The sequence below is a fragment of the Legionella dresdenensis genome (assembly GCF_042649825.1).
Taxonomy (GTDB): Bacteria; Pseudomonadota; Gammaproteobacteria; order Legionellales; family Legionellaceae; genus Legionella_C; species Legionella_C dresdenensis.
Window position 1 is genome coordinate 1 of the sequence record NZ_JBHSAB010000026.1, and the last position, 57,671, is coordinate 57,671.

Below are 57,671 nucleotides of genomic sequence, written 5' to 3' on the forward strand. Positions count from 1 at the left end.
AATCAATTTAATCCGCACGTTAGTTCAATCCCAAAGGATAAAAAAGAGGCGCTTTATTCGCAAATGCTTGTTCTTATCGCTTCCAATAAAGTCGGAAAGCGACCTGGACGGGTCGAACCCCGGGCTGTTCGCAAGAAAACCCAATCTTTCCCTATCCTAAAAAATCATAGAGCCATCGAGAAAGAAAAAATCTTGGACCAAAGAGCAAGGTCAATGGTTAATAATCAAGCAGCTTAAGGCAGCGCCATTGGGCTGTAAAGCCCAACACACAATTTTTCAATGAATAAACCATAAAAACGATGCTTGAAAAGACAGCTGGACTTAATATGGTCAGAATGTTATTATCTTGGTCTTAAAGCCATGCTAATTACGTTCGCATAGCTGTGATTACTCAACTTTAGGAAAAGCGATCATGTTTTTGAATAGAATTATTGGCGCGTTATTAGGTTTAATTTTATATCCTGTGCGATCAGTGTTAACAAATACCGTGATAATAGCTGCAACACTGCTAGGGGCTTCCTTATTGTTGATTGGTGCTCCTTTATGGGTAACGCTGGCACTGATAAAAGATGGTTTCATCATTTCTGGACTGATTGCAGGCGTAGCCACTGCAATAGGCATGAGTTTGGTTTTTGCGCCAGCTGCACTTGTTGCTCTTGGCACAGAACTCTTTTTGTCAATCAAGGATATTTTTTCTCAGGCCAGGAAAGGACTGACTCATGGATTTTCAACAGGTGTCATAACGGTATTAAGCACATTGTTCACACGTGACCATTTTATTTTTAGCGGTACACTGTCTTTGTTTGCTGACGAAAATAATGCCAGGAATCAAGGGAGCCTTGCCGTAAACAGAATTATTATACGGCGATCGCGGCGCGTGATGAATGCCAACGACTTGGCAGGTTTGGATGAACCGGTTGAAATGGATTTTACCCAACTTCAGGACGTAATACCGCCAGAGGCACGAAATAATCGAGCAGGGGTTGAGATCGGGTCGGATACACAGCCGGCTTCCCAGGCTTTTACTGAATTAACGGCAGAGGAATTGCTGTATGCCAAAGGGGCGTTAACATCAGACGCCAGTCGATACGAATCATTACTGAAAAAAATGAATGACCTTGATGAAGCGATTAGGAAAGGGCCTGATGCCGAGGGTGAGTTAGATGGTATTGATGATGAGTTGGTATACGGTTCAGTCTCCAAGCCTGCGTTATTTTTTCAATTGCAGGGTACGGGCGAAAACAAAAAAGTAGTTACCGGAAGTACATATATTATTAACGATCTTCCTAAAGAAAAAGGTGGGGTTCGCATGTGGTTCAGCACGAATGCTACTCATCCGCTAACTCGTCAACCCATTGACAAAAATACTTGTAGAATCCGTCCTTATACTGGCAAAGAGGATTGTTTCGAATTAACGGCACTGACAGTTAAAATTCGCGCTGCCTATCAAACTGCAAAGAGCGAGATGGATAGAGCCCCGGTTCAGATGGCTCAGCGCACGGGAAATTATGTCACACGTTTCTTACGTTTCTTCAGCAGACGAGTTGAACCCGCTCAACCAGAGCAAGAGCTGCAGGCTCAGACGCAACTACTCCGCGCCCCTTAGTTTGATCAACTATTATATTCATCTTTATGTTGGGTCGTTTGACCCAACATTTCCTGTTTAAATTGTATGTTGAGCTTGAAATATAGATTGTTTTGTTGGGTCAACGACCCAACCTACAGGATTTGATTACCCAAACTCATTCCCATTAAAGCATATTTTAAGTAGAATGGACGGCAATTTTTAAGGATTAGAGGTGGTTATGGCAGTAAATGTCCACACGATTGAATTCAATCAATTAGGTATGCATGATCTGGAGCAGGTTGGCGGAAAAAATGCTTCACTGGGTGAAATGATTAGTCACCTTTCCTCCGCCGGGGTTTCGGTGCCAACAGGCTTTGCAACTACCGCAGACGCTTTCCGGGAGTTTCTGTCGTCAGACGACCTGGACAAGAAAATCTATGAATTACTCTCTAATCTGGATACTGAAAACATTAACCAGTTAACAGCAACCGGTAAAGCAATCCGTGAACTGGTAGTATCTACGCCTTTCACTCCAGCTTTTGAAGCGGCTGTTTTTGATGCATACAATAAACTGGCTAAGACAATTGGTACAGAAGATTTCAGTGTTGCAGTCCGTTCATCGGCAACTGCCGAAGACTTGCCCGATGCTTCCTTTGCAGGGCAACAGGAAACCTTTTTAAATGTTCGAGGCTTTGCTTCTGTTCTTCATGCGATTAAAGAAGTATTTGCTTCCCTATTCAATGACCGCGCTATTGCTTACCGCGTTCACCATGGTTTTGCTCATCATGAAGTTGCGCTGTCGGTGGGTGTTCAGCAAATGATCCGCAGCGACCTGGCTGTGAGCGGTGTTATGTTCACCATGGATACTGAATCGGGATTTGAAGACGTGGTCTTTGTCACTTCGTCCTATGGCCTGGGAGAGATGGTTGTGCAGGGTGCGGTGAACCCTGATGAATTTTATGTTCATAAGCCGGGCTTACGGGCAGGCCGGCCGGCGGTTATTCGCCGTAACCTCGGCAGTAAAGCATTGCGTATGGTGTATTGCAATGATTTATTGAATGCCAAAACAGTCAAAACGGAAGATGTTGAATCTGAGCAGCGTTTGCAATTTTCCCTGACCAATGATGAAGTTGAGCAATTGGCCAGACAGGCATTAATTATCGAGCAGCATTATGGCAGGCCTATGGATATTGAATGGGCTAAAGATGGGGTTACCGGCCAATTATATATTTTGCAGGCCCGTCCAGAAACCGTAAAAAGCCGCGCCAGTAAACAGAAGCTTGAACGTTATTCTTTAAAAAAACATAGTGAAATACTGACCGAAGGCCGAAGTATTGGCCAGCGTATTGGCCAGGGTAAGGCGAAAATTATTCATGATATCAGTGAAATGCACCGGGTAGAGCCGGGGGATGTGCTGGTGTCTGACATGACGGATCCGGATTGGGAACCCATCATGAAACGGGCGGCGGCAATTGTAACCAATCGTGGCGGCCGTACTTGCCATGCGGCGATTATTGCCCGTGAGCTTGGTATTCCTGCAGTAGTTGGCTGTGGCGATGCCACCCGGGCAATTAAAGATGGCGATGAGGTAACAGTAAGCTGTGCTGAAGGCGATACCGGTTTTGTTTATCAGGGATTGTTGCCGATTGAGCGGGTAACGCTGGATGTTGATAATATGCCTGAGTTACCGATAAAGGTAATGCTCAATGTCGGTAATCCTGATCGCGCTTTTGCTTTTCAGGCAGTTCCCAATTCCGGTGTTGGTCTGGCAAGGCTCGAATTTTTAATTTCCAACTCCATAGGAATTCATCCCAAGGCATTGCTGCAATATGATTCCATACTCGATTTGGAACTAAAAGATTATATTCGTCAGAAAACAGCGGCTTATGCATCGCCTGTCGAGTTTTATATTGAGCGCCTGAAAGAAGGTATTGCAACCATAGCAGCCGCCTTTTATCCAAAACCGGTTATTGTCCGGTTGTCGGATTTTAAATCAAACGAGTATGCTAACCTGATTGGCGGTAAATATTATGAACCGCATGAAGAAAACCCTATGCTTGGGTTCAGAGGAGCTTCACGTTATGTTTCAACCGACTTTGCCGATTGCTTCGCGTTAGAGTGCCAGGCAGTGCGCCGCGTCCGTGAAGAAATGGGGCTGGATAATGTTGAGATTATGATTCCTTTTGTCAGAACCGTTAATGAGGCAAGCCAGGTAATCGATCTTTTGAAACAGCATGGCCTGGAGCGTGGAAAAAACAATTTACGGATTATCATGATGTGTGAATTGCCTTCCAATGCGCTGCTGGCAGAACAATTTCTGGAGTATTTCGATGGTTTTTCAATTGGCTCCAACGACCTTACTCAGCTGACGCTTGGTCTTGATCGGGATTCCGGATTGGTTGCGAACCAGTTTGATGAGCGCAATCAGGCGGTAAAAACTCTGTTGCATATGGCAATACAGGCTTGTAAAAAGGCAGGTAAATATGTTGGCATCTGCGGTCAGGGGCCTTCTGATCATCAGGATTTTGCACGTTGGTTAATGGATGAAGGCATAGATAGCGTATCTCTGAATCCTGATTCGGTGCTGGAAACCTGTCTGTTTTTGGCTAAAACGCGATGATGTCCGGTCACAGCCATGATCCGGCCGCAATGGTTATCCTGTGGGTAACGCTGATTTTCAGTTTTGCTATTGCCGGCCGCTATCTTGCCAAACGGTTCAATCAGCCTGGTGTTCTTGGCGAATTGTTAATGGGCGTCGTGTTTGGTAACGTCTGTTATCTGCTCGGCTCCCAATTAATTATCGTATTGCGGGAAGGCTCCGCGATTTACTCCATTCTACGCTCGATACTGGCTGATGTGCCGCTGCCGCAAGCAATTGCTGAAGCCATTCCTGATCCGGCGTATGCCAGGCAAATGCTGGAGGTATTAAGCGGGTCGGGCGGTATTGAATGCATCAAAGTCGGGTATATACTGGATATATTTTCCCGCTATGGCGTTATTTTTTTACTATTCATGGTTGGGCTGGAAAGTTCTGTCCAGGAGTTGGCTAATACCGGCAAGGAATCCTTGCAGGTTGCAGTGATTGGGGTGCTTGCGCCTACTGTTTTGGGATTTATTACCGCTGCTTTACTTATGCCGGAGGCAACTTATAAGGCTAATCTTTTTGTAGCGGCAGCCTTATCGGCAACCAGTATCGGCATTACTGCGCGGGTATTATCGGAAATGAAAAAATTACGTACCCGTGAAGCAAGAACCATATTGGGTGCGGCGATGATTGACGATATTCTGGGGTTAATTATTCTTGCTATCGTCAGCAGTATTGTTATCAGCGGGCAGGTTAATTTCGCAGCCATCAGCCAGATTATAATTCTGACCATTTTGTTTTTTGTTGTTGTACTGGTTGCAGGCCCCTGGGTATTAAAGAAACTGACGCGCTGTTTCCAGTTTCTGGCGCTATGGGAGGCCAAGCTTGCGGTATCCTTTATTTTTGTGATGTTTTTGTCATGGTTGGCAACGGTGGTGCAGCTTGCCTCGATCATTGGCGCATTCGCTGCCGGCCTTATCATAAAAGACCACTATTTTGCCGAACAGGAAAAAAACCATTCCCGCGCTCCGACTATCAAAGAATTGGTCGCGCCGCTTGAAGCCTTACTGGCGCCCTTATTTTTTATGCTGATCGGTATTCAGGTGAAGCTGGAAACCTTTTTGCATTGGCAGGTGCTGTTGATTGCCGGTGGTTTGATTGTGGCGGCTGTGGCAGGTAAATTAATCAGCGGTGTCGGCGGCAACCGGAAGGATGACAAATTATTAATCGGCATCGGCATGTTGCCGCGGGGTGAGGTAGGGTTAGTATTCGCTTCTATAGGCCGCACTATGGGCGTTATGTCTGATCAACTGTTTTCCGCTATTATCCTGATGGTAATCGCAACGACGATTATCACGCCGCCTTTATTAAAATCACGCTATCAGCGCCATGAACAGAGAAATGTGCAATGAGTCCAGATCAGAACCTAATCAGCCAGAACGTTAAAACCGCTCTGGCGGAAGATGTCGGCAACGGAGACGTCAGCGCAATGTTGTTGCCTGAGTCATTAATTGCCGAAGCAGAAATTATTTCCCGCGAGGCAATGCTTGTTTGCGGCCAGCCATGGGTTGAGGCTGTATTTCGCGAAGTGCAACCTGATGTTGTCATTGAATGGTTAGTCCGGGAAGGGGAGTGGTTATCTGAGCCAGCCTTATTGTGCCGTATTAATGGACCTGCCAGGGCAATTTTAACCGCTGAAAGAACGGCGCTTAATTTTCTGCAGACTATGTCTGCTACCGCAACCCGGACTTACCGGTTTGTAGAGCAACTGCAAGGCACAAAAACCAGACTGCTTGATACCCGTAAAACGCTCCCGGGTTTGCGTTATGCACAGAAATATGCGGTTAAATGCGCGGGCGGAACTAATCACCGAATGGGATTGTATGATGCGTTCCTGATTAAGGAAAATCATATCAAGGTCTGTGGTTCTATCAGCGTGGCGATAAAGCAGGCGCGCTTGCTGAATCCGGAATTATTTGTTGAAGTAGAGGTTGAAACGCTGGCGGAGCTTCAGGAAGCGCTGTTAGCCGGACCGGATCGCATTTTACTTGATAATTTTTCTAATGATATGCTTAAGGAAGCGGTTGTCATTAATCAGGCTTATGGTTGTCTGTTGGAGGCTTCCGGCGGAATTGATCTTGATACGATTAGAGCCGTGGCAGAAACAGGAGTCGATTTTATTTCGACCGGTGCAATTACCAAATCGATCAGGGCTATTGATTTAAGCTTATTGGTAAAAGTCGTAAAGCAGATTACTTAAATCAGTTTAACATGAGGCATTATTCAGCTATGACTATGAAAATTGTTTTTACCGGTGGTGGAACAGCAGGCCATGTAACGCCAAATTTTGCCTTGATTGATGCAGTACAGGCTGAAGGCTGGCAGGTTGATTACATTGGTTCGCTAGCCAGTGTTGAACAGGATTTGGTAACCAGAGCAAAAATTCCGTTTCATGCTATCCAGTCTGGTAAGCTGCGCCGCTATTTCAGTTGGAAGACTTTTATCGAGCCTTTTAAAATCGCAACCGGCATTTGCCAGGCGTTTTTTCTATTACGAAAACTACAGACTGATGTTGTTTTTTCCAAAGGTGGTTTTGTTGCTTTCCCAGTGGTATTTGCCGCCTGGTTAAACCGTATTCCGGTTATTGCCCATGAATCCGATATGACCCCTGGACTTGCCAATAAATTGAGCTTTCCCTTTGTCGATCATATTTGTCTGGGGTTTGAACCGGCACAAAGCCACTTCAAAAATAAAGAAAAAATAACTGTTACCGGCACGCCTATTCGAGCGCAATTGTTTAAAGGTTCAAAACAGCGGGGGCTTGAGTTTTGTGGTTTTACCCAAGAGAAACCCTGTTTATTAATCATGGGCGGCAGTCAGGGGGCGGCCAATTTAAACCGCGCTGTCAGGCAGGCTGCTCCCAATCTGCTTGAGCGCTATCAGATTATTCATTTATGCGGTAAAGGTAAATTGGATAACAGCATGAATGGGCAAAAAGATTACTATCAGCTTGAGTATGCCAATGAACAATTACCCGATCTGCTGGCAGCCAGCGACATCATTATATCCCGGGCTGGTGCGAACGCAGTCTGTGAAATTCTGGCTTTGCAAAAGCCCCATGTGCTGGTACCAATTTCCGCCAAGGCAAGCCGGGGCGATCAAATCCAAAATGCCCGTTATTTTCAAAAACAGGGTGTTAGCGTTGTAGTTGCTGATGACGAATTAAGCTCTGAACGGTTATGCGCCGCTGTTGACGACGTCGAAAACCGCAAAGGCGAGATTATATCTATTATGAAGGCACTGGATAGCCAGCAATCCGCGATAGAAAAGATTGTGGTAACGATTAAGGAGCAACTGCATGCTGAATCCCCTAAAGCTGTTTGAATTCGTTGAAACCCAATGGCAAAGTCAAATTCTGCCCAGTCTGATTGACTACATAAAAATCCCCAATAAATCGCCTCATTTTGATGCAGATTGGGAACAGCATGGTTTTATGGATCAGGCTGTATCACATGTTGCCGGCTGGTGTGAAGCGCATGCGCCAATTGGAACAACGATGGAGGTAGTTCGCCTGCCGGGCAGGACCCCCTTAATCTTTATGGAAATACCTGGCGATTCGGAAGAAACCGTATTGTTATATGGCCATCTGGATAAACAGCCCGAAATGAGCGGATGGCAGGAAGGGTTAGGTCCGTGGCAACCGGTTCTGAAAGACGGCAAATTATATGGACGCGGCGGTGCAGATGATGGTTATTCGGCCTATGCGTCGCTGACTGCTATCAATGCCCTGAAAGAGCAGGGCTTAAGCCACGCACGCTGTGTAGTGATTATTGAAGCATGTGAGGAAAGCGGCAGTTATGATTTGCCTTATTACATTGATGCCTTGAAGCAGCGCATTGGAGAGCCGTCTTTAATCATTTGTCTGGATTCAGGAGCTGGTAACTACGAACAATTATGGATGACAACCTCATTGCGGGGAAATATTGTCGGTGAATTGTCGGTTGAATTGTTAACGGAGGGCGTCCATTCCGGCTATGGCAGTGGAATTATCGCCGATAGTTTCAGGGTTGCCAGACAGTTGCTGGATCGCATCGAGGACAAAGCTACCGGCGAAATTAAATTGCCGGAGCTATTTTGTGAAATACCAGAGGAGCGGGTCAGGCAGGCACAGGCCTGTGCTGAAGTTTTGGGTGCGCGGGTTTATACCAGTTTTCCGTGTCACGAAGGGGTTGAGCCGCTTACTGACGACAGTGCTGAACTGATCCTGAACAGAACCTGGCGGCCAGCCCTGACTGTCACGGGTGCAGATGGCTTACCGGCTATCTGTAATGCGGGTAATGTACTGAGGCCGAAAACTGTTTTGAAGCTGTCCATGCGCTTGCCTGCTCTGGTTAATCCTGCCAAAGCTGCCGAGGCGATGGAAAAGATGTTGACTGTCGAGCCGCCTTATAACGCAAAAGTCAATTTCAAAATAGACGATAGAGCACCAGGCTGGCATGCGCCGCTTCTGGCGGATTGGTTTGCCAAAACGGTAAACGATGCGTCGATGTTATTTTACAATAAACCGGCGGTTTATATGGGCGAGGGCGGCACTATTCCGTTTATGGGCATGCTGGGAGAGAAATTTCCGCAGGCTCAGTTTATGATAACAGGTGTGTTAGGGCCGAATTCAAATGCGCATGGACCTAATGAGTTTCTTCATTTGGATATGGTTAAAAAACTCACTGCTTGTGTGTCTTATGTGTTACATCAGCATTGTAACGCCCACCATGGTGCCTGATTCAAGGCCGAGTGTTGGGCTTCACAGCCCAACCTACCATATTGGAACCGTAAATTAATGTAGGTTGGGCTGTAAAGCCCAACAACGGTACTTGATTCCGGATTCTCGACAGTTAGATAAAATACTGACATACTCTGCATGGTCCAATCAATATGGAGAAAATAATGAAAAAAATATTGCTTGCGTTAGCAATAGCTGCTGCTTTTCTTTCCTATCCTCTTGGCGCAACCACAACGGTACTCATTGAAGATAGCATTACGCCGATTAATCTGAATACGGTAAATGCCAAAGTTCTGTCTAAATCATTTCGCGGAATTGGAGTTAAGCGTGCCGCGGCAATTATCAAATACCGTGATAGCCATGGCCGCTTTAAAACGATTGATGAACTGGGGCTGGTACCGGGAATTAGCAAGAATTTTGTCAGAATTCATTACGAAGAATTAAAAAAAGCATTCGTGCTGTAGGTCACTGCCAATAAGTGAGGGATTGTGTCATTCCCGCGAAGGCGGGAAGCTATTTCTCAAGTTGACTCTTTACCTTGTTTGTTGGATGGATCCCCGCCTTCGCGGGGATGACAAATTTACCTGCTTAATGGTAGTGTGCTGTAGGTTGAGTCGGTTCGATCTAACCTGCAAATCATATTCCTGTCAAAAGGTACATTATAAATGCAATTTGCAACCGAATACTAACCACAAAAAAAACTTTACAAAAGATCAGTCGATTTTTATCCAAATATAGGATAAAGTACTCGCCAAAAAAAGAACGAGGTATTATTGCTCATGCTCAGGAAATTAAGGGGAGTTTTCTCCAACGATTTATCAATTGATTTGGGAACGGCCAACACATTGATTTATGTCAGAGATAGAGGGATTGTCTTGAACGAACCTTCTGTAGTTGCACTAAGGAACGAGTCAGGGCAAAAGCGTGTTGCTGCGGTTGGGCTTGAGGCAAAACGCATGCTGGGAAGAACGCCTGGCAATATTAATGCCATCCGTCCAATGAAAGACGGCGTGATTGCAGACTTTTTCGTTACTGAAAAAATGCTCCAGCATTTTATTCATAAAGTGCATGAAAATAAATTCCTGCGTCCAAGTCCGCGGGTATTGGTTTGTGTACCATGCGGTTCAACCCAGGTTGAGCGAAGGGCGATTCGTGAATCTGCCATGGGTGCCGGGGCGCGTGAAGTATTCCTGATTGAAGAGCCTATGGCTGCTGCGCTGGGTTCTGGTATGCCAGTTGAAGAAGCCAGCGGCTCAATGGTTGTGGACATCGGCGGCGGCACTACTGAAGTTGCGATTATTTCCCTGAGTGGAATTGTTTACCACCAGTCAGTACGTATTGGCGGCGACAAGTTTGATGATGCAATCGTTTCTTATGTTCGCCGTAACTATGGCACGTTGATTGGTGAAACAACGGCGGAACGTATCAAACATGAAATTGGTTCTGCGTTCCCAAGCCGGGATCTGTTCGAAATTGAAGTTCGCGGACGAAATCTTGCAGAAGGTGTGCCGCGTAGCTTTACATTGACCAGCGCTGAAATTCTCGAAGCATTACAAGAGCCGCTTTCTGGTATTGTTGGCGCGGTAAGAGCCGCATTGGAGCTTGCTCCGCCTGAGCTCGCCGCTGATATTGCCGAGCGCGGAATGGTGCTGACTGGTGGTGGTGCGTTACTGAAAAATATGGATACGCTTTTAATGGAAGAAACAGGACTTCCTGTTCTTGTCGCAGAAGATCCACTCACTTGCGTAGCTCGTGGTGGCGGTAAGGCTCTCGAAACCATGGACTTGCGCGGTGGTGATTTCCTCTCAACAGAATAATTCCAGAAGCAGGCTTTTTACCAGAGGCAGACAGCGGCCAGTTAGCTTTGTGTTTGCCTCGGTGCTTGCTATCGCCCTCATGTTTTTCGATTACCACTACAAATACCTGGATAGTGTTCGTAGCGGATTTTCTTTTATTGTTTCTCCCCTGCAGTATGCAGTTGATTACCCGGTGCGGGTTATCGGCTGGTTTCAGTCCCTGGTCAAAGCGAAAACCGAGTTAATTAACGAAAATATGCAGTTGCGCTACCAACAGACAATGCTGGAAGCTGAACTTCAACGTTTAATGGTCATTAAGCAGGAAAATTCCCAGTTGCGTGAATTGCTGTTAACCTCATCCAAAGCAAAAATGAAAGGAATGGCTGCCCAGATCCTGGCTGTTGACACCACCTTGTCGCGTCAGTTGCTGGTAATAAACAAAGGCAAGCGGGATGGCGCCTATACCGGACAGCCCGTACTTGATGCCAAGGGAGTGATGGGGCAGATCATTGACGTTGGTTATATGACCAGTACCGTTTTACTGATTACCGATTCCAAAAGTGCAGTTCCTGTCCGTAATAACCGTACCGGTGAACGGGCCATTCTGGTTGGTTTAAACAATATAAGCCAGTTATCGCTGGTGAATCTGCCGCGTACCTCCAATATTGAAAAAGGCGATTTGCTGGTAACCTCGGGGCTGGGCAGGCTTTATCCTGAAGGTTACCCGGTAGGGCAGGTAATTAACGTGAGCAGTGTACCTGGCGAAGCATTTATCAAAGTTGATGTCAGCCCGATTGCCTTATTAAACCGTAATCGGTTAGTGCTATTAATCTGGCCAGGCAAAGAGCAGGCGGCGCTTACAGCCCAGATTAACGAGCGCATGAATGCTGCTGGAGCGATGTCATGAATTCTTTAAGTATTCGTCTTTTAATTAGCTTACTGCTCGCTCTGGCATTGACGATTTTACCTATGCCGGAAATATTGGTCATGATTAGGCCAGCGTGGGTTTTATTAACCGTACTTTATATCCAATATTACCTTCCTGAGCGGTTTAATATTGCAATTTTGTTCGTTCTTGGGTTGGTGATGGATGTTTTATTGGCCACGGTTATGGGCGAGCATGCCTTTGCTTTATCGATAGCGAGCTGGTTGGCGAGCAGTAAGGCGCGGCGTTTCCGCTTGTTTTCTATTAGCCAGCAAATGGGGTTGATTGGGGTTTTCTGCTTCCTTTACCAGGTAATTATCCTGACTATCGATGGATTTCTTGGCTTTCATGCCAGTTTTTTCAGTGCGATCGGCTGTGCGTTAAGCAGCGTCATGTTATGGCCCTGGATTCGCTTAATCGCTGAAGATTTGATATTGCCTCAGGCTTATTATCAAAAATAAACTGATTTACTTCAATATGGCAATATCAACCCGCAAAGGTTCATCTTCATTGACCACAAGATTTATTGTCCTGATTTCTTCAATTTCCGGATTATGTTTAATCGGATGAAATTCAAATACTATTTGGGGTAATGACAATTTGGATGGGCCGGGAAGCGTCGTTTTTAAATTGCCGCCTGTCATGTTGGTTATTTCGCTCATGGTATCGGCAATATCCTGGCGGCTAACTTCATTGATATCGATCGAAAAAATTTGTGCCGATACTTTCGAAACGGTTTGCTGGCTACAGTATAGATGAATAATACAGCTCCAGTCACCACTAATTGCGATTGCACCAGTTAACGATAACTTGCTTTCATCAGCGCCCAGTTTGGCAGTCTTAATAGGCATCGAAAACATGGTATCCCAGAGATTAGTGACGATTTCGGTAATTTGCCCGTTTAATCTATCCATTGTGTGTTCCCTTTTACACTAAAGAATAAACCTTCTGTTGCAGTATAGTAATTTTTGACTATTACTTCCAGTTTGCACAATTTTTCTTTTTATCGTCTATATTTGGTAAATAGAGACTGCGTGAAAAAACAACCTGCAATGGAATAATAATGAACGAAGAAATTGATGGTTATGATGAAATTGTCAAAGAATTTTTAGCAGAATGCACAGAGCACCTGGATACTTTAGACAATGGTTTTGTCGTTATTGAACAAAACTCTTCTGACAGAAAAACATTGGCAGAAATTTTTCGCTCTATCCACACCATTAAGGGTGGCGCCGGAATGTTGGCTTTTCAAAAATTGGAAAAAGTCACCCATGCTGCGGAAAGTTTATTGTCATTACTTCGTGACGGCAAACTGGAGTTAAATTCTCAAATCATAACAACCTTGTTACGCTCAGTGGACGTGGTGAGAGAAATGCTTAATATTATTTCTGTCACAAGTTTTGATGGTGATGATGAACATGAGGAGTTGATTGCGGATTTGTTGCGATTGCAGACACCGCAACCAGCGGAACAACCGAAACAGTCCAAATCGCGAAAATCGAAGCAATCCAGGCAGCCGCAAAAACCTGAACAATCGACTATTCCGGCTCAAAATATCCATGTTGAATCGATTGAGGACGAGACGGCAAGCGAGGCTGAACAGGAACCTGAGATCCAGTTAAGCTATGGGGCTGAGCCTGAAAACAAGGATTTTATTGAGACTCAGTCTACTGAAACACACGAGGAGTATCCTAAAATGGACATCCCTTCTCTGTCAGTTAATAGCGGTGCCGAAAGCGAACAATCTTCTGATATGAAAAACACGGCAGTAATAGATGCCACTATACGAATAAATGTTGATTTACTCGATAAGTTGATGAATTTGGTTGGCGAACTTGTTTTATCACGCAATCAGATTCTGCAGTTTATTTCGGCAATATCCGATTCCAGCTTCATTGCAGTATCACAACGCTTGAATTTAATTACCTCAGAGTTACAAGAGGGGGTAATGAAAACACGCATGCAGCCTATTGGTAATGTATGGAGTAAATTCACCCGAATTGTAAGAGATCTTGCTACCACTTGTAATAAGCGGGTTAACCTGGTGATGTATGGTAAAGAAACCGAGTTGGACAAGACACTGATTGAAGCGATTAAAGATCCGTTAACACACATCGTAAGAAATTCAGTTGATCATGGCATCGAACTGCCGGAAAAACGCCGTCTCGCCGGAAAACCCGAAGAAGGTACAATTACCTTAAAGGCTTATCATGAAGGCGGGCACGTTAATATTGAAATCCATGATGATGGCGGCGGGCTGTCTGCTGAAAAAATTAAAGGAAAAGCGCTTGAAAAGGGGCTTATAAGTGCTGATCAAGCCGCGCGAATGAGTGAACGGGATGCACTAAACCTGGTTTTCCTCCCCGGTTTTTCCACTGCTGAAAAAGTGACCAATATTTCTGGCCGCGGCGTAGGTATGGATGTAGTCCGTACTAATATTGAGCGGATTAACGGCACAATAGAATTACAAAGCAAATTAGGTTGGTCTACAACGATCAAGATAAAGATTCCATTAACATTGGCGATTATCCCGGCCTTAATAATTACCTGCCAGGGCAATCGTTATGCCATACCGCAGATTAGCCTGCTGGAACTGGTTCGCCTGGAGCCTGACGAGATTGATAATAATATTCAGTATATTAAAGATGATCCAGTGTATAAACTGCGAGGAAAATTATTACCGCTGGTTTATTTAAATAAAGAGCTGGAATTAGCCGGCGGTGTAGTCGGCAGAAATAATGAATCGATTAATATTGTTGTTTTACAGGCAGGCGAGACTGAATTTGGTTTAGTTGTCGACAGTATTACTGATACGCAGGAAATTGTCGTTAAACCATTAAGTAAGTTATTACGTAATCAGCAGGTATTTGCCGGCGCTACGATTATGGGTGATGGCAAGATCTCATTAATTCTTGATGCCGTGGGCATTGCGCGAAAAGCAGGACTGCTTTCAACCTCCATGGATGCTAATAAAATTAACAGGAAAAACGAAGATCAGGAAAATAAATTGGAAAAACAAACCCTGCTTCTTTTAAGCGCAGGTACAGCTAACCCTATGGGTGTTCCGTTAGAAAAAGTGGATCGCATCGAAGAGTTTTCTACGGAGACGATTGAGTTAATCGGGGCTCAGGAAGTTGTGCAATATCGAGACTCTATTATGCCGCTTGTTCGCCTTAATAAATTTATGAGAGCGAATGGTTCAATGGTTATTGATGACAAAAAAGTGCAGGTAATCGTGCACTCCAATGGTTCACATAATTATGGGTTAGTTGTTGATCGGGTTTATGACATTGTTGAAGGAGCTTTCCGATTTGATAAGGACATTAGGCGTCCAGGTGTTATAGGGGCTTCAGTCATTGAGGATAAAATAACAGAAATCCTGGATATTGAAGCAATTATGCGTGATGTATTGCCTGCGTATTACCAACAGTCCGCTAAGGTGCAATCATGACAGCAGAGAGAAAAATCTGTACTTTCTATGTGCATAACTTTTTCTTTGGTATTGATGTATTTAAAATTCAAGAGGTTATCCGCTTTCAGGAAATGACGCATGTTCCCCTGGCAAGCGATGTTATCAGCGGCTTAATTAATATGAGAGGCCAGATTGTTACTGCAATAGATATGCGTAAACGCCTTGATTTTCCTCCTGCCGAAGAAAAACCGACAAATATTATCGTTCGTACTGATGATTCACTAATTAGTCTGCTAGTTGATGGCATTGGCGATGTTATTGATATTCCCGAGGATAAATTTGAATCGCCGCCGGAAAATGTAAAAAGCAGTTTTCAGCAATTTTTAAAAGAAGTATGTCAGTTAGATAAGCAGCTATTGTTAATACTGGATATTGAACAATTATTAAAAATAGCAATGTAGAAGCTGGGCCAGGTAAAAAATAAGGACGGGATCATGAAAAAAGCAATCAATCACGGTGAAAAAGACATTGTTGATCAAATCGATGGCACAAATGATTTACAAACAAAATATGAAACCTTGCAGCGAGAGCACAAGGCAGTTATGGATGCCATTAATATGGCGAATATCGTGTCTGAAGCAAATCCCCGTGGTGTGGTTATTGCCGTTAATGACAAGCTTTGTGAAGTATCTCAATATAGCCGTGAAGAATGTATTGGCAGGCCTCACAATATGTTCCGTCACCCTGACATGCCGAAAAGCGTATTTAAAGAACTTTGGAATACTATCGGTTCCGGAAAAATATTTAATGGAAAAATCAAAAACAAACGAAAAGACGGCACCCCTTATTATGTCGATGCTTTGATTACACCTGTATTTGATGAAAATGGAAAAATTGCCAAGTACATCGGTATTAGAACCGACACAACCGATATACAAATGGATTTGGCACGTTATAAAGCTATTTATGATGCGGTAAATTATGCTTCGGCCTTGATTGAGTTCGATCTGCAGGGGCATATCCTGGATGCCAATCAGAATTTTCTCGATGTGATGGGCTACAGTTTGAGTGAAATTAAAGGCAAGCATCATTCAATGTTTATCGATCCAGATGAAGCCAAATCGGAAAAATATCGCCAATTCTGGGAAGATCTGCGGGCTGGCGTGACCGTTCGTGATGTCTTTAAACGGATAGGCAAAGGCGGCAAGACTGTTTGGATACGGGCATCTTATGGACCGCAAAAAGATGATAGCGGGCACGTAATCGGTGTTATAAAACTGGCGACTGATGTCACTGAGGAAAAAAACCGTGAACTCGATTTAATGCGTAAAGTAAATATGATTCTGGAAGTGATGAGCGCAGCAGAGAAAGGGGATTTGCGCAAAGAAATAGAAGTGAGCGGCAATGAGCCTGTCGATCTCGTTTGTGCCTCTATCAAGCAGTTTTTAGCTACTCTTCGTGAAAATATTGCACACATCACTAAAAGCACCCAAGCGTTAATGTCTTCCTCAGAAGAGCTAACTGCTATCGGACAGCAAATGGCGGGCACCGCGGAAGAAACGTCCGCACAATCAAATATTGTCTCTTCGTCTGCGGAGCAAGTCAGTAGAAATATCCAGACAGTTGCGTCCAGTGCAGAAGAATTGAACGCCAGTATTCGGGAAATTGCTAAAAATACTTCTGATGCAGCCAATGTTGCGACGCAGGCAGTTTCATTAACTGATGAAGCAACGCTTACTATGTCCAAGTTGGGCGAAAGCAGCGCCCAGATTGGCAATGTGGTTAAGGTCATTACTTCTATCGCTCAACAAACCAACCTGCTGGCATTAAATGCGACAATCGAAGCGGCACGGGCAGGTGAAGCGGGTAAAGGATTTGCGGTAGTCGCCAATGAGGTAAAAGAATTAGCCAAAGAGACAGCTAAAGCTACGGAAGATATTAGCCACCGTATTGAAGCAATTCAAAGCGATACTGTTGCTTCGGTCGAGGTGATTACCAAGGTAAATAATATCATCCGGGAAATTAACGAAACCCAGAACACTATTGCTTCTGCAGTAGAGGAGCAAAGTGCGACAACCAGTGAAATTGGACGAAGCGTCTCTGAGGCGGCAGTTGGCGGCGCTGAAATTTCTGAAAATATTTTGGGGGTAGCGCAAGCCGCCAAAGACACTGCGCAAGGCGCAAGCAGTAACCAGATCGCGGCAGAGGAATTAGCACGGATGGCATCAGAATTGCAACGCATTGTTTCGCAATTTATTTATGAATAATCTGATTTATAAGGGAGTTATATGATGAAAAGAGTAATCCTGATTGACGACTCAAAAACTGCCAGAGCAATGCTCAAGCGCATTTTTGTCGAGTTGGGAGATTGGGAGATCATGGAGGCATCTAATGGACTGGAGGCTCTGGAGCAACTGGCCAGGGTGCCTTCGATAGATTTGGCGTGCGTGGACTGGAATATGCCAGTGATGAATGGCCTTGAGTTCATTACAGAGGCTAAAAAGAAAATGAAAGGGGTCTGGATGATGATGGTTACCTCTGAAACTGAAATGAATAATATGTATAAGGCAATGGTTGCTGGCGCTAATGAATATGTTATGAAGCCTTTTACTAAAGAAGTGATCCTGGCGAAACTTGATATGATGGGATTGGCAACATAATCATATAATCTGTTTAAGGATTAAATAGAATGTCTAAAATTAAAGTGATGATAATTGATGATTCTGCCTTAATGAGACGAATTATTAATACCTTACTAAGCAAAGACCCTGATATTGAAGTTGTCGGCTCAATTAGTAATGCGGTCTATGCGTTAAATATGATTGAACGCTTACAGCCGGATATTATCACCCTGGACATTGAAATGCCTGGAATGGATGGTTTGACGGCATTAACCGAATTAAGGAAAAAATACCCTGAATTACCGGTGATTATGTGCAGTTCGTTAACCCTGAATGGCGCGACTGTCACATTAGAGGCATTAAACCGCGGCGCCAATGATTATGTGACCAAACCGTCTTCTTCGGGGTCGGCAAAAGATTCATTTGAGCAAATGAGTCAAGACTTGCTTTATAAAATTAAGGGGCTTACCAGTCATTTAGTTAAAGCCGCGCCTCAGCCAGTTGTCGCAAAACCACAAACAACATCTTCTTCGGAACCCAGAGCTATCCATGTTCTTGCGATAGGAGTATCTACTGGCGGGCCTAATGCACTCACTGAATTGTTGCCCAAACTACCACGGGATTTTCCGGTTCCGGTTGTGATAGTGCAGCATATGCCTCCGGTTTTTACCAAAATTCTGGCTGAAAATTTATCTAAAAAATCAGCTTTGGACGTTAAAGAAGCGGTTGATGGCGATATCCTGACTCCAGGTACGATTTTTATCGCACCCGGAAATTATCATATGACCGTTGCCCGGGATGGATTGCAAACCAGATTGCGTCTGAATCAGGATCCTCCTGAAAATTTTTGTCGGCCTGCGGTTGATGTGCTTTTTCGCTCTGTAGCCGCCTTGTATGGAAAAAATACTCTTTCGGTCATTATGACCGGAATGGGACAAGACGGGATGCTAGGGTGTAAAGAGATTAAACAGGAAGGGGGATTGGTTATTATCCAGGATCAGGCATCAAGTGTAGTCTGGGGCATGCCTGGGGCCGTATATAAAGAGCAGTTGGCGGATGCTGTCTATCCTTTAACCGATCTCGGCGGGGCGATTGTTCAATGCGTTAACAGGAAAGGGCTGTTAATATGACTAATGATGACTTTGACTACATTAAGTTATTTATAAAAAATCATGCTGCAATTGTGCTTGAAAAAGGAAAGGAATATCTTGTTCAGGCACGCCTGACGCCCATCGCCAAAGAGTATGGCATGACAAGTGTTGATGCCTTGATTCAGGAGTTAAAAAACAAGCCTACCGAGCTATTAAAACAGAAAATTGTTGATGCAATGACGACTAATGAAACGCTCTTTTTTCGTGACTCACATCCGTTTGAATTATTAAAAAATGTAGTTATTCCCAAACTTGTCGAAAGTAAAATGAAAGAAAAAAAACTGGTAATCTGGTGTGCAGCCGCCTCAAGCGGGCAGGAGCCTTATACCATTGCCATCATCCTGAAAGAACTTGAACCATTGCTGCAGGGCTGGACCATAAAATTTGTGGCCAGTGATATAGCAGAAAATATGTTAACCAGGGCAAAGGAAGGGATCTATAGCCAATTGGAAGTAAACCGCGGAATGCCCTTGCCTTATTTGTTAAAGTACTTTGAAAAAGAAGGCAATGCCTGGCGGATTCGAAAGGAATTGCGGGATATGATTGAGTATAAAAAAGTGAATATTGTCAAAGAGTGGCCCTTATCCCAGGTGGATATTGTATTTATGAGAAATATTCTGATTTATTTTGATTTGGAAACTAAAAAGGAAATCTTCAAGCGATTAAGTACCATAATGACTCGGGATAGCTATTTATTTTTAGGCGGTTCAGAAACTCTGTTAGGACTTAATTGTGATTTTGAGCGGTTAGGCGTTGATAGAGTACCTTGTTACCAACTGAAAAAGACAAATTAATTGATGGATGATGCTATGAATAATGATCAATTGCTTGTACCCTGGCTTCAGGCGTCTGTAGAGGCGTTTTGTGATTTTGTTTCACAGAGTTTTTTTATTGAAGAAGTTATTGATCCCGCTAATCTTCAAATTGAAGATGCAGGGCAGTTAAAAAATACCAAAAACCTTGAAGGATCTGCTATAGATCTCAGCATCAATGATAAAAAAATCAGGATCTATTTTTTGGCAAATCAGGAAACATTAAGCAATATTGCTGCCCGTATTTTATATACTGATGTTCAGGAAATCCCTGAATATACAGATATAATCGATGCAATAAAAGAAATGACCAATGTAATCGCCGGCGGTGTTAAAAGCCGCCTTAGCGCCGAGGCAGAAGGCGAGATTGTATTAGGTCTTCCTGTTTATATTAAGCAAATTCCTATCGAAATGGATGAAAAAAACATGGCTATATTAGGCAAATTTAATCTGAATGAGGGTGCGGCTTATTTTTTAATTAATTTTGTATTATGATTTAAATTATGGGGCGCATAAATATAATGGAATTTTTATGATAAAAAATAAAAATAAATTACTGACTATTCTTTTTATGAGCGTTTGTTTTTTTTCATTTTCAAAACCCTCATTTTCCGATTTTTCTGCGCCTGAGTTACCGCAAATCCACTTGCTCCTTGATGTTTCCGGTAGCATGAAAAAAACTGATCCAGACAATTTTCGTCTGGCTGCAACAAAATTACTGATGAATCTCCTTCACGAGCGGGCAGCATTAAGCATTATGTCATTTGACGGCAATACCGTATTGCTTACCCCGGTCATGCCGGTTAACCGGCAATATCAGGCTTTGTTTAGCCGTAAACACTCGTTAATTACCTCTTCCGGAGCGAACACAGATATTAATAAAGCGGTGCTCGCGGCTGATGCGAATTGGCCAGACAATAAGGCGGCGCGGATTATTATTCTTCTGACCGATGGCATGATTGATCTGGGTTCAGAACAGTATAGTCAGGCGAGCAGACAGATTTTGCTGGGATCGACTTTGCAGCAGTTACAAAAAGATCACGTCCAGGTATTTACTATCGGACTATCGAATATGGCCGACAGCGATTTGTTAAGTACGCTTGCAGATAAAACTAACGGCATTTACCAGAGTGTCAACTCAAGCGAGCAATTAGAGAGTATTCTCTATAATATTTTCAATGCAACTATTAGTGCACAGGGTGTTCCAATTACTCCAACCGATGCATTAACACGCAAAATAGCAGTCGATCAACGAGTAAAACATTTAACCTTGGTTATCCAGGTTGAACCCGAAAATGGTGCAGTTGAACTTGTAAGGCCTGATCACAAACTCTTAAAAGATGGTCAGGATAATGCCGAATTTTTAAGAATTAAAAAATATCTGCTAATCAATATCGACAAACCGATGCCAGGCGACTGGTTGCTGAAAGGCAACCCGCAGCAAATCGAGCGGGCGGTGATTCTGACCGATCTCAAGCTAGTGAACTCGGCGCTGCGCGGCATCCATTTTAATGGGGAAATAATAAGACTATCAGCCCAATTGATTGATCAGGAGAAAAAACTGGAGCTTCCCATTGTCGTTAATCATACTCAAGTGCAATTGGTATTAAAAAATAAATCGTATATGGTCAATTATCCCCTCTCTTATCAAGGACAAGGCGATTTCGAGGCTGAAATTGTGTTAGATGCCCCTGTGGGCTTGCTAGAAGGGATTTTCAGCGCTAAATATGAGTTTTTTAATCGCGAAAACCAATTTTTGATTGAAGTGAAGAAAGCGCCCTTTGAGCAATTTGTCAGTGAAGATCGTGGATATTCGTTACGCTTATTGAATCCTGAATTATTGGTTGATCCGATATCAATTGCCGTTTACAGCCAGGATACCAGACTTAAGCTGATCCTGAACCGAAATGGCAACATATGGCAGGCAGGCTCTAATACTTTATGTTCTTTTCAGAAAAACCAGCAAGTTGTATTTCATACCGTAATTACTGCCCGTACTCAGCTTGACAGACAGGTAAAAATTCGTCTGCCTGAAATGACGTTAAATTGTAAACAATATGATGTGGGCAGCGTGCTGCCGACGCCGCCGCATTTTCCTTCCCAGAAATACCTTGCAGGCCTTGCTGCTGAAAAAGCCAGACAGGCTGCTGCCGCCAAGGCTGAAAAAATGAAAAAACAGAAGGCTATTGAGGCTGCTAATGCATTTCACCCTAATTATCTTCTGCTGCTCCTTGCGATTCCATTGTTAATCGGACTCTGGTTTTTGTTCCGCTGGGTTAGCAAGCAGCTATATAAAAGAAAAATAAAGAAATTAGATATTGATTAAAATACAAGGAATTTTTGTACTATGCTTAATGTGTAGATTGGTAACAGATACCAAAATATAGTGAGGTCCGACACAATGTCTAACAGCACGATTATAACAATATTGCTAGCGTTGGTTGTTTGTCTGGTGACAATTATTATTTATAATTTTGTGACCAATATGAAAAAAAATGCTGCCTTATTTAAAGCTGTTGCTGAAACAAAAGAGCTTATTAAAGAAAAAATCTCGCAGGATGAGAAGGCCGTAAGCAAATTACTTTCTGTTTTTTTTCCTGATAACGTAACTGATCGATGGGCGCTGTTACGCAATAATGAGCTGGAATTTAGTAAAGATATGTTGAAATTACTTGTCAGCAGCCAACCCATAGCCATAGAAACCTTCCCTGCATTAATGGATAAATTCAAAGCGGCTTATTTGGTCTGCCTTGAAGAGATTGTCCAGATCCATAATACCATTAAAGATATGTCTCACCACCTGACAATCACAACTCCTTTGGGCGGCGAAGCAGAAACCAATTTAAAAGAATGTATTTACAAAATGAGTGAGCTGGTTAACGAGCAAGTTGATGAAAACTCAATGGAATATAATGGATTTCTGGTTTCAAAATTGCCGCCTCTGATTCAAAAAATGGTGGAAAGATTTGGTGATGTTGAGGAACGGTTTGTACAGTATGACGCTTTAATTGAGCAGTTGCGGCATGAAAAACTTGATATGGAAAGTAAAAATGAAGCAAGCAGAGAGGTATTGCAATTGGTCTATGATAAATATGGCAGCAAACTGGGTCTGAAAGAACCTGCCAGGCCTGTGTTGGAAATGAGTGATGAGGAAATGCAGACTTTGTTTGAGGTTAACGAGCTGGTGAAAAAAAATAGCTAAACTCAGCAGATGCGGGTTTAAAACATAAACGCTAACGGATGGAAATAATTATGTCGGCCGATGCAAAAATTTTAGTAATCGATGATTTTGCAACAATGAGAAAAATTGTGACCACTATGTTACAAAAACTGCAGTATAAAAATATTTCTGAAGCAGACTCAGGGAAATCTGGCTGGGAGATGCTGCAAAAAGACAGCTTTGACCTGGTGATCAGTGATTGTAATATGCCTGAGATGACTGGAATTGAGTTGTTAAAAAAAATTCGGGAAGATAGCAGATTAAGCAAACAGAAATTTATTATGGTGTCAGCGGAGGCTGATATTGAACTAATGAAAAGCTCCAAGCAATTGAATATAGACGGTTATATTTTGAAGCCGTTTAAAATTGAAACGCTTGAAGCGAAACTCAAAACAGTTTTACCGTAGAGTAATGAAGTGTTGGGCTTTACAGCCCAACAGTCCTTTACACATTAACCAAAACAAACTGCCCGGGCAGCAGATCATTGAGTTGCCAATCCGCAATTCGATGCCTGATCAGCCGCAAGGTAGGAAAACCAATGGCAGCGGTCATTTTACGGACCTGATGATTTTTTCCTTCCTGTAAAATGATTTCAAGCCAGCTTGTTGGAACTGTTTTACGAAAACGTACTGGCGGATCACGCGGCCATAGCTTTTCAGGCTCAGTTATCAGTTTGACAGCAGCCGGAAGATAGCGTATCCCGTTCAGGAGCAGGCCTTGTCTGATGGGTTCGAGGTCCTGTTGTTTCGGAACTCCTTCCACCTGTACCCAATAGTGTTTCTTTTTATTATAGCGCGGATGGCTGAGTTGGTGTTGCAGACGACCGTCGTTTGTTAAAATCAGCAAACCCTCGCTGTTTTTATCCAGTCGGCCTGCAGGATAAAAATCGGGCAGCTGAATGAAATTTGCCAGAGTGGTATCGTTTTTCTCACCCGTGAACTGACAAAGAACATCATAAGGCTTATTAAACAGTAAAATTTGAGGCACGTTAGGCAAAAAAAGGACGTAAAAATAAAAATGTAATTATGCCTGCATTCTTTCTTGGGGCAAAGAGTTTTAGCATGCTATGATAATTATTTTTTACTGCGGAGCAATTAGAATGAACTTTGAAAAAATAATCATGCCGGCTCAAGGCCAGGCTATTACTGTTGCAGCAGACTTATCGCTGAATGTTCCTGATTTTCCTATTATTCCGTTTATTGAAGGGGATGGTATCGGCGTGGATGTAACGCCTCCAATGCGGGAAGTGGTGGACGCTGCTGTGGCAAAAGCTTACGGTGGTAAAAGAAAAATTTCCTGGATGGAAGTTTATGCCGGTGAAAAGGCAACCAAAGTTTATGGCGCTGACCAATGGCTGCCTGCAGAAACGCTTGAGGCCATGAAGCAATTTGTTGTTTCAATCAAAGGTCCTCTGACTACACCGGTAGGCGGCGGTATCCGTTCGTTAAACGTAGCAATCCGCCAGGAGCTGGATTTATATACTTGCCTGCGTCCTATCCGTTATTTTACCGGCACGCCAAGCCCGGTTAAAGAGCCCTGGAAAACGGATATGGTTATATTCCGGGAAAATTCTGAGGATATCTATGCTGGTATTGAATGGCAGGCTGATTCAGAAGGCGCTGACAAGCTGATTCGCTTCCTGAGAGAGGAAATGGGCGTTAAAAAAATCCGTTTCCCGGAGCATTGCGGTATTGGCATAAAACCGGTTTCAAAAGAGGGAACAACCCGCCTGGTTAAAGCGGCTATTCAATACGCGATTGATAATGATCGGGATTCAGTTACGCTCGTTCATAAAGGCAATATTATGAAGTTTACTGAAGGGGCTTTCAAAGACTGGGGTTACCAGGTTGCCCGCGATCATTTTGGCGCTGAATTATTTGAAGGCGGTCCCTGGATGAAGCTGACCAATCCAAAAAACGGAAAATCGATTATAATTAAAGATGTGATAGCTGATGCATTTTTACAGCAGATTCTGTTAAGACCAGAAGATTATAGCGTAATTGCAACCCTGAATCTGAACGGTGACTACATCTCTGATGCACTGGCGGCTCAGGTTGGCGGTATTGGTATTGCTCCTGGCGCAAATATCGGCGATAAAGTTGCTGTATTTGAAGCAACTCATGGAACCGCGCCAAAATACGCCGGGCTTGATAAAGTAAACCCAGGTTCCTTAATTCTTTCTGCTGAAATGATGTTAAGGCATTTGGGATGGACAGAGGCTGCTGATTTAATTATCAATGCCATGTCTGATGCTATTGAAGCAAAAACAGTAACTTATGACTTTCAACGCATGATGGAAGATGCAACCTGCGTGAGCAGTTCTGGCTTTGGTAAGGCTATGATTAGTCATATGTAATGGCGGTACCGTGCGAACATACAGTGTTGTTTTGCTTACGTTCGCAAAGACGAGCAAGCAGGTGATGCCAGAATGACTTTAAACATCGCAAGATGTTGGTTATTCTGGCATATGAAGAAAAATTCGATATTTTAATTGATTTTTACTGGCCAAACAGCTGTTGAAAGTCTATAAAATTAATTAAAGGGTATAAGAAATGAGTGGGCGTTTTTTAGAAGAGATTATTGAACGGAAAGTCGCTGAGGCTGAGGTCGTTCCGGCAATAAAACTGCCTAAAAAATATAAAGTTCTTCTGCTCAATGACGATTATACTCCTATGAACTTCGTTGTTGATGTGCTAAAGCGGTTTTTTCGGTTAAGTGAGGAAATGGCGACACAGATAATGCTTCAGGTTCATGTGTTGGGTAAAGGTGTTTGTGGTGTGTATACGAGGGATATAGCGGAAACCAAGGTGGCTCAGGTCAACGACTATGCAAGAAGTTTTGAGCATCCTTTGCTATGTGCCATGGAGCCGGAGTAACGCAGGTGGGTGAAGAGGAGCAGCGAAAATGTTAAATAAAGAGTTGGAATTCACCTTAAATCTTGCATTTAAGGAAGCCAAAGAAAAACGTCATGAGTTTATGACTGTTGAACATTTACTGTTGTCTTTACTTGATAACCCTGCTGCAGGCAATGTTCTGCAGGCTTGTGATGCCAATATTGACGTTTTAAGGCGGGATCTGGTCGAATTTATCGATGAAACAACCCCGCGTATCCCTGAGGGCGAGCTGGATCGCGAAACACAGCCGACTCTGGGATTCCAGCGTGTATTGCAACGAGCAGTGTTCCATGTGCAGTCAGCTGGTAAAACAGAAGTTACCGGCGCCAACGTTCTTGCAGCTATCTTCAGCGAACAGGAAAGTCAGGCAGTCTATTTCTTAAGACGTGAAAATATAACCCGTCTGGATGTGATTAATTACATTTCACACGGGGTATCGAAATACCATAATAACGAAATGAATGACAATATGGGCTCTTCAATGGATGAAGAAACTATGTCATCTGACGGCAATGAATCACCGCTGGAAAGCTACTGCATGAATCTTAACAAGCGTGCACGTCTTGGCAAGATTGATCCATTGATTGGCCGTCATGAAGAAATACAGCGTACTATTCAGGTGCTGTGCCGCAGACGCAAAAATAATCCCTTACTGGTTGGCGAGGCTGGTGTTGGCAAAACAGCTATTGCTGAAGGTCTGGCACGTCGGATTGTGGATGGCGAGGTACCGGAAGCGATCAATAATTGCGTTGTCTACTCGCTTGATTTGGGTGCTCTGTTGGCAGGTACCAAATATCGCGGAGACTTCGAAAAACGCTTAAAAGCGGTCTTAAAACAGTTGAGTCAGCAGGAAGGCGCGGTGCTATTCATTGATGAAATCCATACCATCATAGGCGCTGGTGCAGCTTCTGGCGGGGTTATGGACGCCTCTAACCTGATTAAACCCTTGCTGGCTAATGGTGAATTAAAATGCATAGGTTCTACAACTTATCAGGAATATCGCGGTATCTTTGAAAAAGATAGAGCTTTGGCGCGGCGATTCCAGAAAATCGATATTACTGAGCCGTCAATTGATGAAACATTTGAAATCCTGAAAGGGTTGAAACCACGGCTGGAAGAGCATCATAACGTTAAATTCTCTACCGCTGCCCTGAAAGCAGCAGCTGAACTGTCAGCAAAATATATCAACGACCGTTTCTTGCCGGATAAGGCAATCGATGTGGTTGACGAGGCTGGCGCGTATCAGAATTTGTTGACTGCTAACAAACGCCGTAAAATTATCAGTGTCACTGAAATTGAAAATGTGGTTGCCAAAATCGCCCGCATCCCGGTTAAAAAAGTTTCTGCACGCGACAAGGATACCCTCCGTAATCTTGAACGGGATCTGAAATTACTGGTTTACGGACAGGATGATGCGATTACCGCATTGGCCTCAGCAATCAAGCTTGCCCGCTCAGGGCTGCGCGAAGCGCAAAAACCGGTAGGTTGCTTCCTCTTTGCCGGCCCAACAGGGGTAGGTAAAACAGAAGTGACCAAGCAGCTGGCTAATCTTCTCGGCATTGAGCTGCTGCGTTTTGACATGTCTGAGTATATGGAAAAACATACCGTATCACGCTTGATTGGAGCTCCTCCAGGATATGTCGGCTACGATCAGGGCGGATTGTTAACAGAAGCAGTTACTAAAAATCCTCATTCAGTGTTGCTGCTTGATGAAATTGAGAAAGCGCATCCTGATGTATTTAACCTGCTGCTGCAGATTATGGATCACGGTACACTGACTGATACTAACGGCCGCCAGGCAGACTTTAGACACGTTATTCTGGTGATGACCAGTAACGCCGGCGCCAGCGAAATTACCCGTAATTCAATAGGATTTAATTTACAGGATAACAGCACTGACGGCCTTGAAATGATCAAGCGCCAATTTAGTCCTGAGTTCAGGAACCGACTTGACGCTATCATTAACTTTGCTCCGCTTGACCATGTGACAATTGGTCTGGTTGTCGACAAATTTATCATGGAGCTTGATGAGCAACTCAGCAATAAAGGGGTGACTTTCAAAGTAGATAAAGCTGCCCGTGAATGGCTGATTGAGCATGGTTATGATCGCGCAATGGGTGCACGGCCAATGGCAAGACTGATTCAGGAACAGATCAAAAAACCGTTGGCTGATGAGTTGTTGTTCGGTAAACTGGCAAACGGCGGACATGTCACCATCCAGGTCAAAGACGGCAAACTGCACTTTGACAGCCATGATTACCGTGAAGGGGTGTGCTAGCAGCATCTATTTATCACTGCCATTATGTTAAGGATTCTGTCATTCCCGCCTTCGCGGGGATGACAAATTTTCTGAAACCTCTACAAGGGTTTTTTTTACCGCAAAAAACGCTACAATACAGGCAATAAGCCATGATGTGGAAAAGCAATGCTCAGTGTAATAATTATAACGAAAAACGAAGAAGCCAATATCAGGCGGTGTCTTGAATCAATCAAATGGGTCGATGAGGTTATCGTGCTGGATTCGGGCAGCACCGACAATACCGTTGCGATTGCGCAGGAATATACTGAAAAAGTTTTTATCAGTGAAGACTGGCAGGGGTACGGCATTCAAAAACAGCGTGTATTATCACTTGCCACCTGCGATTGGGTACTCAATCTCGATGCAGACGAGCAGGTCAGTGAGGACTTGAAAGATGTACTTGAATTAGCCATGGAATCTGAGGAGTTCGATGCCTATCGAGTACCGATTTGCATGAAGTTTTATGGCAAAGTCTTGCGTTATTCCTCAAGCCCCAAGCGCCATATTCGGTTATTCAAACGTGAGGGGGCAAATTATAGCGACGATATCGTCCATGAAAAAATTGTACTGCCAGAGGATAGCCGGATAGGGAAGATCAAAACGCCGATAATCCACAATTCATTTCAGGATGTCACTCATGCGCTGGCAAAAGTGAATCGTTATTCTTCGTATAGCGCCAGGGTACGGCTGGAGAAAAATCACGGCAAACCGCCAAGCCTTACAAAAGTCCTGTTCAGCACGTGCTGGATGTATTACCGTTGCCTTATTCTGCAGCTCGGTTTCCTCGATGGAAAAGCGGGTTTTCTGATGGCAGTACTTAATGCTCAGGGGACATTTTATCGCGGTATAAAGCAGATATACCCGGATAGGGCAGCGAAAAAAATCAGCGCAGTAAAAGAAAAATAATTATTTTGCAAAGACTGTATTTGGGCCGCTCCGGCCCAATATTACGAATTTGAATTCTGATCAGAATTTATCTGTTTGATAGACCTCTAAAAAACGCTACAATATGAATACTGGCAATAATTCATGATGTGGAAAAACAATGAAATCCAGCGAAAGGTTAATCTTGTTTTTATTAACTCTTTTATGTTCTCAATTATTGTTTGCAGAATCCACTTATTGCGACGCAACAAGAGAGCGTCCTTGTCTGGTACAGGATACTGATTATTCCAATTCGACCGTGCGTGATTTACGCAGCAGTTTAATGATAGCCGATTATTATTCCGGCAATAAAGCGGGTCTCGAACAATTCCGTGCTTCGGCAAGCTCACAACCCTCAGAGCCGGGCTGGCTGGTAGTTGCTGATTTTATTTATCAACAGACTGGGAATGGGACGCAAAAAGTCACTGTAATCGATTTGAGGCAGGAAAATCATGGTTATCTCAACGGAAACGCCATTACCCTGACCGATACGCATGACTGGATAAATGCGGATAAAAGCAAAGAAATGGCGCTGATGTACGAGCAGGAATGGTTAAACACCCTGGCTGTGGAAACGTTTATCAGTAATATCCTGAATGTAGAACAATTCAAGATGGGGGAGTACGCTGCCGGACAGACCCTTAAAGTACAAGCAGTAAACAATGAAAAGGATGTGGTGACGAAACTTGGGTTTAATTATCACCGTTTGGCTGTTACTGATCATCGCTCGCCGGACAGGCGCGAGGTCGATGCATTTATAGGCCTGGTAGATAACCTGCCGCCAGACGGGTGGCTGCATATTCACTGTCGCGGCGGCAAGGGGCGTACAACCACTTTTATGGTGTTATACGACATGTTGAAAAATGCGGATAAAGTCTCATTAGACGAGATTCTGGCCAGGCAAGCCGCTATTCCTCCTCATTACAACCTTACTGATATCAACAAAACCGATCCTGAGTTAGTGCCTTATTATTATGACAGACTGCTTTTTCTTGAACAATTTTATCACTTTGCGCAGTCCAGATTAGAAGGGAATCATCAAACCTGGTCTCAGTGGCTGGAATTGAGGAAATCGTAGCCTTGATGTATGCAGCTTTAGCGCTGTCTCGAAGCCTGTGGTATAGTGCCAAGCCTTCGAGATAAATAAAGTCCCTAAAGTTATTATTTGTTTATTTAAACCACAGATTTTTAAATTTACCCGTATCTGCCCCCTCTCCCGCGAAAGGAATTTAAATAGTATACTGATGGTTCTTCGCGGGAGAGGGTTGGGGAGAGGGAAGCCGACAAATCGATACTGAGGCAACGCGCAAAGAAGTTACGTAGGCAAAGTACCCTTACAGCGCAGCATCTATGGTATTATCTTCGATTCTTCCGAAGCGCTTAATTTTTGAAAAAAACGTTCAATGATATTTCTCTCTTTATAGATTGTGGATCATGCTCTATTGGGTTTAGCCGCCTGCTCTTATTTGGGATAACATGCTGTATTCCTTTTCCAAAAATAAGCGCATCATCTATTACCATTCGTGACATTCCCTCTCCCCAACCCTCTCCCGCGAAGGATCATCAGTATACTATTTAAATTCCTTTCGCGGGAGAGGGGGCATATCGAGGTAAATTTAAAATCTATGCTTTAAATAAACAAAAAATAACTTTAGGGACGTTACCTAATTAAAATCTCTTTGCTTAATGGCAGTAAGGCTACAATCCATTATTACCGGGAATGTAGACAAAACTTTGAGTAAGAGCGTCCTCCTCGGTATCTTCTATCGGTACCATAACCATGTCAGTCTCTATATCGTCAGCCTCCAATTCCACAAAACCTGACCTTTCCGCTAGCGGTACAATTTTTCCCTTAGAGACTGGCTTTCCAATTAGGATTTTGCATGCCTCATCTATTTCTTTTTCAGTGTAGTGAGGATGGCGCTTCTTGAGTAGTGTAATATGCATATCAAGTTTCTTTTGATCTTCTATATCTGAAAATAACTCTGGGTTGGGTGGTACTGGCGTGTAAGAAAATTTTGGATAGTTGAGCATTAATTGTGGTATTGGTGATTTAATTTTCGTTTGATCTGAAAGATCGGCCGGGGGATTTGAGGTTTGAAAAAAATTCCATCGAAACATAATAGAGCACCATTTAATTAAGGTTTAAGCAATGTACAATATGCATTTAATATGTACAATATACCATTTTTAAAGGCTTGTGTCTATATAATGGTGGCTGTGCATGTTAATCGGGCATCAAAAGGCAAGTTTCAGCTGTTCCCAGTAATTGTTATACAATGTAAGGGTTTCCTCCCCCACATCGCGTTGAAAATGACCGCGTTTTAAAATATCAGCAGTAGGGTATATTTCTGGATTGTCCTTAATTCGGGTTGGTAATAATTCACGGCTTTTGGCATTAGTAATAGCATGCCCCTCCAAAAGGGCGATTTTAACGCCCGTTTCCGGTTTCATCATAAAGTTGATAAAAGCAAGCGCTTCCTTAGGATGAGGAGGATTTTTAGGAATGGCCAGACAATCAACCCAAATGACATAACCATCCTGGGGATAGACAAATTGAATGTTATTATTTTCGGCCTGAGCCTTTAATACATCCCCATTCCAGGCCGAGCCAATATTGGAATCCTCATCAATTATAATGGCCTGGATACCGTCACTGGCAAATAACTTGATATTAGGAACCAACTGCAGCAGATGTTCATAAGCCTGCTGGATATGCTGCGGGTTACTATCATTGGGATCAAACCCCAGGCTCATCAGCGCAATCGCAAAAATCTCACGGGAATCATCCAACAGCATCAATTGACCGCGCCATTGCTTTTGCCAAAGCTGTCGCCAGGCGCCAGGAGGGGCTGAAACTTTTGACTGATTATAAAATATACCAGTGGCTCCCCAGATTAGAGGGGCGCTGTATGTATTGCCCGGATCATAGTCATTATTCTGAAATTGCTCTGCCAGATTCGCCATATTGGGTAGCTGGGCCTTATCCAGTTTGGCCAGCATGCCTTGCCTGCTCATACGCTCAACAAAATAGGCCGATGGCAGAATAACATCGTAGACAGGCGTGCTGCTGGCTTTTAGTTTGGCATACATGGTTTCATTGCTGTCGTAAGTCGAAAAATTGACCGTTATCCCGGTTTCGCGTTCAAATTGCTGAACGGCTTGTTTGGGAATTTCACCGCCCCAGACATAAACATTTACGACTGACTCTGCCAATGCTGCTTGAGCGCTTAATATCAGGAGTATTGCTTGCAGATGTTTCATGTCGATTTACCTGAAATCCGATAAGATATGATGACCAATATCATTGAAATAACAAACGTAATAGTGCATAAGGCATTAAGTTCTGGTGTAACCCCTGCGCGTACAAGGGAATAAATGGTCAATGGCAAAATATTATAATCAGGGCCGGCGACAAAATAACTGATGATCACATCATCAAACGACATGGTAAAACAAAGCAAAAACGCACTTAATACTGCAGGCCATAACAACGGCAGCAGAATCTTGGTCAAGGCAGAAAAACGGCTGGCGCCCAAATCTAGCGCACTGAAGTAAATATTCGGGTTCAATGTTTTAATCCGGGCATTAATAGTCAAAATAACAAAGGGTAAACAGAATGTAATATGAGCGATTAACAGACTGAAAAAGCCCAGCGGTAAATCAGCGACATTAAAGAAAATCAACAATGCTACGCCTAACACCAAATCAGGGATAATGATCAATAGCAATAACAGCGTATACAGAATTTGACGATGGCGTGAGCGGTGTAAAAACAGATTAACGCAGGTTAATAATCCCAGCGTTGTCGCAATAACAGAAGCGCTTAGCCCTAAAAATACCGAGTTGGCAAATGCCGACCATAAAGCACGGTCCTGGAATAGCTCATGATACCAGCACAATGAAAAGCCATGCCATTGCAACGAAAACCTGGCCTTATTTACCGAATAGAGTACCAGAACCAAAATAGGGAGATAGAGCAGGGCGTAAACCAGACATAAAAAAGTCCGCTGAATAATCGCTTTCATCGTGCGGCCTCGCTATCGCGCACTTTATAAAATACCAGCAGCAATAACAGCAACAGTGTTAATATAATACTGGTCGCAGAACCTTGTGGCCAGTCTTCGAGAACCAGAAACTGATTTTGAATCATGTTACCCAGTAAAATAGAACGTGCGCCGCCAAGGACATTTGGAATATAAAACAGAGTCATTGCCGGAAGCAGGACAAGCATGCAGCCGGAAACAATCCCCGGTGCAGTATTAGGCAAAAAGACTCTGAAAAAAATTGACCATTTATTCGCGCCCAAATCTTTCGCCGCCTCAATCAGCCGAAAATCAAAACGCTCCATATTGGTAAAAACAGGCAATACCATAAAAGGGAACAGGTTATATACCAGGCCGATAATGACCGCAAAATTGGAATACAGCAGCGTCAGCGGCTGATGAATGAAATGTAGATGGAGTAAAATTGCATTCAGGATGCCGTTAAATTTAAGGATTGCAATCAGGGAATAGGTTCTGACCAGCGAACTTGTCCAGAATGGAATAATAATCAGTAACAACAGCATCGATTGATGCCTGGATTTAATTAACAGGTAGCTAAAAGGATAAGCAAACAACAGGCATAAACTGGTAGTGATTAATGCGATTGCTAATGAACGCAGCAATACTTTGGCAAATACTGGCGTTAACAGAGATGTGTAATTTTCCAGCGTAAACGGCAGCGCTACAAGATTGGCGCTGTCTCGGGATAAAAAACTGGCAATAAGCAGCATCGACAACGGAATCAGACCAAAAGCCAGCAGCCAGCCATAGACAATATAAAGCGAAGAGGATTTAGCTTTCATGCGGCAGTAGAACCTCCCATCCCGCCAGCCATTGTACCCAGACTGATTCTTCCGGGGCGTACTCCAGCTTGTCGTCATCTTCATCAAAAAATTCTGACGCATTGATAATAATGCCTGAGGGTAATGCGACTTTCAGATCAACGGTTGAGCCTTTATACACAATTTCAGCAATCTTGCCAGGCAACATGCCTTGTGAATCGGTAACTTCCGATAGACTCCATACCCTGATATCTTCTGGCCGGACAACCAGATGCAACTTATCTTCAGGTTTATAGTTGCCGGTATTTCTGCAGGTGAGCATCACGCCTTCAAGCTCAGTAATAATATTTTGATCATCAGCAGTTTTAACTTCGATTTCAAAAATATTAGCTTCGCCGATAAAGCTCGCAACGTGCAGATTAGCAGGGGTTTCATACACCTCACGCGGTGTTCCGATTTGCTCAATCATACCGTGGTTAAAAATAACAATACGGTCAGACATTGACAGAGCTTCTTCCTGATCATGCGTTACAAAGATAAATGTCATATTGAGCGTTTTCTGCAGCTGTTTCAGCTCGGATTGCATGGCTTTTCGCAAACGGTAATCCAGCGAGCTTAACGGTTCATCCAGCAATAACACCTGCGGACGGTTAATAATGGCGCGGGCAATAGCCACTCGCTGCTGTTGACCGCCGCTGAGCTGCTTGATATTACGATCAGCATAGGCTTCCAACTGAACCAGTTTCAGCGCATCCTGAACCCGTTGTTTTACTTCATTTTCCGCAGTGCGTTTACAGCGTAATGCAAAAGCGACATTTTCAAAAACCGACAGATGAGGAAACAGGGCGTAACTCTGAAAAACGGTATGTACATCACGTTTTTGCGGCGGAAGATCATTAACGCACTGGCCATTGATAAAAATCTGGCCGGATGTTGGCTGTTCAAAACCGGATATGAGCCGTAACAGGGTTGTTTTACCACAACCGGAAGGACCTAAAAGGGTTAAAAATTCGCCGTCATAAATCGACAATGAAATATTATTAAGAATTCTGGCATTGCCATAAGACTTATAAACATCACGGATTTCAATTAACGGTATTGTCATGGACTAGGTTCAAACAAAAGGCTAATTATGCGATTATCAAAGATAATTGTCTAGGTTCTGTGAACGAAATTTTTTGTCGAATTCTTTGGTAATGTTGGGTCGGAACGACCCAACCTACAAAAAATTGTCCTGTGCAACGGGAACAGAATTTTCAAAAACTCGCCACTGGCTGAGGCGGAGATTGCAGCGTACAGACCTCTGATACAGCACCATTATTACAGATAACCATTCCAGTCGGATCAATAATCATAACGCCGCCTTGCCACAGACAGCACCCTTGAACATTCTGCAAATCCATGATTGCATGGCGGGTGCAATAGCAGGAAGAATAATAGCCATTATTACAGACAAACCGGCCGGCTGACGAATCACAATATTGAATTCCGCCCATGGCCTGGCAACAGGCCCCCTGTTCGCAGGGATTTTCACACTTCGGACCTGTGCAACCACCGCAACGCCCGGCTTCACAGATTTGAGCGGTAAATAATAAAGTACAAATTACAAATAGACGGATTAATAAGGACATGAATTTTATCCGAAATTTTCGCAGTTATATCAGCATACCATAACCATTTGATGATTTTAAACAGAACCTAGTATTTTCACGTTTATTGGGTATAATCTATTTTCACCTTTATGAAAGAGACTGACTCTGCATGCGGAATAATCTGGTTAATATAACCAATCTTTCCTTCGCCCGGGGCGACAGGTTAATCTTTAACAAGATAAACATGACTGTCGAGCGGGGTAAGATAACAGCCATTATGGGACCGAGCGGTAGCGGAAAAACAACTCTGCTGCGTTTGATCGGCGCTCAGTTGCAGCCCTGTGCAGGGGAAATCATTGTCAATGATGCCAATATTCATAAACTGTCGCGGAAGGCTTTATATAAAGCACGGCGAAAAATGGGTTTGCTCTTTCAAAGCAGCGCCTTGTTTACTCATTTGTCAGTGTTCGACAACGTGGCTTTCCCGTTACGCGAGCATACGTCCCTGAATCCTGCCATGATCCGGGATATTGTCCTCATGAAACTTGAGGCGGTCGGTTTACGCGGTGCAGCGGAATTAATGCCGGAACAATTGTCCGGCGGTATGGCAAGGCGTGTTGCCCTTGCCCGTACAATTGCTCTTGATCCTGAACTAATGATGTACGACGAACCGTTTACCGGCCAGGATCCGATTTCCATGGGCGTACTGGTGCGTCTGATTAAACGGCTTAATCAGTTGCTGCATACAACTACGATTATCGTTTCCCATGATGTTGAGGAAACCTGCTCAATTGCCGATTATGTCTATCTGGTTGCCGGCGGACGCCTGATTGGTCAGGGAACGCCAATGGAATTAAAACAATCCGCACAGCCCCATGTTCATCAGTTTATGCATGGCGAAGCTGATGGCGTCGTGCCTTTTCATTTCCCGGCACGTCCTTATACAGAGGAGTTACTCGATGCTTGAGCAGGTTGCCCAATTTGGACGGAGCGGAGTCAAAACCTTGCAATCAATTGGAAGCTCAGGCGTTTTTCTGTTGCGCATGTTCGCACGTAATCCTGATTTTCGAAGGCTGTGGCCTGCCTTACGTTTCCAATTGCATTTTGTGGGTGTACTTTCCTGCCTGATTATCGTGGTATCAGCACTTTTTATAGGAATGGTGGTAGGGCTGCAAGGCTATAATACTCTGCAGAAATTTGGCGCAGGCAGCCAGCTGGGTCAACTTCTGGCTTTAAGTATTTCACGCGAGCTTGGCCCGGTCATCAGTGCGTTATTATTTGCAGGCCGCGCCGGTTCTGCGCTAACTGCTGAAATTGGCCTGATGAAAGCAACCGAGCAATTAGCCAGTATGGACATGATGGGCGTCGATCCGCTTGGGCGAGTTATTTACCCGCGCTTTCTGGCTGGATTTATTGCGCTGCCGATACTTGCGCTGATTTTTTCAGCGGTTGCTGTTTACGGTGGTTATTTCATTGGTGTTGAATGGCTTGGCGTAGATGCCGGCAGTTTCTGGTCAAATATGCAGGCTGCAGTCGATTTTAAAATTGATATATTAAGCGGAATTATAAAAAGCATTGTTTTCGCATTTGTGGTTGTATGGATAGCTGTATTTCAAGGGTTTGAATGTATTCCGACAGCGGAAGGTATCAGCCAGGCAACAACCCGGACTGTTGTATATTCGTCACTGGCGGTGCTTGGGCTTGATTTTCTGTTAACTGCGATGATGATTGGAGGCTGGTAAATGAACAATAGACAACGTTACATTGATGTCAGTGTCGGTCTGTTTATGGTGCTGGGTTTGCTGGCCTTGCTCATGATGGTAATGAAGGTAAGCGGTATTTCAAGCCTGTCGTCCAAAAAAGGCTACCATGTGACCGCTGTTTTTTCGGATATCGGTGGTCTTAAAGTACGTGCGCCAGTCACTGTGGCTGGCGTTAAAATTGGTGAAGTAAGTCGAATAGAGCTTCAGCCTGATGATTTGAATGCCAGGGTTACTCTAACGCTTCGCAGCGATAAAAAAATCCCTTTTGACGATTCTTCCGCACGAATTTTAACAGAAGGCTTGCTTGGATCGAATTATATTAGTATTGTTCCCGGTTTTGATGATAGTAGTAGCAAGCATCCTTACTTACGGGAAGGCGATGTTATTGCCAAAACTCAGGAAGCAATCATTCTGGAAAACCTGATTGGACAACTATTATTTAACATTAATAAAAAATAGGTGCATTGATGAAACTAATTAAAGGATTATTACTGGGATTGTCAGTTTTATTGGCAAGCACTGTATTTGCTGAAAACTCACCCGTTCCCATGCTGCAGGAAACAGCCGACCATATTTTGACAACGCTGAAGCAGAACAAAGCAAATTTAAAGAACAACCCACAGGTAATTTACCAGGCAGTTCAAAAGTATTTGCTGCCTAATGTGGATGTCGCTGGCATGTCGCGTTCAGTATTGGGACGTCAGGCCTGGTTAAAAGCTACGCCAAGCGAACGTGTTGAGTTTTCCAGAGCCTTTACCCAACTTGTTATCAGAACTTATGCAAGTCCGCTGGCTGAATACACAGATGAAACGATTAAGTTTTTACCGGTAAGAGGTTCTTCGAATGAGCGTTTTGTCCGTGTTAACAGTATGATTATCCGTTCCAATGGCAATAATATCCCACTGGCATACAGCCTGGTTGCCAAAGAGGGTAAATGGAAAATTTATGATTTAAGTGTTGAGGGTGTAAGCCTGCTGCAAAGTTTCCGTTCCCAGTTTGCACAAGCGCTTCAGGGTGCCAATATGCAGGATTTAATCAAACAGATGAACGAACGCAGTAAACAGGCAGCCTGATGATTAGCCAGCCCTTTACCCTTTCCGGAGAAATGACGTTCCTGACTGTAAAATCAGATCGGGCACGTTTGCTTGATTATTGTAAATCCTTACGCGGATTAACATTATCCCTCAATCTTGGCGCTGTTACTCATTGTGATAGCGCAGGACTGGCTTTTTTAATTGAAGCCAAGCGTCTTGCCCGAAAATATAAAAAAACCTGCCGTATTGAACAGATGCCAGATAGTGTAAAAGCATTGGCAGAATTTTGCGGTGTTGAAAAAATATTAACTTCTGATGGTGTTTAACACAAATAAACATCTCCCAGTAATTTCTATGAGCTATCTTTTATAATTATGTCCATTTGTGAGTTTGTATGATTAGTAATGAAGAATTAGAGCAAAAGCTGCGTAATTGCCAGGAGGTCGAATACGTCAAAGTGGAGGGAGATGGTTACCATTATCAGTTAACGATAGTTTCTGATGTATTTGCCGGCAAACAGTCAGTTGCCAGGCAACAGTGGGTATATAAACAACTGAATGAGTATATTACTTCTGGTATGGTTCATGCATTAACGATGAAGACCTGGACCAAAGAAGAATGGGAGAAGAAAAATGGATAAGTTGGTAATTAATGGTAATAAGCCGTTAAATGGCGAAGTAATTATCTCCGGCGCAAAGAATTCCGCTCTCCCTATTATAGCAGGGACCTTACTGGCAACAGATATTGTAACGCTGAGTAATGTCGCTCACCTTAAAGACGTGACAACCATGATGCAGTTGCTGTGCCAATTGGGTACGCAATTGACTGTTGATGAAAAAATGAATGTACAGGTAGATGCAAGCCAGGTGAGCGAATTTGTCGCTCCTTATGAACTTGTAAAAACCATGCGTGCCTCAATTTTGGTGCTTGGTCCTTTGCTTGCACGATTTGGACGCGCTGACGTCTCTTTACCTGGCGGTTGTGCTATCGGAACCCGTCCGGTAGATTTGCATCTTAAAGCTTTAAAAGCCATGGGTGCGGAAATTTCCGTAAAAAATGGATATATCAAAGCACGCTCAAAAGGCCGATTACAAGGAAAGCTGATTGTATTTGATACAGTAACTGTAACCGGTACTGAAAACATCTTAATGGCCGCATCGCTTGCCGAAGGTAAAACCATTATTAAAAATGCCGCCCGCGAGCCGGAAGTTGTTGATTTAGCCAATTTCCTTATTCAAATGGGTGCAAAAATTTCTGGCGCGGGAACTGGTACTATTGAGATTCAGGGCGTGGAATCGCTCAGTGGCGGTTCATTTACGGTAATGCCTGATCGTATTGAAGCGGGTACTTATCTTACTGCCGGTGCAATTACCCGTGGACGCGTGACTGTCCGTAAAGTAAAACCGGATAATCTGTTATCCATGTTATGCAAATTTGAAGAAGCAGGGGCCGAGCTCACTCTTGGTGAGGACTGGGTTACTCTGGATATGCACGGCAAACGGCCACAGGCAGTAAATATTTCAACGGCGCCGTACCCTGCATTCCCAACCGATATGCAGGCGCAATTCATGGCTTTAAATACTATAGCAGAGGGTTCTTCATCTGTTATTGAAAACATTTTTGAAAACCGCTTCATGCATGTTCAGGAACTGCAACGTATGGGAGCCCAGATTCAGTTAAACGGTAATACTGCCATGATTAATGGGGTAGAGCGCCTGACTGGTGCGCCGGTAATGGCAACCGATTTGCGTGCTTCTGCAAGTTTAATCCTTGCCGGGCTTGCCGCTGAAGGTGAAACGCATGTCGAGCGTATTTACCATGTTGATCGCGGTTATGAGCGTATTGAAGAAAAACTGGCAATCCTTGGCGCAGATATTAAAAGGGTTTCTACACGGTGATTAATCGTCAACAACTGATAAGTTATCTTGATAAACTATTGGGCTGCGCTAATTTTAACGATTACGCACCCAATGGTTTGCAAGTTCAGGGCTGTAATGAAATCATCAATATCTGCACAGCCGTTACCGCTTCAGCTGATGTGATCGACCAGGCCAGCAAAATGAATGCTCATGCGTTAATTGTTCATCATGGCTATTTCTGGCGTGGTGAAAATCCAGTGATTACTGGTATTAAATATCAGCGTATCGCAGAATTAATTCGTTGCAATATCAATTTGTTAGCCTACCATTTGCCTTTGGATTGCCATGTTGATTTAGGCAACAATGCCTGCATCGCAAAGTTATTAGAACTGCATACAGCAACGACTCATAAGGCTGGCAGCACTCCGGGATTGTTATGGACAGGGGCTTTTAACACAGCCCGGTCGATAGAAGACGTTTCTTGCCTGCTGGCGGAAAAATTTGGCCAGCAACCAACGCATATTGCCGGCACTAGCGCCGCTATCAAAACAATCGCCTGGTGCAGCGGCGCTGCACAGGACTTTATTGAAGAGGCTCATGCACTCGGGGCTGATGCTTATTTAAGCGGTGAAATATCTGAACGCACCTATTATCAGGCCAAAGAGTTGGGGATCCATTATTTTGCCTGTGGGCATCATGCAACAGAGCGCTATGGCATTCAGGCATTGGGTAAACACCTTGCCGAACAATTTGGTTTACAGCATTATTTTATTGATAGCGATAACCCGATTTAATCTGATTTATAGTGAAGTATATTAACCATGTTTGAATTGCCGACATTAGAACAAAATCTTGCTTTTGCTTACAATAAGCCTGTTGCAACTGGCGTTATGAAACGGACGCCGGAAGATTTCAGAGTAGATGAAATCCTGGGCTTTGATTTAACCGGAGAAGGGGAGCATTTATTCCTGCTGATTGAAAAAAGCGGGCTCAATACCGAGGAAATCGTAAAATACCTCTCTGCTGCTACCGGCAAATCCCCTAAAATGATTTCATATGCCGGCCTGAAAGACCGCCATGCTGTTACAACACAATGGTTATCCATTCATTGCCCCGGCGAAACACTGGATTTAAGCGATCTTCAGGGTGAAGGCTGGCGGGTAATTGACAGTAAGCGACATTTAAAAAAATTAAAAATCGGTGTTCTGGAAGGGAACCGTTTTCAGCTGAAAATACGTTCAGTTTCTGATATTGATGATGTCGAGCAGCGGTTGCAGCGCATCAGAGAGACGGGCGTGCCTAATTATTTCGGTGCACAACGTTTTGGTAATAACAATCAAAATTTGCTTAAAGCCCAACAATTATTGTTTGAAAATAAAAGATTCAGAAACCCTTTCTTAAAAGGCATTTATTATTCTGCTGCCCGTTCGTTTTTATATAATCTCATTGTTTCCGAACGCATTAAAGCGCAAAACTGGAATACGGCATTAGCCGGCGATGTGATGCAACTTGAAGGTACTAACAGCATTTTCAGTATCGAACAGCCGGATCAGGAGGTTGCAGAGCGCATCAAACGTTTTGATATTTCACCTGCTGCACCATTGTGGGGTAAAGGTAAGGAAAGAGCTGAGGCAGAGGCATTGGCAATTCAGGATAAAGCACTTGATGCTTACAAAGCCTGGTGTCTGGCACTCGAAGCCCACAAGCTTGAGCGAGCCTATCGCCCGGTTATTCTGCAAGCAGGGGATCTGGAATGGAGTTGGGAGGCAGATTCTCTGACCCTGAGTTTCACCTTGCCGGCAGGCAGTTATGCAACCAGCGTGGTGAGGGAGCTTATAGATTGTAGTGAGCTATAGCAACCGGGGTTTACCCTCTCCCCAACCCTCTCCCGATACGGGAGAGGGGGTATACGGAGTATATTGGTTCCCTTTCCCGATACGGGAGAGGGAGTGTACGGAGTATATTTGGTTCCCTTTCCCGATACGGGAGAGGGAGTATACGGAGTATATTTGGTTCCCTTTCCCGATACGGGAGAGGGAGTATACGGAGTATATTGGTTCCCTTTCCCGATACGGGAGAGGGAGTATACGGAGTATATTGGTTCCCTTTCCCGATACGGGAGAGGGAGTATACAGAGTATATTGGTTCCCTCTCCCGTATCGGGAGAGGGCTAGGGAGAGGGTATTTAATCTTTCTAATCAGGATTCAACCTAAAATAAAGACAGTTCCTTGATAGCAGGCTCAACTAACACCGGCGGTTTTTTAGGTGGTGATTGCATAATGTCTACCCATTGCTTAAGCGTATCCATCATTTCTTTAGAAATAGTCAGCTTTTGTTTTTCGACTTCAATTGAATAAGTTTGGGATTCTTCATCATAAACCATATCAGGGGCAGGGTTTTTTTCCTGCTGATTTACCATGTAATCCAGTTCCTCCTTACTTACGAGCTCTCCGCCTTCGACACGCATACCGTCTGTTAGCGTATAACCATTAACTACACAATCCTGGTCTTTAGCAGACAAAGAAGTGCAAATGAGTGAGCAGGTTTTGCATAACAAGGCAATACTCATATCCAGTGAAAACCCGATAGTGTAACCCACGCCTTTACCGACCAGTTTCAGACTTTTACCCATAACATATGCAAGCGTAATGCTGGTAAAGGAAGTTACTATGCAGTCGGCATAGGTAGGCGCAAGCAACATTACGCCCACGGTTGCGCCTGGCCCCATTATCAGTACGGCGCAACTTGTCAACGCCGCTATAATCTTTATTTTGGCCGGCATAAGGGCCGATGATTTACTGACCAGGCCGCCAACCAGGGAGCCTGTAGTGTAACCGCTGATTTCACCAATGCTGCCTAATAGTGATGCGCACAGGCCGGCAATTGGATAAGAGCATTTATAACATTCATCCAGTTTTTCCAGCTCTTCCTTAACATATTCTGCAAATGCATCCTTATGAGTCCTCAATCCTTCCGGTAGAGGCGGTTGTACCTGACTGGAAACCTCTTTAAGAAAGTTTTGCGCTTCCAAAAGGCAACATGCTTTTGTTCGCATATCAATCAGGTTACCGCTACTTATTTTTCGAATATCATGCAATACCTGCACTAATTTCGCATTTTTCTCAGAGCGCGTGATATAAGTCGAGAGGATTTGTTGATTTATCATAAGAGTACATGCAAACAATATCCGTGACACATACATATAATCATTCTTTTCCTGATCACTAAGACTGCCAGGATTTGCCCTTAATTTGGAATCCAGTGCGCTGATTTGATATTTGGACTCCATATAGCTAAATAGACCTTCACATAATGCAATTTGTGTATTTCGTGCGGAGACATCCGTAGCGTAAAAAAATTTTTTGAGTTTACCGGGATCGGTTTTTTCAGCCAGTTTGATATTATTTTTCTTTTTCTGATAAAGCTCGCGGATATTTTTTATATCGCTAATAAAGGTGTCAGGTAAAACATAAACGGGTTCCATTTCCTTTTGATTTTCCTTTCCCATAGCATCCTCGCATCCGTATTTTTTTCCCTGCACAGGCAGGATATTTTTTTTGAAAAAAACCTGCTTAAAATATTAATATTACGACTAGATTGCATAAATGCAAATAAAATTGTTTTATTTTTTTTAGCATTGCCGGGTCAAAATGAGAACTATGCAAAAATTGTCCTGTGTAAAGCGAATTACCCACTTTTAAGCAATAACTAACAAATGCTATAGTGTGCCAATCTGCTAGCGATAAAAGACAGTGATTTATGAATACAATCAAACAGTTTTTTGGATTATTACGGCTTAGCCACTGGAGTAAGGGATTTTTTGTTTTCTGGGGGGTAATTTACTCGGGTTCCCTGGATTATCTGCCAACCGCAATACTGGCGGCTTTGGCGTTCTGCCTTATTGCCAGTGCTGGTTATATTTATAACGACTTTCAGGACAGAGAAGCGGACAGGCTGCATCCGCATAAACATAGAAGGCCGTTAGCCAGCGGCGATGCAACCTTATCTTTTGCCTTCGGCACTTTTATCTTTCTTTTAGTCAGCGGCCTGGCACTGGGCTGGTCTGTCTCCAGTAAATTAGCGGCATTATTAGGGGTATATCTGTTAATCAATCTGGCTTACAGCCACATTTTGAAAAATCTGCCGGTTTTTAACATGCTTTGTGTGGCCAGCGGTTACATGCTGCGGGTACTTGCAGGGACTATTGGAATAGGTTTGCCGCTCGCCCCCTGGCTGGCTGCAATAGCAATCTTGTTAAGCGGTTTAATCGCAATATGCAAACGAAGATTGGAAAAACAATTAAAAGTAAAACATGCTTCTGAGGAAGGATTATTTTCAGGTCGTGCTCCCTACCAGCTCGATTTTTTGATTGCGCTGCTGGTGGTCAGTTGTTTTACCGTATATTTATCTTATATTTTTGTAGTTCGTGATCAATCGTTTTACTTTTTGCTTACATTACCGTTTTTTGCGATTGGTTTGTGGCGATTTTCATCGCTTGCGACTAAAGAAAATAGCACGGATGATCCCGTTGCAATTTTTTTCAGCGATAGTTTATCACGATTTAATCTGCTGTGCTTTTTGGTATTAACATTTATTGCTATACGTCATTAAATAGAAAAAAAGCATGTGGCGTTTTTATTATTATCCGAATTTATAGTAACATGTGAGAGTCGCTGTTATATTGCTCCGGGTCATGTACTAACCAACGAAAGGATTTTTTTTGATAATGCTAAATCTTGGAAGTTTTGTTTCAAAACTGTATAAGAAATTACCTGTTATTGCTTTTGATATTTTTTCAATTCCGGTAGCATGGTATCTATCCTATTGGCTTCGTTATAATTTGACGCCTTTTCCAGGTAATTTATTGTCTATCGCTTCACTGAAAGCATTGGTTATACTGACTGTGGTTCAGACGGGGTGCTATTATTATTTTAAAGTTTATCGTGGATTGTGGCAATTTTCGTCAATTAACGATTTGCTGCGTCTGATTAAAGCAGTAGTTATTGCGACTATTCTGACTATTCCAGCGTTATATCTGTTCTCATTGTTACAAGTAATTCCACGCTCAATATTTCCGCTGTATGCTATTATCCTGATGGCAATTTTATGTAGCGGGCGTCTGGTTAAAAGAACCTATGTGGATAAAATTAATAATGTAGCGGATCATGATAATGTAAAAAAAGTGCTGATTATTGGTGCAGGCCAGGCAGGAGAAAGTCTGGTTCGTGATCTGAAGCGTAACCCCAATTACGAGCCTGTCGGTTTGATTGATGATAGCCAGATCAAATTCGGCACAGAAATTCACGGTGTCCAGGTACTTGGTTCAACAAGGGATCTGCAGGCGATAGTAACCAACTACGCTGTAGACCTGATTTTTATCGCCATTCCGTCTGCGCGTTCTGCCGCCATGAGACGGATAGTTAACCTATGTGAAAAATGCTCAATACCATTCCAGACTTTACCCAGTCTGCAGGCATTAGCTTCAGGGCGAGTGCAGATTAATGCTCTGCGTAAAGTGAATATTGAAGATTTGCTGGGACGTGATCAGGTATCGCTGGACTGGGACAAGATAGCTGCCAATATCCATAATAAAAATATTGTTGTTACCGGCGGCGGCGGTTCTATCGGTTCGGAGTTGTGCCGGCAAATTGTGAAATTGAAGCCGCATAGCCTGATGATCATTGAGAATAGCGAATTTAATTTGTATAAAATTGAGCAGGAGTTGAAAAATACCTTTCCTGCTACGCAGCTTTATGCGACCTTGGCGTCTGTAACGGATCGCACGGCAATTAATTATAATTTCCGAAAGTTTAATCCTGATTTGGTTTTTCATGCCGCAGCCTATAAACACGTACCCATGCTGGAAGAGCAGATTCGGATAGCAGTACAAAATAACATTCTGGGAACCCAGATTTTGGCTGAAGCCAGTGTTGCAGTCGGCGCTGAAAAATTTATCCTGATTTCCACTGATAAAGCCGTTAATCCAACAAACGTTATGGGTACTACAAAACGGGTTGCTGAAATCTATTGCCAGAATTTGAATGAGCGTGTTACGACCCAGTTTATAACGGTGCGTTTTGGCAACGTACTGGGTTCTGCGGGCAGTGTAGTGCCATTATTCCAAAGTCAATTACAAGAGGGCGGACCCATCACAGTAACTCATCCTGATATTCAACGTTATTTCATGACTATTCCTGAAGCGTCTCAGCTTATCCTACAGGCTATGGTTAATGGCAGCGGCGGTGAGATTTTTGTGCTGGATATGGGTGAGCCTATTAAAATTGCTTATCTGGCAGAGCAAATGATTCGTCTGGCAGGTAAGGAGCCTGGAAAGGATATCGAGATTAAATATACTGGCCTGAGACCAGGAGAAAAGCTTTATGAAGAATTATTCCATGAGTCTGAGCAGTTAGAGCAAACACAGCACGAAAAACTGTTTAAAGCCAAGTTCCGCAAAATTGACTGGCAAGAACTGTTACAGGCCCTGCGTATGCTGGTTGCAGCTTGCGAGCGGCATAATAACGATGAGCTTTATGTGTTAGTAAAAAGTTTAGTACCAGAATTTAAATCACAATTTGATGTTGTAATGTAGGTTGAAATTGAGTGTTGGGCTTTACAGCCCAACCTACGCTTTTAAACTGTCCCTGTATCGGGAGAGGGGAAAAGGTTGAGTCGTTTGACCCAACAGGGAACTCGTGATTACGCATATGGTGTTGAAAGTGAGTGTTGGGCTTTATACTCCCTCTCCCGTATCGGGAGAGGGTTGGGGAGAGGGGAAGACTCCTACTTCTCAGCCTTCTTCGGAAACAAGCTATCAAACATCAGATTATTATGCCGTTCCATTGCAGCAGAGCGCTTTTTATGGAATCCGCCAAGCTTATACACCATAATCGGTCCAACAAAGCAGACAAAACCCATGGCGAATGCGATTTTATAGGTAGGATCATTATTCAGCACCAGAAACACCAGGCAGGCTATCATTAAAATGATGGCAATAATGCCTGTATATGGAGAACCCGGGGTTTTATAACGTAAATCATCCGTTGTATAACCAGCTTTATACAAACGCTTACGGAAGTTAATCTGTGCCCAACACAGTGAAATCCAGGCAATAGCGCCAGTAAATCCGGATACGAGCAACAACGCTATATATAACATGGACTGGCCAAAGAAATAGCTGGTTACCAATAATACCCAGATAGTGATTAACGTGACGATCCCAGCGTTTTGCGGTACTGCGTTACGGTTAAGGATACTTAGCTTGTGGGGCGCCATTCCATTGCGTGCCAATGCGTTTAATGAGCGTACTATACCATATACGCCTGAATTGGAGCAGGAGAGGGTTGCTGTCAGGGTGACAAAGCTGGTAACGGCTCCAGCCCAACGCAGGCCATAAAAGTTTAACGCATCGGCGAATACCGAGTTTGCCAGTCCGGCTTTTTGCCATGGGAAAATTAAAACCAGACAAAATACGGGTATAATATAGATGAATAATATCCGGAAAGTGACATTACGGACAGCGCGCGGAATCATCCGGGCAGGGTCAACTGATTCCCCTGCTGCAAGGCCGATAATCTCAGAGCCCTGATAGTTTACCAGCAACAGTACCATGGCTGTTAATAACGCCATTCCTCCATTTGGAAACAGGCCTCCCTGATCAAAAATAAATCTGCCGCCGATAATGCCGGCTGGTTGCGGGCCATGGACAATTCCGAAAAAAATCAGGGTTGATAGAAAAACAAAGCCCATTAAAGCAACGATTTTGATTAAGGCAAGCCAGAACTCAATTTCACCAAAGGTACCGACTTTGGCGATATTAATATAGGTAATCAGCATGCCGAAACAGACAGCCCAAACATAACCGTTCACACCGGTAAAATGTTGCATGATAATACCGCCGGCTATACATTCCGCCGGGATATAGGCCACCCAGCTTATCCAGTATGACCAGCCGACGCCACAGGCTACCGAGGACGAAATAAAGTCCGCGGTATAGGTGATAAACGATCCGGAAATGGGAATAGCCACGGCAAGCTCTCCCATGCAGAGCATGGTTAGATAAATAATCAGGCCGCCAAGCATGTAAGCGATAAAGACAGAAGGTCCTACCTGATTTACTACGGCGCCTGTACCCAGGAAATAGCCGGAGCCTATAATACCGCCCAGAGCAATAAGCTGAACATGGCGATCTTTTAATCCTCGTTTGTAACCGCCATCACTAGCGGGCGAGTTCGATTTATTGTCGTGGGTAGTCACTGACTGTCTATTCTCACAAAAAAAAATTAATCTAACACAAATTGTACACTGGGTGTATAATTTGTCTATTTTTTTATGCACCAAATCTGCAGAAAGAGATTTTTATAAGAAAAAAGGCAATAAGGCAAGATAAATTTTAACAGTTTTCATTATACATTGCTTTATAGGCCGGAACAATCAAAAAACACGAGCAGTATTTGAAAAAATAATTTTCCTTATGTACACTTTAAGATCTTATTGATTAATGTTATAAATTCGGAGAAATCATGCAAGGTATTTCCTTGAGTGTGAAGTCGAGCAATGCTGATAATGTAAAAAATTCGTTAGCCCATATGAGGAAAGAGTATGATTTATATCAGTTTAACGTATATCACCTGTTAGCTCTGAAAAAAAATGAAAAAGTGAAAAGTCTTCTATCTGCCATCCGGCCAGGCATTGCTTTAGAGTTGTTCTGTACCAGGGATGATGAGCATGCTGCCAAACCCGGATTGGATGATTTAAAAAAACTAATAAATGATGTACCAAATACCATTTCAGTTTTGGTTTTAAACTGGGGCTTTTTACAGCATCTGGCTCCTGCAGAGCTTGAGGATTTTTTAAAATCGATTCCAGAGAATATAACGACTCTTTATTTGCGGCCAATGGATAATATAGGCTGGGATTTTACAGTAGATCAAATGAAAGCATTGGAGAGTTTGCCTAAGCATATCAAAGATTTTATCTTACAATTTGCACCTAAAGATTCAACTTATCATCATGATTTTAAAACAACTGTTTTTAACAATTTTCCAAAAAACGTGACCGGGCTTGATTTTTTTCATACACCCAGCCGCAATCTTAATCCTGACGCTTTCAATCGAGATGTGTTGCCAAATGTCAAAAAACTTGATTTTAATGAGAGTCTTTGTGATGTGGCGTTTGTTACTGCTCTGATAATGGAATTTGGCAAACAATTGCGTACTTTGGATATAAGTAATGACAGTTATATCTGGCAGGATAGCGTTTTGGATGGTTTGGAAGCAAGTCAACTGAAAGAGCTATTACTGAAAAATGTAACTGTGGAAGACGATTTAGAATTAATATTTAGCGCATTGCCCATGACTTTGGAAAAGCTTAATCTGGCAAGCAATGGGCTGGATCAGCATATGGAGCTATTAAAAGAATGCGCTAAATTTCTTCCGCCAAACCTCGTTGAAATTGATATAAGCGAAAATAATATTGGTGCAAATGAAGCCCATGGCCTTTTTCCTGCTTCAGTAAAAAATATTATTGTAGGGCCTGCTCCACAAATTAACGCTGAACCAGAGCCGCCGGCATTGGTTGCAGTATCTGCCGATAGTGCAGATACGCAAGCAAAGGTGTCATTGGAATTAATTAATATAAAAAAGCAGATCAAAAAGGCAGTGGAACTCTATAAGGCCTATTATGACAATAATCGTTTGCATGCATTTTTTAGCGGGCACTTTACTGAAGGGCAGAATAGAGCTGAAAGTTGGAGGCAAAAAATAGAGTCGCTAGACAGTTTGCCGGCACTTAAAGGGCATATTATCCAATATTTGGAAGATTCAGACATGAAAAATGGCAGAACAGACGTTTATTCATTTCGCACCATATTGCTTGCCTGCGTCAAGGATGGGCTTAACGAGCTTAATCAAGATAGATTGACACGCGTGTCAGAGGGTTTTAATGGGAATTTGTCTGCATTAAAAACTGGCTGGACAGACGCAGTTGTTCCGAAAGCGGAATTGCCTGGATATAAATAACCTGGTTGGAGTGTTGGGCTTTACAGCCCATAGCCGTCAAGCTAAGCCAGGTACACAGGAAATTAGAATAGTAAATGTACAAAATTCCTTAACTGACTGCTATGTGTTTTACAGTCCCTATTCGTTCGGCCTGAGGAAAATGCGGAGCATTTGTCTCGAAGGCGTGGCACTGTACCACAGGCTTCGAGACAGTGCTAAAGCGCTTCCTCAGCCCGAACGATATTGTAAAATATAGAAATTTAATTCCTTAGCTTGACGGCTATGGGCTTTACAGCCCAACACTCATTAAGGTAAAGCAAAATGCCAATTCATAGCCTCAGACAATTTTTCAAGCATAATCTCGCCCCGAATACTATTACCCTTTGCATTTACCCGCGGGCTAATAACCGAAACACCAGCTTTACCCGGCACTGCTGCAATAATATAACCGGAAACCCCACTTTTAGCTGGCATGCCGGTTTTTACCAGATGAGTTCCTGATTGATCGTAAAGCCCGCAGGTTGCCATGATAGCGAGTGTTATTTTACAGGTCTCCGGCGAAATAACCCGCTCGCCAGTTACCGGGTCACAGCCAGCATTCGCAAGCACTGTTGGCAAATACAGCATCTGTTCAAGCGTTGCTTCATAAGAACAAAGCGAAAAGTATAAGTCAAGCGCAGGATCAACTTCACTGCCCAGGCGATCGCTGCTTTTTAACAAATAGGCCAGAGAGCGATTACGGTTACCTGTTCTTTTTTCCGAGGTAAAGACCAGTGGGTTAATAGGCAGACGTTGGTTAAACAATTTTTGTACCCAGTTTTCCAACCAGGCAAATTGTTGTTCTGCTACACCCGGGATATGGGAACAGAGGGTAATCGCACCGGCATTTAGAAATGGATTTGATGGTTTCGGACCAAATTGCTCGAGGCGGGTAATTGAAGCGAAATCATCCCCCGACGGTTCTACTTTTACCCATTCGAAAAGCTTTGCGGAGCCAAACTCTTCTAACAATCCAATGAGCGGAATCATCTTGGCCGTGCTTTGCAAGGTTACTAACGGGATATCCCGGTTACAATACATAAAACTCTGGCCATTAATCAGGCTTACCGCGATACCGGTTAATTCGGCATCAATGTTAGCCAATTCCGGAATATAGTTTGCGGTATTGCCGTCGTTATTCGATATTGCATATTCAACAATAGATTTTAAGAGTTCGTGAGTTAATATTGGTTGCGCCATAAATTCTCATCGCTAAAAAACCGGCCATTATCCTAAATTTAGCACATCATGACAAACTCTTTTGCTCAGTGACCAATTCAACGGATTCAATTTTTTGAAATCGTTGAGTAATTTTTTTTGCAGAAGTTGATACTTCACCCACATCCTGATGTGCCTGATCAATATGTTTCGCTAATTTGTCCATCCGTTTTTCAAAGCGTTGGAAGTCATCGGCCAGGGATTGTAGGTGTTGTTGAATAATATGAACCTGTTTACGGGTTGCATCATCTTTTAGAACCGCACGCGCAGTAGTTAATACCGCCATCAGAGTACTGGGCGAAACCAGCCATACTTTAAGCCGTTGCGATAAAGTAATTAATTCGGGGTAATTGGCATGAATTTCGGCAAAAATGGCTTCGGCAGGGATAAACATAATGGCGCTGTCAGTCGTTTCATTGGCAATAATGTATTTTTCTGCAATATCTTTAATATGCTTTTGCACATCTTGCCGGAATTGCTGTTGCAAGGTTTTTTTATCATTACTTTCTGGCTGATTCATTAATTTCTGATAGGTTTCCAGCGGAAATTTGGCATCAATGACGATATGACCTGAGGGTTCTGGTAAAAATAAAATGCAATCAGCCCGTTTTTGATTGCTTAAGGTATGTTGCATGCGATAATGGGTGGCCGGGATCATATTGCCAATCAATGTCGCCAGCTGCACCTCGCCAAAAGCGCCTCGCGCACGTTTGTCTACCAGAACATCCTGCAGGTTAACGACATGGCTGGAAAGTTCGGTGATTTTTTTTTGCGCTTCGTCAATAATTGTCAGCCGCTTTACGATGTCAGTAAAGGTCGAAGACGTTTTTTCAAAACCTTCGGTCAGACGAGTATTAACCTGTTGCGTCATATTCTGTAAATGGTTGCGGGTTTCAGCGGTTAAGGACTGAAGATGATTAGTCAGGGAGTCGGCATGCTGTTTAAAGCTGTGATTGATTTGCTCGCGTACGTCCATCATTTGTTTCTGAACCGTCTGATTGATTAATTGATGGGTTGCCAGCTGATCACCGGCCAGTTTTTCAAGTACCCGTTGCTGACTGAGCTGGATAGTGTCATTCATTTGAATATGCAATTGATGGAGCAGATCTGTAAATGCCTTAACATTATTCGCCTCCAGATTTTCAGTCTGGCTGCGTAATTGCCTTTGTTGCCGGTAAATTAAAAATACAAACAGGAGTTGTGTTGCTAATACCAGGCCTATGCCTTGCAGGGGGGAGAGTATAAAAATGTCATTTAGCATGGTTGGATCTTACCTCAGTGCAAATATTTAAACCCGGGTTTCGCTTCGCTACACCCAGGCTACAGTGTTACGCGGTCTGGGTGATCTCGATAAGTTTACTGTAATGGTAAACCTGCTTTAACTGGCCATAATCAATAAGTTGTAATGAGCCGACATAGTAGGGAGCTTTCAACTGCTTGGCAATATCTTCGGTAAAAGAAAAGCGGATTGTCGATTTTCCAGCCGGCAGCCATTGCGCGGCTTGAACGGTTTCTACGCCTTTCAAGTTGCCGTTTTTGTCAGTTCCATATAAAACTGCCTGCAAGGCATAGCGGCTGCCGGTCGCGGTATTAAGTGCTGCAGAAAAATTAAATGCTTGTCCGGGTGTTTGCTTTATCTCAACTATTGCCGCTGATGGAATACGGTATGAAAAAGCCGTATGGCCATGTCGTTTGATAGTATTGCCTTCGATGGACGTATCGATCTGCACTTCAACATAGTCACTTTTTCCAGCCGGGTTAACTAATGATTTAAGAGGGTATTTCGCTTGATAACGATTGTTTGCAATTTTTTCCGGTTCTAAGGTAATGGTTTGACCGTTGCCGGTAAGGATACTCATTGTTAAGCGGTCAATGGGATAGCTGCCGGTTTTATCGCTCAGATTGACTGTCGCGACCAGTGTATCATCAGTCTGATAATAGGCTTTGTCTGTTTCAACAGTTAAAACAAAATCAGACGCTGGTTCAGACACATGAACTCTGACTGGCGTCTGGCCATTGGAGTTTACGCTATGGCTTTTGATAGTAAAATTACCAAAGCCTAACTCTGGCTTTAATTTGATTAAGGTACCATTTTGCTCGGGCGCAATTTGATATTCGCCGGCCGGCTGCTCGGTTGCCTCTTGAAATGACCAGCTGCGTCCGTTTTTCTCAATGTCAAATCGCAAGGAAGAACCGTGTAAGGTATGGCCAGAGGCGGTGAGATGGATTACAGCACCCGGCGCGGTTGTGGAGATATTGATTCCCTGTTGTAATTTTGCAAGCGTTGTTTCCAGATAATATCGCGTGCTGATTTGCTGGTGTTGTACTTCTGACTGGGTATTTTTCAAAGAAACCGGCCACCGTGCCGTTAATGGCTCGCGCGACAGCAGTTCACATTTATCACAATCATAAGCCTGAACAGGATATTCAGGCAGTGTTATGGCAAAAGCCTGGGGCAGCCAGAAACTTAAACCCAGTCCATAGCAACTCAATTTCATTTAGTGCACTCCTTGCGCCACAAGATCCCTACCTAATATTTTTTCCAGGCCAAAGCAGGTATGGCGGCTTTGACTATGGCTAAAAGTCGTTTTACCCGTGGTTTTCTGAATATCATAAAACCAGGTTTCACCAGCAGTAGTCTGGGAAGAGCATTCCAGAAAACCATCCGAACACGGTTTCAGATACCACTGCGTCATTTTCAAACCGATATTTAACAAATAGCCATTACAGTAACTGGCAGGGGTGAAAGGGGAGGCGGTTACATCGGTGCTGACCACAACCCGGAATGGAACCGGCAGAGAAATACGGTCAGGAGTACCAAAAAGCAACTCGCCATTTAACAGCGCCATATCCCCGATTCGCTGCTGGCGGACAGAATCATTACGATAACCGAGTAACCAGCCCACTGATTCGCCAAAAATATTACCATCATTCACTTCATCCGCCAGCGGTGTGCCGCCGCTTGAGGGCGACAGGGCAATGACCTGTTTGATTTTTTGTGATAATTCATAATAGCGGGGGTCGTAAGTCGGATTTGATAATATCCAGCGCATGATATTACCGCCGTTAGAATGGCTGTAAACAATGAGCTTATCGATTTTTTTATCTGTGATGAATGACAATAACTGATCAACTGTACAACCGGCAGCATCTTCATGCCACAGATTCTGGCCATAATCGCAAGCTACGACAATATAATTCTGCTCATTGAGCAGATAATGACTCATTTCTTCAATAAAATCCTTTTTCCAATAGTTGCCTTCTGCATCAGTCCGATGATCATTAGTGCCATGAACAAAGGCAATCCCGAGATTATTCGGTTCACTGTAAGCGTACATGGATAAAAGCAGGAATAGCAGACAAATAATAAAACGCGGCAGGTCCATTTTGTATAAGCCATTTCGTAATGAAACAATATCTATACCACAGCCCAGAGGAAGAGAGCAAGAAAGATGATGTGGGCTTGCTACATTATTGTTATATGATACTCTGATCAGCATTTTTAAAACGGATATATCAGTTATGGTTGCCGAAGAAATTGTCAATAATGCAGAACAACTGCGTCAGCAGATCAGACTTTATGACTACCACTATTATACCCTGGACGAACCCTTGGTGCCCGATAGCGAATACGATCGTTGTTTCCGGGCATTGCAGGCAATTGAAGCAGAATATCCCGAGCTGATTACACCCGACTCACCGACCCAACGGGTAGGAGGAACCGTTTCCAGTACATTTGAACCCGTGGTTCATCGCCAATCCATGCTTTCGCTCGGCAATGTGTTCAGCGAAGAAGAGCTGCATGCTTTCATCAAGCGCGTAGCAGAACGGCTTGATTACAATGAGCAGGCGCTGGCATTTACCTGTGAGCCCAAACTGGATGGCCTTGCGGTCAATCTGACTTATGAAAATGGCGTACTCACCTCAGCTGCCACTCGCGGTGACGGTACAGTAGGCGAAAATATAACCAATAATATCAGAACCATCCCCTCAGTTCCGCTAAAATTAATCACTGATACACCTCCTGCTTTGTTGGAAGTGCGTGGTGAAGTCTATATGCCCAAAGCCGGTTTTGAGCAATTTAATGAAAAAGCACGCCTGGCAGGCGAAAAAATATTTGCCAACCCACGTAATGCCGCAGCGGGTAGTCTGCGCCAGCTAAATTCTAAAATTACTGCGTCCAGACCATTGGCCATGTATTGCTATGGTATTGGCGCTCATGAAGGGATTGAATTGCCAGGCAGTCATTTTGAACAGCTGCAATTATTACGTACTTTAGGGTTCAGAGTATCTGAGGAAAATAAAAAAATTACTGGTATGGCGGGTTGCCTTGCTTATTATTATGAATTGCAACAGCGCAGAAATTCCCTGCCATATGAAATCGATGGGGTAGTCTATAAAATAGACAGTATTCGCCAACAACAGGATTTAGGCTATGTAGCGCGTGCGCCTCGTTTTGCCTGCGCCCACAAATACCCTGCCCATGAAGAAATGACCGAAATCATCGCAGTTGATTTTCAGGTTGGACGCACCGGAGCCTTAACCCCAGTGGCACGGTTAAAACCAGTAACAGTTGCCGGAGTGACAGTTAGCAATGCCACGCTGCATAATATGGATGAAATTGAACGTAAAGGGATACGGATTGGAGATACAGTCGTTATTCGCCGTGCCGGCGATGTCATTCCCGAAGTGGTAAGCGTAGTGACGGAAAAACGGCCTGCCGACACAAAAGCGATTGTATTGCCGGAAAATTGCCCGGTATGTCAGGCTGAAGTCATCCGGGAGCAGGATGAAGCTGTTGCCCGTTGCACAGGCGGTCTGTTCTGCCGGGCGCAATTAAAACGAATGATCTGGCATTTTGCATCCCGTAAGGCAATGGCAATCGACGGCCTCGGTGAAGTTATTATTGAACAGCTTGTTGACTTGAATAAAATTAAAGATGTTGCTGATTTATATACCCTCAGCCTTGATGAGTTGGCTGGCTTGCCGCGCATGGGAATTAAATCTGCGCAGAATGTGCTGGCTGCCCTTGAGAAAAGTAAATCAACCACGCTCAAGCGTTTTATCTACGCTTTGGGAGTACGGGAGATTGGAGAGGTGAGCGCAGGCGTGTTGGCTGTCCATTTTGGCGACATTGCGGCCTTAAAAAGCGCTTCACTCGAGCAATTAATGGCATTAAAAGATATTGGACCCGTTGGCGCGGAGAATATTGTACACTTTTTTATGCAACAACATAATTGCGAGGTCATAGACAAGCTGATTGCCGCAGGGATTCATTGGCCGATACAGGTAAGACAGGAAGTGGATCACAATAATCCGCTGTTCGGCAAAACAGTCGTTTTAACCGGCACGTTGCCAACGATGAGCCGGGAACAGGCAAAAGCAAGGCTGGAGGCGGTTGGAGCTAAAGTGACCGGAAGCGTTTCCGCCAAAACGGATTATGTGCTTGCTGGCAGTGAAGCCGGCTCCAAGCTGGAGAAGGCGTTGCAATTAGGTGTGGCAGTGATCAGTGAAGATGATTTGTTACACATGCTGGAGAAGTAATATTAACCACTGACCGGTTGCGGCGCTTGTTCAGGGTGAACCTGCGCTGTCTCCTCGACGGGTTGTCTGACGCTGTTCTGCCGGGGTTTAAAGAAGCAGGCATTATTTTTTGCAAATGAATTTCTGCCATCATTTGTTCCCGTCTTGAATACTTTGTTTTCAAGAAAGCAGGAAACCAATTGAATTACGCTAAAACTGATGAAGATATAACCACAATTGATACCATAACTATGCCGGAGCATGCTATAGCCTTCTTTTTGCCATAATTCGCGCATAATTTGTAAAAAAGACGGCACTTTAAGCGTGGCGGTATCAATCCGCCGCATTTGAATTTTACTTACCCGGTCGAAAATTCCGCACGGGCCTGCTGCCATAAGACTTGCGATTAGACTGGTTGTCGTTGCGTGGGCAAATGGATGCACTTTTCTTGACAAGTATGGTTCAATCCAGTCGCTTAAGGTTGTCGATGCGCTAAGGCAAAAAAGCGTATTAATAAAATTGCGTGAGCCTCGCCCGACCATACCCTGTGAGGTAAAAACCAACTTGTTATACGTGCCTTGAATTACAGGGTTCATGCCTAATTCGTACAATATCCGCCTGTTGGAATGATATTGCGTCAGCAGGGTATCTATTAGTGAAATGCAGGCCGAAAGCGTCAGAGTACTGACGGGTTTTGTATTGAATACAGAGTCGAATTGGTTATTAATGGTATCCTGATTAGATCGAAGGCCGTTTTGCAGCATGCCTTGTTTGATTGAATTTAAAAAAGCCATAACCAGTAATTGTGATGAGTGTCCACCTAATAAAAGC

General features: G+C 43.6%; 53 protein-coding genes and 1 pseudogene (1 of these 54 running past the window's edge). 39 read left to right on the forward strand and 15 right to left on the reverse strand.

From position 1 onward, the window contains the following. From ACFORL_RS10960 to mreD, 11 genes and pseudogenes are all read left to right on the forward strand, one after another. A pseudogene (locus ACFORL_RS10960) lies at positions 1–237 on the forward strand (hypothetical protein); the annotation flags it as partial. 175 nt (positions 238–412) lie between these two features. Next, entirely contained in the window at positions 413–1,606 is a 1,194-nt protein-coding gene (locus ACFORL_RS10965; protein WP_382343952.1) for a hypothetical protein, read from the forward strand. Positions 1,607–1,805: 199 nt separating this feature from the next. After that, positions 1,806–4,187, forward strand: coding sequence for a phosphoenolpyruvate synthase (gene ppsA, locus ACFORL_RS10970; RefSeq protein ID WP_382343954.1), 2,382 nt, complete (start codon positions 1,806–1,808; stop codon positions 4,185–4,187). Further along, positions 4,184–5,563 (forward strand): cation:proton antiporter, encoded by a 1,380-nt coding sequence (locus ACFORL_RS10975; RefSeq protein ID WP_382343956.1) that lies wholly within the window; start codon positions 4,184–4,186, stop codon positions 5,561–5,563. The genes ppsA and ACFORL_RS10975 overlap by 4 nt, the downstream gene beginning before the upstream one ends. Next, the gene (nadC, locus tag ACFORL_RS10980) at positions 5,560–6,411 is read left to right on the forward strand and encodes a carboxylating nicotinate-nucleotide diphosphorylase (protein WP_382343957.1); all 852 of its coding nucleotides are present in this window, start codon (positions 5,560–5,562) and stop codon (positions 6,409–6,411) included. Before ACFORL_RS10975 ends, nadC begins: the two co-directional genes overlap by 4 nt. Before the next feature lie 29 nt (positions 6,412–6,440). Further along, positions 6,441–7,535: an undecaprenyldiphospho-muramoylpentapeptide beta-N-acetylglucosaminyltransferase gene (locus ACFORL_RS10985; protein ID WP_382343959.1), complete on the forward strand. Its 1,095-nt coding sequence runs from the start codon at positions 6,441–6,443 to the stop codon at positions 7,533–7,535. Further along, entirely contained in the window at positions 7,510–8,931 is a 1,422-nt protein-coding gene (locus ACFORL_RS10990) for a M20 family metallopeptidase (protein ID WP_382343961.1), read from the forward strand. Before ACFORL_RS10985 ends, ACFORL_RS10990 begins: the two co-directional genes overlap by 26 nt. A 164-nt stretch (positions 8,932–9,095) precedes the next feature. After that, positions 9,096–9,395: a ComEA family DNA-binding protein gene (locus tag ACFORL_RS10995; protein ID WP_382343963.1), complete on the forward strand. Its 300-nt coding sequence runs from the start codon at positions 9,096–9,098 to the stop codon at positions 9,393–9,395. A gap of 315 nt (positions 9,396–9,710) precedes the next feature. Continuing rightward, positions 9,711–10,748, forward strand: coding sequence for a rod shape-determining protein (locus ACFORL_RS11000; RefSeq protein WP_382343965.1), 1,038 nt, complete (start codon positions 9,711–9,713; stop codon positions 10,746–10,748). Then, positions 10,726–11,634, forward strand: coding sequence for a rod shape-determining protein MreC (gene mreC / locus ACFORL_RS11005; protein WP_382344069.1), 909 nt, complete (start codon positions 10,726–10,728; stop codon positions 11,632–11,634). The genes ACFORL_RS11000 and mreC overlap by 23 nt, the downstream gene beginning before the upstream one ends. Next, positions 11,631–12,113 carry a rod shape-determining protein MreD gene (gene mreD, locus ACFORL_RS11010; RefSeq protein ID WP_382343967.1) on the forward strand — a complete coding sequence of 161 codons (483 nt, stop codon included), beginning with the start codon at positions 11,631–11,633 and terminating at the stop codon, positions 12,111–12,113. Before mreC ends, mreD begins: the two co-directional genes overlap by 4 nt. A gap of 6 nt (positions 12,114–12,119) precedes the next feature. Here the strand turns inward: mreD and ACFORL_RS11015 are convergent, their stop codons facing one another. Continuing rightward, a complete protein-coding gene (locus ACFORL_RS11015; protein ID WP_382343969.1) occupies positions 12,120–12,566 on the reverse strand; it encodes a chemotaxis protein CheX in 447 nt (148 codons plus the stop codon). Positions 12,567–12,715: 149 nt separating this feature from the next. Here ACFORL_RS11015 and ACFORL_RS11020 point away from each other — a divergent pair, with 149 nt between their 5' ends. The 10 genes from ACFORL_RS11020 to ACFORL_RS11065 all read left to right on the forward strand — a co-directional run bounded on the left by ACFORL_RS11020 (position 12,716) and on the right by ACFORL_RS11065 (position 23,275). Further along, on the forward strand, positions 12,716–15,103 hold the full coding sequence (locus tag ACFORL_RS11020) for a chemotaxis protein CheA (RefSeq protein WP_382343971.1): 2,388 nt from the start codon (positions 12,716–12,718) through the stop codon (positions 15,101–15,103). Next, positions 15,100–15,525, forward strand: a complete 426-nt coding sequence (locus tag ACFORL_RS11025) for a chemotaxis protein CheW (RefSeq protein ID WP_382343973.1) — start codon at positions 15,100–15,102, stop codon at positions 15,523–15,525. The genes ACFORL_RS11020 and ACFORL_RS11025 overlap by 4 nt, the downstream gene beginning before the upstream one ends. Before the next feature lie 33 nt (positions 15,526–15,558). Further along, a complete protein-coding gene (locus ACFORL_RS11030) occupies positions 15,559–17,331 on the forward strand; it encodes a methyl-accepting chemotaxis protein (RefSeq protein WP_382343975.1) in 1,773 nt (590 codons plus the stop codon). Between the two features lie 21 nt (positions 17,332–17,352). Further along, positions 17,353–17,724 carry a response regulator gene (locus tag ACFORL_RS11035; protein WP_382343977.1) on the forward strand — a complete coding sequence of 124 codons (372 nt, stop codon included), beginning with the start codon at positions 17,353–17,355 and terminating at the stop codon, positions 17,722–17,724. Between the two features lie 29 nt (positions 17,725–17,753). Beyond that, on the forward strand, positions 17,754–18,815 hold the full coding sequence (locus ACFORL_RS11040; RefSeq protein WP_382343980.1) for a protein-glutamate methylesterase/protein-glutamine glutaminase: 1,062 nt from the start codon (positions 17,754–17,756) through the stop codon (positions 18,813–18,815). After that, positions 18,812–19,630 carry a CheR family methyltransferase gene (locus ACFORL_RS11045; protein WP_382343982.1) on the forward strand — a complete coding sequence of 273 codons (819 nt, stop codon included), beginning with the start codon at positions 18,812–18,814 and terminating at the stop codon, positions 19,628–19,630. The genes ACFORL_RS11040 and ACFORL_RS11045 overlap by 4 nt, the downstream gene beginning before the upstream one ends. Positions 19,631–19,645: 15 nt before the next feature. After that, positions 19,646–20,143 carry a chemotaxis protein CheX gene (locus ACFORL_RS11050; protein ID WP_382343984.1) on the forward strand — a complete coding sequence of 166 codons (498 nt, stop codon included), beginning with the start codon at positions 19,646–19,648 and terminating at the stop codon, positions 20,141–20,143. 37 nt (positions 20,144–20,180) lie between these two features. Beyond that, complete coding sequence (locus ACFORL_RS11055; protein ID WP_382343986.1) at positions 20,181–21,974, forward strand: VWA domain-containing protein; 1,794 nt, start codon at positions 20,181–20,183, stop codon at positions 21,972–21,974. A gap of 75 nt (positions 21,975–22,049) precedes the next feature. Next, positions 22,050–22,850: a hypothetical protein gene (locus tag ACFORL_RS11060; protein WP_382343988.1), complete on the forward strand. Its 801-nt coding sequence runs from the start codon at positions 22,050–22,052 to the stop codon at positions 22,848–22,850. Positions 22,851–22,900: 50 nt separating this feature from the next. Further along, complete coding sequence (locus tag ACFORL_RS11065) at positions 22,901–23,275, forward strand: response regulator (protein WP_382343990.1); 375 nt, start codon at positions 22,901–22,903, stop codon at positions 23,273–23,275. Between the two features lie 37 nt (positions 23,276–23,312). Here ACFORL_RS11065 and ACFORL_RS11070 read toward each other — a convergent pair whose 3' ends face one another. Beyond that, on the reverse strand, positions 23,313–23,855 hold the full coding sequence (locus tag ACFORL_RS11070; RefSeq protein ID WP_382343992.1) for a pseudouridine synthase: 543 nt from the start codon (positions 23,853–23,855) through the stop codon (positions 23,313–23,315). A 112-nt stretch (positions 23,856–23,967) separates the two neighbouring features. Between ACFORL_RS11070 and icd the strand changes: the two genes are divergently transcribed. The 5 genes from icd to ACFORL_RS11095 all read left to right on the forward strand — a co-directional run bounded on the left by icd (position 23,968) and on the right by ACFORL_RS11095 (position 30,063). Next, entirely contained in the window at positions 23,968–25,224 is a 1,257-nt protein-coding gene (gene icd, locus ACFORL_RS11075; protein ID WP_382343994.1) for an NADP-dependent isocitrate dehydrogenase, read from the forward strand. Positions 25,225–25,420: 196 nt separating this feature from the next. Further along, a complete protein-coding gene (gene clpS / locus ACFORL_RS11080) occupies positions 25,421–25,744 on the forward strand; it encodes an ATP-dependent Clp protease adapter ClpS (protein WP_382343996.1) in 324 nt (107 codons plus the stop codon). Positions 25,745–25,772: 28 nt separating this feature from the next. Next, complete coding sequence (clpA, locus tag ACFORL_RS11085; RefSeq protein WP_382343998.1) at positions 25,773–28,040, forward strand: ATP-dependent Clp protease ATP-binding subunit ClpA; 2,268 nt, start codon at positions 25,773–25,775, stop codon at positions 28,038–28,040. Between the two features lie 147 nt (positions 28,041–28,187). Next, positions 28,188–28,967 carry a glycosyltransferase family 2 protein gene (locus tag ACFORL_RS11090; protein WP_382344000.1) on the forward strand — a complete coding sequence of 260 codons (780 nt, stop codon included), beginning with the start codon at positions 28,188–28,190 and terminating at the stop codon, positions 28,965–28,967. A 139-nt stretch (positions 28,968–29,106) separates the two neighbouring features. After that, positions 29,107–30,063, forward strand: a complete 957-nt coding sequence (locus tag ACFORL_RS11095) for a phosphatase domain-containing protein (protein WP_382344002.1) — start codon at positions 29,107–29,109, stop codon at positions 30,061–30,063. 620 nt (positions 30,064–30,683) lie between these two features. Here the strand turns inward: ACFORL_RS11095 and ACFORL_RS11100 are convergent. From ACFORL_RS11100 to ACFORL_RS11125, 6 genes are all read right to left on the reverse strand, one after another. Continuing rightward, positions 30,684–31,106 carry a hypothetical protein gene (locus ACFORL_RS11100; protein WP_382344004.1) on the reverse strand — a complete coding sequence of 141 codons (423 nt, stop codon included), beginning with the start codon at positions 31,104–31,106 and terminating at the stop codon, positions 30,684–30,686. 117 nt (positions 31,107–31,223) lie between these two features. Further along, positions 31,224–32,249 carry an ABC transporter substrate-binding protein gene (locus ACFORL_RS11105; RefSeq protein WP_382344006.1) on the reverse strand — a complete coding sequence of 342 codons (1,026 nt, stop codon included), beginning with the start codon at positions 32,247–32,249 and terminating at the stop codon, positions 31,224–31,226. Further along, entirely contained in the window at positions 32,246–33,013 is a 768-nt protein-coding gene (locus tag ACFORL_RS11110; RefSeq protein WP_382344008.1) for an ABC transporter permease subunit, read from the reverse strand. The genes ACFORL_RS11105 and ACFORL_RS11110 overlap by 4 nt, the downstream gene beginning before the upstream one ends. Beyond that, complete coding sequence (locus tag ACFORL_RS11115) at positions 33,010–33,834, reverse strand: ABC transporter permease (protein ID WP_382344010.1); 825 nt, start codon at positions 33,832–33,834, stop codon at positions 33,010–33,012. The genes ACFORL_RS11110 and ACFORL_RS11115 overlap by 4 nt, the downstream gene beginning before the upstream one ends. Further along, a complete protein-coding gene (gene potA / locus ACFORL_RS11120; protein ID WP_382344011.1) occupies positions 33,824–34,918 on the reverse strand; it encodes a spermidine/putrescine ABC transporter ATP-binding protein PotA in 1,095 nt (364 codons plus the stop codon). The genes ACFORL_RS11115 and potA overlap by 11 nt, the downstream gene beginning before the upstream one ends. 151 nt (positions 34,919–35,069) lie before the next feature. After that, positions 35,070–35,444, reverse strand: coding sequence for a neurogenic locus notch (locus tag ACFORL_RS11125; protein WP_382344013.1), 375 nt, complete (start codon positions 35,442–35,444; stop codon positions 35,070–35,072). Between the two features lie 130 nt (positions 35,445–35,574). On the opposite strand from ACFORL_RS11125, the gene ACFORL_RS11130 reads away from it, so the two are divergent. From ACFORL_RS11130 to truD, 9 genes are all read left to right on the forward strand, one after another. Continuing rightward, a complete protein-coding gene (locus tag ACFORL_RS11130; RefSeq protein WP_382344015.1) occupies positions 35,575–36,372 on the forward strand; it encodes an ATP-binding cassette domain-containing protein in 798 nt (265 codons plus the stop codon). Next, positions 36,365–37,147: a lipid asymmetry maintenance ABC transporter permease subunit MlaE gene (mlaE, locus tag ACFORL_RS11135; protein WP_382344016.1), complete on the forward strand. Its 783-nt coding sequence runs from the start codon at positions 36,365–36,367 to the stop codon at positions 37,145–37,147. The genes ACFORL_RS11130 and mlaE overlap by 8 nt, the downstream gene beginning before the upstream one ends. After that, positions 37,148–37,627: an outer membrane lipid asymmetry maintenance protein MlaD gene (gene mlaD / locus ACFORL_RS11140; RefSeq protein WP_382344018.1), complete on the forward strand. Its 480-nt coding sequence runs from the start codon at positions 37,148–37,150 to the stop codon at positions 37,625–37,627. An 8-nt stretch (positions 37,628–37,635) separates the two neighbouring features. After that, entirely contained in the window at positions 37,636–38,241 is a 606-nt protein-coding gene (locus tag ACFORL_RS11145) for an MlaC/ttg2D family ABC transporter substrate-binding protein (RefSeq protein WP_382344020.1), read from the forward strand. Then, positions 38,241–38,528, forward strand: coding sequence for an STAS domain-containing protein (locus ACFORL_RS11150; protein ID WP_382344022.1), 288 nt, complete (start codon positions 38,241–38,243; stop codon positions 38,526–38,528). The genes ACFORL_RS11145 and ACFORL_RS11150 overlap by 1 nt, the downstream gene beginning before the upstream one ends. Positions 38,529–38,596: 68 nt before the next feature. Further along, on the forward strand, positions 38,597–38,842 hold the full coding sequence (locus tag ACFORL_RS11155; RefSeq protein WP_382344025.1) for a BolA family protein: 246 nt from the start codon (positions 38,597–38,599) through the stop codon (positions 38,840–38,842). Further along, positions 38,835–40,100, forward strand: coding sequence for a UDP-N-acetylglucosamine 1-carboxyvinyltransferase (murA, locus tag ACFORL_RS11160; protein WP_382344027.1), 1,266 nt, complete (start codon positions 38,835–38,837; stop codon positions 40,098–40,100). Before ACFORL_RS11155 ends, murA begins: the two co-directional genes overlap by 8 nt. Then, positions 40,097–40,855, forward strand: coding sequence for a Nif3-like dinuclear metal center hexameric protein (locus ACFORL_RS11165; protein ID WP_382344029.1), 759 nt, complete (start codon positions 40,097–40,099; stop codon positions 40,853–40,855). Before murA ends, ACFORL_RS11165 begins: the two co-directional genes overlap by 4 nt. A gap of 27 nt (positions 40,856–40,882) precedes the next feature. Next, the gene (gene truD, locus ACFORL_RS11170; RefSeq protein ID WP_382344031.1) at positions 40,883–41,917 is read left to right on the forward strand and encodes a tRNA pseudouridine(13) synthase TruD; all 1,035 of its coding nucleotides are present in this window, start codon (positions 40,883–40,885) and stop codon (positions 41,915–41,917) included. Between the two features lie 354 nt (positions 41,918–42,271). On the opposite strand, the gene ACFORL_RS11175 is transcribed toward truD, so the two are convergent. Next, positions 42,272–43,570: a hypothetical protein gene (locus ACFORL_RS11175; RefSeq protein WP_382344033.1), complete on the reverse strand. Its 1,299-nt coding sequence runs from the start codon at positions 43,568–43,570 to the stop codon at positions 42,272–42,274. A 251-nt stretch (positions 43,571–43,821) separates the two neighbouring features. On the opposite strand from ACFORL_RS11175, the gene ACFORL_RS11180 reads away from it, so the two are divergent. Beyond that, the gene (locus ACFORL_RS11180; protein ID WP_382344036.1) at positions 43,822–44,673 is read left to right on the forward strand and encodes a decaprenyl-phosphate phosphoribosyltransferase; all 852 of its coding nucleotides are present in this window, start codon (positions 43,822–43,824) and stop codon (positions 44,671–44,673) included. A gap of 115 nt (positions 44,674–44,788) precedes the next feature. Further along, a complete protein-coding gene (locus tag ACFORL_RS11185) occupies positions 44,789–46,654 on the forward strand; it encodes a polysaccharide biosynthesis protein (protein WP_382344038.1) in 1,866 nt (621 codons plus the stop codon). Between the two features lie 191 nt (positions 46,655–46,845). On the opposite strand, the gene ACFORL_RS11190 is transcribed toward ACFORL_RS11185, so the two are convergent. After that, entirely contained in the window at positions 46,846–48,318 is a 1,473-nt protein-coding gene (locus ACFORL_RS11190; protein WP_382344040.1) for an amino acid permease, read from the reverse strand. 287 nt (positions 48,319–48,605) lie between these two features. Here ACFORL_RS11190 and ACFORL_RS11195 point away from each other — a divergent pair, with 287 nt between their 5' ends. After that, a complete protein-coding gene (locus ACFORL_RS11195) occupies positions 48,606–50,081 on the forward strand; it encodes a hypothetical protein (RefSeq protein WP_382344043.1) in 1,476 nt (491 codons plus the stop codon). Between the two features lie 285 nt (positions 50,082–50,366). Here ACFORL_RS11195 and glsA read toward each other — a convergent pair whose 3' ends face one another. The 4 genes from glsA to ACFORL_RS11215 all read right to left on the reverse strand — a co-directional run bounded on the left by glsA (position 50,367) and on the right by ACFORL_RS11215 (position 54,703). Then, on the reverse strand, positions 50,367–51,299 hold the full coding sequence (gene glsA, locus ACFORL_RS11200; protein WP_382344045.1) for a glutaminase A: 933 nt from the start codon (positions 51,297–51,299) through the stop codon (positions 50,367–50,369). A 46-nt stretch (positions 51,300–51,345) separates the two neighbouring features. Beyond that, the gene (locus tag ACFORL_RS11205) at positions 51,346–52,578 is read right to left on the reverse strand and encodes a DNA recombination protein RmuC (RefSeq protein ID WP_382344046.1); all 1,233 of its coding nucleotides are present in this window, start codon (positions 52,576–52,578) and stop codon (positions 51,346–51,348) included. A gap of 67 nt (positions 52,579–52,645) precedes the next feature. Beyond that, positions 52,646–53,815, reverse strand: a complete 1,170-nt coding sequence (locus ACFORL_RS11210) for a DUF4785 domain-containing protein (protein WP_382344048.1) — start codon at positions 53,813–53,815, stop codon at positions 52,646–52,648. Then, positions 53,816–54,703 carry a hypothetical protein gene (locus tag ACFORL_RS11215; RefSeq protein ID WP_382344050.1) on the reverse strand — a complete coding sequence of 296 codons (888 nt, stop codon included), beginning with the start codon at positions 54,701–54,703 and terminating at the stop codon, positions 53,816–53,818. It lies immediately after the preceding gene. A 136-nt stretch (positions 54,704–54,839) separates the two neighbouring features. Here ACFORL_RS11215 and ligA point away from each other — a divergent pair, with 136 nt between their 5' ends. After that, the gene (gene ligA, locus ACFORL_RS11220) at positions 54,840–56,861 is read left to right on the forward strand and encodes an NAD-dependent DNA ligase LigA (RefSeq protein ID WP_382344052.1); all 2,022 of its coding nucleotides are present in this window, start codon (positions 54,840–54,842) and stop codon (positions 56,859–56,861) included. A 2-nt stretch (positions 56,862–56,863) separates the two neighbouring features. Here the strand turns inward: ligA and ACFORL_RS11225 are convergent, their stop codons facing one another. Next, positions 56,864–57,671 carry the 3' portion of a hypothetical protein gene (locus ACFORL_RS11225; protein ID WP_382344054.1) on the reverse strand. Its footprint extends 188 nt past the window's final position, so 808 of the gene's 996 nt are visible here — the last part of the coding sequence; its start codon lies beyond the right edge, outside the window; it ends in the stop codon at positions 56,864–56,866.

Coding starts and splice junctions, on each gene's coding strand:
- ACFORL_RS10965 (WP_382343952.1), top strand. CDS start 413: ATGTTTTTGAATAGAATTATTGGCGCGTTATTAGGTTTAATTTTATAT.
- ppsA (WP_382343954.1), top strand. CDS start 1,806: ATGGCAGTAAATGTCCACACGATTGAATTCAATCAATTAGGTATGCAT.
- ACFORL_RS10975 (WP_382343956.1), top strand. CDS start 4,184: ATGATGTCCGGTCACAGCCATGATCCGGCCGCAATGGTTATCCTGTGG.
- nadC (WP_382343957.1), top strand. CDS start 5,560: ATGAGTCCAGATCAGAACCTAATCAGCCAGAACGTTAAAACCGCTCTG.
- ACFORL_RS10985 (WP_382343959.1), top strand. CDS start 6,441: ATGACTATGAAAATTGTTTTTACCGGTGGTGGAACAGCAGGCCATGTA.
- ACFORL_RS10990 (WP_382343961.1), top strand. CDS start 7,510: ATGCTGAATCCCCTAAAGCTGTTTGAATTCGTTGAAACCCAATGGCAA.
- ACFORL_RS10995 (WP_382343963.1), top strand. CDS start 9,096: ATGAAAAAAATATTGCTTGCGTTAGCAATAGCTGCTGCTTTTCTTTCC.
- ACFORL_RS11000 (WP_382343965.1), top strand. CDS start 9,711: ATGCTCAGGAAATTAAGGGGAGTTTTCTCCAACGATTTATCAATTGAT.
- mreD (WP_382343967.1), top strand. CDS start 11,631: ATGAATTCTTTAAGTATTCGTCTTTTAATTAGCTTACTGCTCGCTCTG.
- ACFORL_RS11015 (WP_382343969.1), bottom strand. CDS start 12,566: ATGGATAGATTAAACGGGCAAATTACCGAAATCGTCACTAATCTCTGG.
- ACFORL_RS11020 (WP_382343971.1), top strand. CDS start 12,716: ATGAACGAAGAAATTGATGGTTATGATGAAATTGTCAAAGAATTTTTA.
- ACFORL_RS11025 (WP_382343973.1), top strand. CDS start 15,100: ATGACAGCAGAGAGAAAAATCTGTACTTTCTATGTGCATAACTTTTTC.
- ACFORL_RS11030 (WP_382343975.1), top strand. CDS start 15,559: ATGAAAAAAGCAATCAATCACGGTGAAAAAGACATTGTTGATCAAATC.
- ACFORL_RS11035 (WP_382343977.1), top strand. CDS start 17,353: ATGATGAAAAGAGTAATCCTGATTGACGACTCAAAAACTGCCAGAGCA.
- ACFORL_RS11040 (WP_382343980.1), top strand. CDS start 17,754: ATGTCTAAAATTAAAGTGATGATAATTGATGATTCTGCCTTAATGAGA.
- ACFORL_RS11045 (WP_382343982.1), top strand. CDS start 18,812: ATGACTAATGATGACTTTGACTACATTAAGTTATTTATAAAAAATCAT.
- ACFORL_RS11050 (WP_382343984.1), top strand. CDS start 19,646: ATGAATAATGATCAATTGCTTGTACCCTGGCTTCAGGCGTCTGTAGAG.
- ACFORL_RS11055 (WP_382343986.1), top strand. CDS start 20,181: ATGATAAAAAATAAAAATAAATTACTGACTATTCTTTTTATGAGCGTT.
- ACFORL_RS11060 (WP_382343988.1), top strand. CDS start 22,050: ATGTCTAACAGCACGATTATAACAATATTGCTAGCGTTGGTTGTTTGT.
- ACFORL_RS11065 (WP_382343990.1), top strand. CDS start 22,901: ATGTCGGCCGATGCAAAAATTTTAGTAATCGATGATTTTGCAACAATG.
- icd (WP_382343994.1), top strand. CDS start 23,968: ATGAACTTTGAAAAAATAATCATGCCGGCTCAAGGCCAGGCTATTACT.
- clpS (WP_382343996.1), top strand. CDS start 25,421: ATGAGTGGGCGTTTTTTAGAAGAGATTATTGAACGGAAAGTCGCTGAG.
- clpA (WP_382343998.1), top strand. CDS start 25,773: ATGTTAAATAAAGAGTTGGAATTCACCTTAAATCTTGCATTTAAGGAA.
- ACFORL_RS11090 (WP_382344000.1), top strand. CDS start 28,188: ATGCTCAGTGTAATAATTATAACGAAAAACGAAGAAGCCAATATCAGG.
- ACFORL_RS11095 (WP_382344002.1), top strand. CDS start 29,107: ATGAAATCCAGCGAAAGGTTAATCTTGTTTTTATTAACTCTTTTATGT.
- ACFORL_RS11100 (WP_382344004.1), bottom strand. CDS start 31,106: ATGTTTCGATGGAATTTTTTTCAAACCTCAAATCCCCCGGCCGATCTT.
- ACFORL_RS11105 (WP_382344006.1), bottom strand. CDS start 32,249: ATGAAACATCTGCAAGCAATACTCCTGATATTAAGCGCTCAAGCAGCA.
- ACFORL_RS11110 (WP_382344008.1), bottom strand. CDS start 33,013: ATGAAAGCGATTATTCAGCGGACTTTTTTATGTCTGGTTTACGCCCTG.
- ACFORL_RS11115 (WP_382344010.1), bottom strand. CDS start 33,834: ATGAAAGCTAAATCCTCTTCGCTTTATATTGTCTATGGCTGGCTGCTG.
- potA (WP_382344011.1), bottom strand. CDS start 34,918: ATGACAATACCGTTAATTGAAATCCGTGATGTTTATAAGTCTTATGGC.
- ACFORL_RS11125 (WP_382344013.1), bottom strand. CDS start 35,444: ATGTCCTTATTAATCCGTCTATTTGTAATTTGTACTTTATTATTTACC.
- ACFORL_RS11130 (WP_382344015.1), top strand. CDS start 35,575: ATGCGGAATAATCTGGTTAATATAACCAATCTTTCCTTCGCCCGGGGC.
- mlaE (WP_382344016.1), top strand. CDS start 36,365: ATGCTTGAGCAGGTTGCCCAATTTGGACGGAGCGGAGTCAAAACCTTG.
- mlaD (WP_382344018.1), top strand. CDS start 37,148: ATGAACAATAGACAACGTTACATTGATGTCAGTGTCGGTCTGTTTATG.
- ACFORL_RS11145 (WP_382344020.1), top strand. CDS start 37,636: ATGAAACTAATTAAAGGATTATTACTGGGATTGTCAGTTTTATTGGCA.
- ACFORL_RS11150 (WP_382344022.1), top strand. CDS start 38,241: ATGATTAGCCAGCCCTTTACCCTTTCCGGAGAAATGACGTTCCTGACT.
- ACFORL_RS11155 (WP_382344025.1), top strand. CDS start 38,597: ATGATTAGTAATGAAGAATTAGAGCAAAAGCTGCGTAATTGCCAGGAG.
- murA (WP_382344027.1), top strand. CDS start 38,835: ATGGATAAGTTGGTAATTAATGGTAATAAGCCGTTAAATGGCGAAGTA.
- truD (WP_382344031.1), top strand. CDS start 40,883: ATGTTTGAATTGCCGACATTAGAACAAAATCTTGCTTTTGCTTACAAT.
- ACFORL_RS11175 (WP_382344033.1), bottom strand. CDS start 43,570: ATGGGAAAGGAAAATCAAAAGGAAATGGAACCCGTTTATGTTTTACCT.
- ACFORL_RS11180 (WP_382344036.1), top strand. CDS start 43,822: ATGAATACAATCAAACAGTTTTTTGGATTATTACGGCTTAGCCACTGG.
- ACFORL_RS11185 (WP_382344038.1), top strand. CDS start 44,789: ATGCTAAATCTTGGAAGTTTTGTTTCAAAACTGTATAAGAAATTACCT.
- glsA (WP_382344045.1), bottom strand. CDS start 51,299: ATGGCGCAACCAATATTAACTCACGAACTCTTAAAATCTATTGTTGAA.
- ACFORL_RS11205 (WP_382344046.1), bottom strand. CDS start 52,578: ATGCTAAATGACATTTTTATACTCTCCCCCCTGCAAGGCATAGGCCTG.
- ACFORL_RS11210 (WP_382344048.1), bottom strand. CDS start 53,815: ATGAAATTGAGTTGCTATGGACTGGGTTTAAGTTTCTGGCTGCCCCAG.
- ACFORL_RS11215 (WP_382344050.1), bottom strand. CDS start 54,703: ATGGACCTGCCGCGTTTTATTATTTGTCTGCTATTCCTGCTTTTATCC.
- ligA (WP_382344052.1), top strand. CDS start 54,840: ATGGTTGCCGAAGAAATTGTCAATAATGCAGAACAACTGCGTCAGCAG.